This window comes from Actinomycetota bacterium (assembly GCA_018334075.1).
Classification (GTDB): Bacteria; Actinomycetota; Coriobacteriia; order Anaerosomatales; family UBA912; genus JAGXSC01.
Window position 1 is genome coordinate 1 of record JAGXSC010000071.1, and the last position, 43,411, is coordinate 43,411.

The 43,411-nt window shown below is 57.7% G+C and carries 40 protein-coding genes; 2 read left to right on the top strand and 38 right to left on the bottom strand.

The genetic code is table 11. The features are described 5' to 3' along the window. From KGZ89_08790 to KGZ89_08805, 4 genes are all read right to left on the bottom strand, one after another. The coding region (locus tag KGZ89_08790; GenBank protein MBS3974946.1) for a NapC/NirT family cytochrome c at nt 1-261 on the bottom strand (261 nt) is incomplete at its 3' end. Between the two features lie 184 nt (nt 262-445). Further along, nucleotides 446-1,627, bottom strand: coding sequence for a methyl-accepting chemotaxis protein (locus KGZ89_08795; protein MBS3974947.1), 1,182 nt, complete (start codon nt 1,625-1,627; stop codon nt 446-448). 538 nt (nt 1,628-2,165) lie between these two features. Further along, nucleotides 2,166-2,468 (bottom strand): DnaJ domain-containing protein, encoded by a 303-nt coding sequence (locus KGZ89_08800; protein MBS3974948.1) that lies wholly within the window; start codon nt 2,466-2,468, stop codon nt 2,166-2,168. Nucleotides 2,469-2,490: 22 nt separating this feature from the next. Continuing rightward, a complete protein-coding gene (locus KGZ89_08805; protein MBS3974949.1) occupies nt 2,491-4,527 on the bottom strand; it encodes a transglycosylase domain-containing protein in 2,037 nt (678 codons plus the stop codon). Nucleotides 4,528-4,636: 109 nt separating this feature from the next. Here KGZ89_08805 and KGZ89_08810 point away from each other — a divergent pair, with 109 nt between their 5' ends. Continuing rightward, nucleotides 4,637-5,038, top strand: coding sequence for a VanZ family protein (locus KGZ89_08810; protein MBS3974950.1), 402 nt, complete (start codon nt 4,637-4,639; stop codon nt 5,036-5,038). 10 nt (nt 5,039-5,048) lie between these two features. On the opposite strand, the gene KGZ89_08815 is transcribed toward KGZ89_08810, so the two are convergent. The 14 genes from KGZ89_08815 to KGZ89_08880 form a co-directional block, all read right to left on the bottom strand. Then, nucleotides 5,049-5,693 carry a hypothetical protein gene (locus KGZ89_08815; protein ID MBS3974951.1) on the bottom strand — a complete coding sequence of 215 codons (645 nt, stop codon included), beginning with the start codon at nt 5,691-5,693 and terminating at the stop codon, nt 5,049-5,051. Beyond that, nucleotides 5,683-6,255 (bottom strand): sigma-70 family RNA polymerase sigma factor, encoded by a 573-nt coding sequence (locus tag KGZ89_08820; protein MBS3974952.1) that lies wholly within the window; start codon nt 6,253-6,255, stop codon nt 5,683-5,685. The genes KGZ89_08815 and KGZ89_08820 overlap by 11 nt, the downstream gene beginning before the upstream one ends. A gap of 72 nt (nt 6,256-6,327) precedes the next feature. Beyond that, on the bottom strand, nt 6,328-7,434 hold the full coding sequence (locus KGZ89_08825; GenBank protein ID MBS3974953.1) for a PilT/PilU family type 4a pilus ATPase: 1,107 nt from the start codon (nt 7,432-7,434) through the stop codon (nt 6,328-6,330). Nucleotides 7,435-7,517: 83 nt separating this feature from the next. Continuing rightward, complete coding sequence (locus tag KGZ89_08830; protein ID MBS3974954.1) at nt 7,518-8,558, bottom strand: C40 family peptidase; 1,041 nt, start codon at nt 8,556-8,558, stop codon at nt 7,518-7,520. Between the two features lie 177 nt (nt 8,559-8,735). Then, nucleotides 8,736-9,245 (bottom strand): peptidoglycan-binding protein, encoded by a 510-nt coding sequence (locus tag KGZ89_08835; protein MBS3974955.1) that lies wholly within the window; start codon nt 9,243-9,245, stop codon nt 8,736-8,738. Next, on the bottom strand, nt 9,242-10,756 hold the full coding sequence (locus tag KGZ89_08840) for a GGDEF domain-containing protein (protein MBS3974956.1): 1,515 nt from the start codon (nt 10,754-10,756) through the stop codon (nt 9,242-9,244). Before KGZ89_08840 ends, KGZ89_08835 begins: the two co-directional genes overlap by 4 nt. Continuing rightward, the gene (locus tag KGZ89_08845; GenBank protein ID MBS3974957.1) at nt 10,753-11,271 is read right to left on the bottom strand and encodes a chemotaxis protein CheD; all 519 of its coding nucleotides are present in this window, start codon (nt 11,269-11,271) and stop codon (nt 10,753-10,755) included. The genes KGZ89_08840 and KGZ89_08845 overlap by 4 nt, the downstream gene beginning before the upstream one ends. Beyond that, entirely contained in the window at nt 11,271-11,882 is a 612-nt protein-coding gene (locus KGZ89_08850; GenBank protein MBS3974958.1) for a chemotaxis protein CheC, read from the bottom strand. Before KGZ89_08850 ends, KGZ89_08845 begins: the two co-directional genes overlap by 1 nt. Further along, nucleotides 11,882-13,816, bottom strand: coding sequence for a chemotaxis protein CheA (locus tag KGZ89_08855; protein ID MBS3974959.1), 1,935 nt, complete (start codon nt 13,814-13,816; stop codon nt 11,882-11,884). The genes KGZ89_08850 and KGZ89_08855 overlap by 1 nt, the downstream gene beginning before the upstream one ends. Continuing rightward, a complete protein-coding gene (locus KGZ89_08860; protein ID MBS3974960.1) occupies nt 13,813-14,916 on the bottom strand; it encodes a chemotaxis response regulator protein-glutamate methylesterase in 1,104 nt (367 codons plus the stop codon). Before KGZ89_08860 ends, KGZ89_08855 begins: the two co-directional genes overlap by 4 nt. Before the next feature lie 4 nt (nt 14,917-14,920). Next, nucleotides 14,921-15,292 carry a response regulator gene (locus KGZ89_08865; protein ID MBS3974961.1) on the bottom strand — a complete coding sequence of 124 codons (372 nt, stop codon included), beginning with the start codon at nt 15,290-15,292 and terminating at the stop codon, nt 14,921-14,923. Beyond that, entirely contained in the window at nt 15,267-15,782 is a 516-nt protein-coding gene (locus KGZ89_08870; protein MBS3974962.1) for a purine-binding chemotaxis protein CheW, read from the bottom strand. The genes KGZ89_08865 and KGZ89_08870 overlap by 26 nt, the downstream gene beginning before the upstream one ends. 8 nt (nt 15,783-15,790) lie before the next feature. After that, entirely contained in the window at nt 15,791-17,104 is a 1,314-nt protein-coding gene (locus tag KGZ89_08875; GenBank protein ID MBS3974963.1) for a HAMP domain-containing protein, read from the bottom strand. A gap of 61 nt (nt 17,105-17,165) precedes the next feature. Next, the gene (locus KGZ89_08880) at nt 17,166-18,008 is read right to left on the bottom strand and encodes a protein-glutamate O-methyltransferase CheR (GenBank protein ID MBS3974964.1); all 843 of its coding nucleotides are present in this window, start codon (nt 18,006-18,008) and stop codon (nt 17,166-17,168) included. Between the two features lie 69 nt (nt 18,009-18,077). Between KGZ89_08880 and KGZ89_08885 the strand changes: the two genes are divergently transcribed. Then, on the top strand, nt 18,078-19,115 hold the full coding sequence (locus tag KGZ89_08885; GenBank protein ID MBS3974965.1) for a L,D-transpeptidase family protein: 1,038 nt from the start codon (nt 18,078-18,080) through the stop codon (nt 19,113-19,115). A gap of 45 nt (nt 19,116-19,160) precedes the next feature. Here KGZ89_08885 and KGZ89_08890 read toward each other — a convergent pair whose 3' ends face one another. The 20 genes from KGZ89_08890 to fdhD form a co-directional block, all read right to left on the bottom strand. Then, nucleotides 19,161-22,289 carry a hypothetical protein gene (locus tag KGZ89_08890; protein MBS3974966.1) on the bottom strand — a complete coding sequence of 1,043 codons (3,129 nt, stop codon included), beginning with the start codon at nt 22,287-22,289 and terminating at the stop codon, nt 19,161-19,163. A 60-nt stretch (nt 22,290-22,349) separates the two neighbouring features. Then, a complete protein-coding gene (locus KGZ89_08895; protein MBS3974967.1) occupies nt 22,350-24,422 on the bottom strand; it encodes a cell wall-binding repeat-containing protein in 2,073 nt (690 codons plus the stop codon). 43 nt (nt 24,423-24,465) lie between these two features. Beyond that, complete coding sequence (locus tag KGZ89_08900; GenBank protein ID MBS3974968.1) at nt 24,466-25,371, bottom strand: hypothetical protein; 906 nt, start codon at nt 25,369-25,371, stop codon at nt 24,466-24,468. 129 nt (nt 25,372-25,500) lie between these two features. After that, the gene (locus KGZ89_08905; protein MBS3974969.1) at nt 25,501-26,718 is read right to left on the bottom strand and encodes a hypothetical protein; all 1,218 of its coding nucleotides are present in this window, start codon (nt 26,716-26,718) and stop codon (nt 25,501-25,503) included. Further along, nucleotides 26,706-27,590 (bottom strand): hypothetical protein, encoded by an 885-nt coding sequence (locus KGZ89_08910; protein MBS3974970.1) that lies wholly within the window; start codon nt 27,588-27,590, stop codon nt 26,706-26,708. Before KGZ89_08910 ends, KGZ89_08905 begins: the two co-directional genes overlap by 13 nt. 15 nt (nt 27,591-27,605) lie before the next feature. Then, nucleotides 27,606-30,401, bottom strand: coding sequence for a molybdopterin-dependent oxidoreductase (locus KGZ89_08915; protein ID MBS3974971.1), 2,796 nt, complete (start codon nt 30,399-30,401; stop codon nt 27,606-27,608). 48 nt (nt 30,402-30,449) lie between these two features. Continuing rightward, a complete protein-coding gene (locus KGZ89_08920; GenBank protein ID MBS3974972.1) occupies nt 30,450-31,085 on the bottom strand; it encodes a twin-arginine translocation signal domain-containing protein in 636 nt (211 codons plus the stop codon). 316 nt (nt 31,086-31,401) lie between these two features. Beyond that, complete coding sequence (locus tag KGZ89_08925) at nt 31,402-32,937, bottom strand: SMP-30/gluconolactonase/LRE family protein (GenBank protein MBS3974973.1); 1,536 nt, start codon at nt 32,935-32,937, stop codon at nt 31,402-31,404. A 47-nt stretch (nt 32,938-32,984) separates the two neighbouring features. Continuing rightward, a complete protein-coding gene (locus KGZ89_08930) occupies nt 32,985-33,998 on the bottom strand; it encodes a tetratricopeptide repeat protein (GenBank protein MBS3974974.1) in 1,014 nt (337 codons plus the stop codon). Between the two features lie 50 nt (nt 33,999-34,048). Beyond that, complete coding sequence (locus KGZ89_08935) at nt 34,049-35,632, bottom strand: cytochrome c3 family protein (protein MBS3974975.1); 1,584 nt, start codon at nt 35,630-35,632, stop codon at nt 34,049-34,051. A gap of 18 nt (nt 35,633-35,650) precedes the next feature. Further along, on the bottom strand, nt 35,651-36,493 hold the full coding sequence (locus KGZ89_08940) for a hypothetical protein (GenBank protein MBS3974976.1): 843 nt from the start codon (nt 36,491-36,493) through the stop codon (nt 35,651-35,653). A gap of 263 nt (nt 36,494-36,756) precedes the next feature. Further along, nucleotides 36,757-37,902, bottom strand: a complete 1,146-nt coding sequence (locus tag KGZ89_08945) for an aminotransferase class V-fold PLP-dependent enzyme (GenBank protein MBS3974977.1) — start codon at nt 37,900-37,902, stop codon at nt 36,757-36,759. Between the two features lie 7 nt (nt 37,903-37,909). Further along, on the bottom strand, nt 37,910-38,392 hold the full coding sequence (locus KGZ89_08950) for a MogA/MoaB family molybdenum cofactor biosynthesis protein (GenBank protein MBS3974978.1): 483 nt from the start codon (nt 38,390-38,392) through the stop codon (nt 37,910-37,912). 6 nt (nt 38,393-38,398) lie between these two features. Further along, nucleotides 38,399-38,869 (bottom strand): MOSC domain-containing protein, encoded by a 471-nt coding sequence (locus tag KGZ89_08955; GenBank protein MBS3974979.1) that lies wholly within the window; start codon nt 38,867-38,869, stop codon nt 38,399-38,401. Then, complete coding sequence (gene moaC / locus KGZ89_08960) at nt 38,869-39,366, bottom strand: cyclic pyranopterin monophosphate synthase MoaC (protein MBS3974980.1); 498 nt, start codon at nt 39,364-39,366, stop codon at nt 38,869-38,871. The genes KGZ89_08955 and moaC overlap by 1 nt, the downstream gene beginning before the upstream one ends. A 3-nt stretch (nt 39,367-39,369) precedes the next feature. Then, nucleotides 39,370-40,401 carry a GTP 3',8-cyclase MoaA gene (gene moaA / locus KGZ89_08965; GenBank protein ID MBS3974981.1) on the bottom strand — a complete coding sequence of 344 codons (1,032 nt, stop codon included), beginning with the start codon at nt 40,399-40,401 and terminating at the stop codon, nt 39,370-39,372. After that, nucleotides 40,391-40,924: a molybdopterin-guanine dinucleotide biosynthesis protein B gene (gene mobB, locus KGZ89_08970; protein MBS3974982.1), complete on the bottom strand. Its 534-nt coding sequence runs from the start codon at nt 40,922-40,924 to the stop codon at nt 40,391-40,393. The genes moaA and mobB overlap by 11 nt, the downstream gene beginning before the upstream one ends. Further along, nucleotides 40,915-41,130, bottom strand: coding sequence for a hypothetical protein (locus tag KGZ89_08975; protein MBS3974983.1), 216 nt, complete (start codon nt 41,128-41,130; stop codon nt 40,915-40,917). Before KGZ89_08975 ends, mobB begins: the two co-directional genes overlap by 10 nt. Next, nucleotides 41,127-42,386 (bottom strand): molybdopterin molybdotransferase MoeA, encoded by a 1,260-nt coding sequence (locus tag KGZ89_08980; protein ID MBS3974984.1) that lies wholly within the window; start codon nt 42,384-42,386, stop codon nt 41,127-41,129. The genes KGZ89_08975 and KGZ89_08980 overlap by 4 nt, the downstream gene beginning before the upstream one ends. Beyond that, nucleotides 42,383-43,411, bottom strand: a 1,029-nt coding sequence (fdhD, locus tag KGZ89_08985) for a formate dehydrogenase accessory sulfurtransferase FdhD (protein MBS3974985.1), incomplete at its 5' end; no start/stop codon positions are given. The genes KGZ89_08980 and fdhD, both read right to left, overlap by 4 nt.

Genomic DNA, 43,411 nt, shown 5'->3' on the forward strand with positions numbered 1-43,411 from the left:
TAGCAGAAACTCAGCGGGATTCATGTTGACAGACATGTGACACGAAACGCAGGAGACGTTTGCGTGGGTGGATCTTTCCCAAGCCATAACGCTATCTACCTGAACGGCGTGACAGATATCAGCGCAAAACCAGTTGGTGGAGGTGACCATGAGCGCGAAAAGGATAAAACCTGCCAGGAAGAAGGCCGCTGTCGCTGTCCAGATGATATAGCGTGGCCGTCTCTTCGGATCCTTGAATCCGGCAAGTGATATTTTTTGCATACAAGCCCCTCTTCAATTGACAACATCGCCGCTGGCAAGTGAAATATCGCACAAAACTACTGACTCACACGATAACCTATGCTAGTAGCGCATTCAATAACTTGTCCGCAAAATCTCCACAAATCGAAAATACACTTGCGGTGGCCGTAGTCCTTCGCCCTCAGGCACTCAGTGTGCCGTCGTGCTAGGCAGTGTGCCGTCGTGCTAACTTGATCAACAACGAATCGGCTACCCTATTCAGGTCCTCGATAGCAGTAGATATTTGGCGCGACGTCTCGGCGGCCTGTTGGCTTACCTGAGCGACCTCTCGCATCGACAATACAACTTGATCTGATGCGGTACGTTGCTGCTGAGTCGCGATCGAAATCTGCTTGGCGGCATCGGTGGTACCCTCGGCCCGACGCACAATTCGATCCAGGCATTCAGCGGTGCGCTGAGCCAGCATTTTACCCTCGTCGACCTTGTGGGTTGTCCGCTCCGTTGACATGACTAGCTGAGAGGACGAGGTCTGGATCTCATGAACCACGCGACCGATCTCCTGCGTCGAATCCGTGACCGAATCGGCGAGCTTGCGTATCTCTTCGGCCACGACCGCGAATCCCTTGCCCGCCTCTCCCGCCCTTGCCGCCTCGATAGCAGCATTCAGCGCAAGGATTTTCGTCTGCTCGGCGATATCATCGATGATAACTAGTACGCGGCCGATCTCCTGGCTGCGCTCTCCAAGAACCAATATTTTGTCTGACACCTGTTGGGTGCTGATTCGTATTTCCTCGATGCCTTCCGCAGTGTCCAGAACCGAACGCATGCTATCTTCCACGGTCGCCAGCGTGCTCTCAGCCGCTGTGGCGACTGTGGAAGAGTTCTCCGCAATCTGCTTTGAAGTTTGCGCAAGCTCTTCTACGGTAGCCGAAGTTTGACTGACCGCTGCTGCCTGCTCTGCGGCGCCGGATGCCTGTTGCTCGGTAGCCGCAAGAATTTGTGCCGTCAACGCTCGTATATCCGTGTTTGCCGAAAGCGACTGATCTAGCAGATCATCGACTTTGGTAAATAGCTTCAGGGCCTCTTGCTGAATATCGTCAACGGATCCTCCTGAGATACTGGCATCAAGTGCCCCTCGTGCACCGGCGGTCTCCAGTAGGCCAGACAAAAGAGATCTGCTTGTACTGACGGTCACGTACGTGCACACCAGCCCTAGCACTAGCCCTGCCGCTATACACAAAGCCCAAAAAGCCACGTGGAGCATATCGCTTTTGGGGGTGACGAGTAGGGATGCGACGAGCGAAAAAATCACTCCGATGGCGGTACCGGCAAGCAGCATTTGAATTAGAAGTCGGCGCCCCGTAACTGAACTTATGATAGCTCGCAAGGTGATCTCCTGTCCTTATTGCCTAAGTAGGCTAATCTTACCAATTGACGCTCGGGCATGGTTAGAGTGCGTGACTATATTGTATAACCATACCCTGTAGGGTATACTGCTGCCGTGTTCAACCCTGGCCTTATCCAACGTTAGTTACCTGCCGCTTAGTAGAGGGAGCCGCCATGTCTCAAGGATTACCGGTGACCGTCGAGGTGTTTGATCGGCCTTCTGGCAATGCCTGCGCTCAGCTCGGTTGAGGTCCTTCATGGTCTCCGGAGGAGATCGTCTCCATTATCGCCCAGGAACTAAAAAGTCGCTTCGGCAGTGCTGCCCAAATCATCTACCGCGACCTGTCTGACACAAACGTGGCAAAGTCACACGTAAAAGCTGCCGAGGAGATCGAGGTAAAAGGGCTTTTCTTTCCAGTAACATTCATCAACGGATCTCCATTAAATGACGGCTCGGTGTCGTACCCCTTAATCCTCAAAACCGTTACAGGCATGCTAAACAACCTAAGCGATTGAATGCGCGAACCCCTTTTTCCCATTCAGCGCCGTAATTCGCCTCTCACCTTTTCAAGGAACAAACCCACGAGGCCTTCCTCCATAAACTTATCCCAGGACGATACCTCGTCTGCCGCAATGCGTGATCTATCATACTCCTTACGCTTTTCCGGATTACCGAGAACTGCATACGCCTGATTTATGCGCTGCATTTGCCTGTTCGCCTCGTCAGCATCGATCCCGTTGACCCGATCAGGATGATACTTCAAAGACAAGGCTTTGTACGCCTTACTGATGACCTCAGGCTCGGCCGCCGGATCAACCTGCAATACCTTGTAGTAGCTCAATCTAGCATCCTGTCATCTACGCCTAGTGCACCGTACATACGCCACTCGGTACATCCTCGGCCTTCAAATAGATTTCTTGAGGATCCGGACAACCAGCCACCGCGATTCTAGCGGACTGAGGACATATGGTCACTGGTTGCAATGCGGCTGCCGCCTCGGTGGCTGGCACACTTTCGCCCCCCTCCGAAGTTGCGACGCCACTACCTTGTGCTGGAGCTATAGGTTTTTCGTGAACGAGAATAGCTCGAGAGACGAAGCGGTTCCATATCTGAGCAGGAAGGCTGCCACCGCTTACTGGCGCACCCCTGACATTGGTCATGTCAATCTGGCCCTCTCTGTGCCCAACCCAAACGCCACACACAATATTGTCGGTATAACCGACAAACCAGGCATCGCGATAGGACTGGGTTGTTCCGGTCTTACCGGCGACCCAAACGCCTGGAATATTCGCCGCCGCCCCCGTTCCGGCCTCTACGGTACCCCGCAGCATAGAGGAGGTCAGTCGCGCCACAGATTCTTCTACAGCGCGCTCCGGAGAGGCCGTCGGCTCCCAAATCAGGTTCCCCTCGCTGTCGGTAACCTTTGAGACCACAACTACAGGCATCCTGGTTCCGCCGTTGGCAAAGGTTCCATACGCCGAGGTCATCTCAAGCGGAGAAACCCCAATCTCCAACCCGCCGAGCGCAATAGCGGGATTAGCCTCCAAAGGGCTGGTAATCCCGGTGCGCCGCGCCATATCTACGACACTCTCTGCGCCCATGCTCATGATCAACCGAGCGTATACCGCATTTATCGACCAGTTGGTCGCGGCCCGGAAGCTAACGCGAGGGGCGGTAGCCTCATTTTCGTAGTTGTTGACGACCCATGTTCCGTCGGTCACCTGAACCGTATATGGGGTGGCATCAAATATCTGATCGGGGTTAACTCCCCGCTCCAATGCCTCGGCAAGTACGAATGTTTTGAACGCCGAACCCGGCTGACGGCGACCCTGCGTGGCGAGGTTGAACTGGTTTTGCGCGAAATCGCGGCCGCCCACCATGGCCAGCACCCGCCCGGTGCTGTGATCGATTGCGACAATCGCGTATTCCGGATCACTGACCCCTCCGAGCAAACTCTGCGCGGCGGTTTCCGCTTCTCGTTGGAGCGAAGGCTCAAGCGTAGTATGCACGCGAAGCCCACCTGTAAAAACTTGGTCTTTCCCAATCTCATCTATGAGTGTCCGTTTCACGTGCTCGACAAAGTACGGGGCAACACTCGGGGCATTCACCTGTGGCGCAAGTGTGATCGGCTCTCCACTAGCAGTGCTTTTCGCCTCCGACGAGATATATCCAAGCCGCTCCATGCTCGACAGAACCCGATTGCGCTGTTTTAGGGCGGCTTCCGGCTCGTTGATCGGCGAGTACCGCGCCGGTGAATCTATAAGTCCTGCGAGAACAGCTGACTGAGCGAGCGTCAGCTCCGATGCCGGGACGCCAAAAAAGCGACGTGCCGCCGCTTCGACTCCGTAGGCGCCGTGGCCGAAGTATACGGTGTTCAGGTACATGGCAAGCACATCTGACTTCTCTACCCGAACCGATAACTCATACGCAAGCATCACCTCTTGTGCTTTCCGCACGAGGGTGCGCCTCTCCTCAGGAAAGAGCATCTTCACTACCTGCTGGGTGATCGTACTGCCTACGATATCCTGCGCGCTGTCATCCGCCGAAGATCCTCCCAGTCCAATCGACGAGAGGATAACGTCGATGCTTACTCCATGATGCTCGAAAAAATATGGATCCTGAGTGGCTACGACCGAATCGCGAAGCGACTCAGTCATCGACTCGAGCGGCACTACCGTCCGATCCTCGCCGGCATGCCACCTTGCAAGCACCGAGCCGTCAGCCGCATATACGACAGAGGTCTGGGCTGTCCTGAATACCTCGGGGCCATCCGCAAAATCAGGCAATGTTGTGGACAGCTGATACAGATATACCCCCGACGCGGCAAGGAAGAGGGCCACTGCGACAACTACCGCAAATACGACTTTAAGCACAATCTCCATGCGCCTGGAGGCGGTCACTTAATCCCTCCTGCATAGCGGCGAATCGGGTAAACTAAACGCCCGGAAATACTCTCGACCACACGATCTCTTTCGATACGCTCGATGCCCGAGAAGGATGCCCTGAATTATGTTACCACGGCATGCGCCCAAACGCCTGATTCATATCGCACCCAGAGTGCTCCTCTGGATGCCGTCGTTTCTTTGGGCCGGGGTAATCTTCTGGCTGTCTTCCATCCCTGGAACCGATCTGCCTCCAACAGGTTTTAGCTCGCTGGCGCATGTCGTCGTTTACCTGATCTTGTCGGCCTTGATTTTCATCGCGCTCAGGCCCGGAGCAGATCGTGCCTCTGCGATATGCCTGGCGATACTGTTGGCCTCGGCCTATGGAGTGACCGATGAGATTCACCAGTCTTTCGTCCCAAACCGGACACCAGATATTGCCGATTGGGGATTCGACACTATAGGCGCTGCAATTGGAGCCTGGCTAGGCAGACTCGTGGATGAAAGACTCGCCGCCCGGAAAAAGTAGCTGCCGTGCGTTAATCTTCGGGATAGCCGTTTCGGTGCCCTCGGTTGGAGCCAGAGGGCTCCCGACGCTCGATCTCGCTCTTTTCCTCGATCTCCTCGTCCCCGTCGCGATACTGGCCGGATGCGGGCTCATCGTGGTCCTCAGTAGGCGCAGCTTCATCGTAGTAGTCCTCGCCATAGCCCCTGGGTTTGTCGGAAGCCCCTTCAGCCTCTTCCGAAGCCGGCTTACCGGGAACGTTAGCGGGATCTTTTGACTCGTCGGGCTTTTCGCTCGCACCAGATTCTTCCTCGCGCTCCATCGGCTTGGGGTCTGGCTCTGGAGCCACTTTTCGTTGTGTGGGCTCATCCGGCAATCTCTCGGCGGAAGGCAATATCCGGCCGATGCCGACGACGGACTCCTTCACCGGATACAGAAAATCACCAGGCTGCGAACGAGAGACGGCGTAAGCCGTTCCGCCGAGAAGAGTCATCGCCGCAAGAATCATAGCGGCAAGCTGAACTACCGCCACCCTCCTGTATGCCACAGGTCTGACGCCCGCCCTGTCCAGGCGCGTGACAATGCGGTGACGCAGCCGCTCACGCACATCCAGTGGCATCTCTTCGGCGGCAAGGCGCACCTTGGCCGAAAGCGCGGGATATCTTTCCCTATATTTCATCTTCAGCTAATTCCTCGATCATGTCAGCCAACCGCTTCATCGCACGATGTTGAAGCGCCTTGACAGAACCCTCTGTTCTTCCCAAAGACCTCGCCGTTGTCCTGACATCCATATCCCAGAAAAACCTTGCGACGATCACGGCGGCCTGGTCGTGTGTGAGGTTCAATATGAGAGCTTTGACCATCTCGGCGTCCACCTTCGCAACGATCAGTTCGTCCAGAAGGATAGGGTCCTGTATAGGGTAAAATTCAATGTCCTCGACAGGCTCTGGTAATCTTCCGGCTTTCCTGTAGTGGTCGATGATCGTGTTGTGCGCAATTCGGAATAACCAGGCTCCAAATCCGAATCCCTGCTGCCGATAATCAGACACTGCCTCGAACGCCTTGAGAAACACCGTACCCGTAATGTCCTCTGCGTCCTGAGGAGAGCTTGTTCGCGCTCTGACAAACGCATACACGCGATCGGCATAGTGATCGAATATCGATCCGAAAGCATCGACATCACCCCTGATCGCCCTCTTTACCAGCCTATCAATATGCCTTGCTTCTCTCCAGTTGCTCACTAAGTAGGCTCCGCAATAGATAACGTAGCCGCAAGGCAGTTGGTTACGGCTAGGCGATGAATAAGTTTGATATCAGTAGACGCCGCTCTCGGCAGCTGAATGGGGATCGATGCCGAGTTGCCTGATCTTGATTTTGAAATCGTGCGCATTGTGAGCCATCGCTATCGCATCGTCCAAGGTGATAAGGCGCGAAGAGTAGAGCCTTACCAGACTCTGATCGAACGTCTGCATGCCATAGTAATCGCCTTCATCCATGGCATCTCTGATCATGTAGGTCTTGTCGGGATCCAGGATGTACTCCCTGATGGTGCCGGTTGTCACCATAACCTCAACAGCGGGCACCAAGCCGCCGTTGATCGAAGGTATCAGCCTCAAAGACACAATACCCTTCAGCGTCGAGGCCAGCATGAAACGGATCTGTTTTTGCTGATATGGAGGGAAGAAGTCGATTATCCGGTTGATCGTCTCGGTGGCGTCGATGGTGTGCAGGGTCGAAAGAACGAGGTTGCCAATCTCGGCTGCTGTTATCGCTGCAGCGACGGTCTCGTGGTCGCGCATCTCTCCGATAAGGATCACGTCAGGGTCCTGGCGCACGACATGACGCAAAGCATCGGAGTAGCTATCTGTATCGATCCCGATCTCGCGCTGATTGACGATGCACTTCTTGTCTTGATGCAAGACCTCGATCGGATCCTCGATGGTCACAATATGACCTTCGCGCGTCGAGTTTATGTGATCTATCATGGCGGCCAGAGTAGTAGTCTTGCCCGACCCGGCGGTTCCAGTTACAAGCACCAGTCCGCGAGGTTCCTCGGCGAGAGCTCTGACTACACCGGGCAAGCCGAGTCCCTCGATGCTCTCTCGCTCCGTAGCCACTCGACGCAGAGTCATACCGACGCTGCCTCGCTGGTGAAAAACGTTTACTCGAAAACGCCCGACCCCGGAAAGTGAGTACGCAAAGTCTATCTCACGATGGTTTTCGAACGATCGCACCTGGCGCTCGTCCATTATTCCCATGGCAAGCAACTGAGTATCCTCGGCTTTCAGTGCCTGAAAGCGCTCGCGAAGCACCACCAGTCGGCCGTTCTGGCGTATGGCCGGTGGGCTCCCGGCCTTCAGGTGCAGGTCCGAGGAACCGTACTCTGCCATGATCTTTAGTAATCCGTCGATCTCAGCCATGATCAACCATCCCGTTTCCTACGTCTCTTGTGCTACAGGATACAACACAATCAGGACTACGGAACCTGTGCGTCGAGCGAACTTTATGGACGGGATGCTCCAACAAAGTCCCTGCGTGTCAAAGGATCAATGCTGACGACATCTCCGGTGCGCGGAGAGTGAATATACCTTCCCCCGCCAACATAGATTCCGACGTGATGAATCGGATTGCCGAAGAAGACTAAGTCTCCGGGCTGAAGATCATTGCGCGAAACCCGCTCTCCGACGCGTATCTGCTGCCTTGAGACGCGTGGCAGGTTGACGCCGACCTGGCGAAAGACAAACTGCGTGAAGCCGCTGCAATCAAATGAGTTCGGGCCTTCCGCCCCCCATCGATAAGGTGCTCCGAGGTAGCGTTTCGCTATGTTGACAACTTCGCTGCGTGGGGCTCTGGTTGGTGGCGGGAACCTGCGTCCTCCTGGCTCGGTGGATGACCGCGCCACAGAAGCACGCAAGACGGCCAGTGCGCGGGCCTCCTCTTCACGCTCGAGCGCGGCGATCTCAGCCTCAAGGCCTGTCAGCATTCTCCTGCGCTCATTTAATTTGGATTCTATAGTCGCCCGGCGCGACTCCATCGTCTGAACTACGGCTTTGGCTTCGGCTTCCTTGGTAACAAGTTCGGCCTCGTAACGCTGTGCCTTGATTCGTTCTTCCTTGAGCTGGGCGACGTTTCTGGCTTCCTGCCTGTTGATCTCTTTTAGCATCTCCCAGGTTGCAGATAACTCACCAAGATCATCGGTGTTCAAAAGCACCTCGACAAAGTTCAGGGGTCCACGGCGATACATCGAATCTGTGCTCTTCGATAATACCGTCTGAAGCTGCTCGATTCTGGCATTGGTTTCGGCGAGGGCCTTGCGTGTGCTTTCGATCTTCCGCACAAGGTCACCATGAGCAACCCTGGCCTCATTGTGGTCCTCTGCAGCCAGAGCAAGTTGCCTGTCAAGCTCATCCAGTTGAGCCTTGACGCGTCTGGCTTCCTCGCGTTTTTCAGATATGTTGGGATTCGCGGCCACTGGAGCCACACTTAGCAGCAGGACCAGAACAGCGACGGTTGCAACTTTGAAGATCGAAAGAAAAAATTTCAATGGGATTCCTCCCAGTCGAATATCCACATATTATTCATCGGGTGTGCCGACGATTATACCAACTAGCCACTCGTGCGACCAGTAAAGCATATTTCGGGCCAACCCCTGATGCGGCCGCCTGCGCAAAAGTGGCGTAAATCCACTATACCCCGTGCTCCAGGGCCTACTTCGCCCGGGTCACTTCGTGTCGATGTCAACGCGATCAAAAGGCGTCAAGGCAGCCTTGCCATGCCAAAGATGTCGTAGCGCCATAAGCTCCCTGACGGTCTCCGGGCCAAAAATTCCATCAACATTGTGACCGCAACTGCGCTGAAACTCCCTTACGGCCCTATCTGCGTGTGCACCAAATATGCCATCGTTTTGTCCTGCAGAAAACCCCAGCACATTCAGCGCTTCCTGAAGCGTCTTGACATCTGATCCGTGGAAGTGTGGCAGTCGAAGATAGAGCATCCTGTCACCCAACGTAAAAGTCGAATCCACCAAGGCAGCCCACGTCTTGTGGTCGACCACTCCGTCATCCTGAAGGCTGTGCTCGGCCTGAAACGAACGAATGGCCTCCATCGTCTTGCCGAGAAAGACTCCGTCGACGCCCGTTCTGCCCAGGTCGTAGCCGAGCGAAAGCAGGCGTCTTTGTACGTCTTCGACAGCGGGGCCCCTCGCCCCGGGTAGTATCGGCTTCACGCTCAACCTGCCACCCTGACGCGGTTCTTCCCCTCGCGCTTGGCCACATACATCGCCTTGTCGGCCTCATCAACGAGGGTAGATGCCTTGCTGGCATGAGCCGGATATGCCGCCACGCCCGCCGAAACGCTCTGGTGTACCGGCGGAATCCCCTCTCCGACGACGAACTGCGTCTCCTCTACTTCTTTCCTGATCCTCTCGGCCACTGCCAAAGCGCCTTCAGCGTCAGTTTCGGGCAGCAGAACTACGAACTCCTCACCACCGTATCGAGCCGCTATGTCCATCTCCCGCAAGTTGTTGCGAATCGCGGCACTCACCGTTTGAAGAACCCTGTCTCCCCTAGGATGCCCATACGTATCGTTGAATGATTTGAAGTTGTCGATATCCAGCATTATCAGAGCCAGTGTGTGGCCGAAGCGCTCAGCGCGGCCGAACTCCTCCTCAAGACGCTGGTGGAAGTGGCCGTGGTTATAAAGCTCTGTCAGCCGGTCGGTGACGGACAGGCGCTCCAGCTCATCATGGAGTAGGGCGTTGTGAACCGAGATCGAAGATTGGCTGCCTATCACGCGTAGCCTTTCTGCCTCAGTAGCGCTCATCTCCCTGTGGAAAGCAGACCCGATCACCAGCACACCTAGCACCTGGTCCCCGACTCCTAGGGAAACCGCCGCCTGCGACCTTACACTTCCGGGCTCCACCAGCCAGCCTGCCGACTCTGAATTGTAGGGCACATCGGATTCGTAGACGCTTCCCTCTCGAAATGCCTTGCCCAGTATCGTTTCTCTTGTCGAGATCACAGGCCTGAAGTGATCCTCGGATCTTCCCTGAGAAGCGGCGAGTCTTAGCGTCCAGTCATCTTTCGATAGCAAGTACACACACGATATCTCGGCACCGAGAATTCCATTGGCGCCATCTACAATCAGGGAACAGACGTCGTCGATGCCGCTAAACAGTGTCAGCGCTTTAAAGAACTCATGCGTGAAGAATATCTCGGCGAGCCGCCATTCGAGCTCCTCGTTGGCTCGCTCAAGCTTTTCCTGGTTTATCTGCAAGTTGCGTTCGTGGCTCCTGATCTTGTCGTAGGCGATCTGCAACTCCACGAACAGCTTCTCTTGCTCCTCTCCGCGCTTCTTTGCCACCAGAAGATCCCATATCAGGTTGGTTCCTGTGGCTCCGATCAGCTCGGTGCCCGAGGGTCGCTGAGAGCGCAAGGCGTTGTATATCTCGGGATCGCCGGAGATGTCGATGATCAAACCTAGAGACGGCAACTGATATATCTCAGTGAAGTCTCGTGTCGTGTAAACCCCAATATCTTCGGCAAGGCGTATGGCGGGCGCAACGGAATTGCCGCAGCTTACCGCCAGAACATCGATATTATCCACCTCACTGAGCAGTCGCAAAATCGAGGCAGCACGAAGATTGCCGCCGACAATAGCGACCCCGAGCCTTTCTGCGCCGGTGTCGCTTGCCGAGGCAAACGATGAAGGCAGGTTGCCCTCTATGCGTGTGTCATGAATCATAGCCTCTTCACACCATAAAGATAACTTCGCACTAACAGTACTCCGGTGTCCAGATGTAACTCTACAGTTCGAGCGTGACGCTCGCCTATATCTTCGGCAAGTAGGGGTATTTTCAACAGTGCCAGCTGTTTTTTTACTTCTTCAACGTTGCGCTCACCGACACTGGCCAAAATACCATCGGCCTGAAACATCGCTGCGCCACCGGCAATTTTGGCTACCAAGCGCCGGCGAGGGGATCCGGCGTTCCTGAGGTCCTCCGCCATCTTACCGATAGCATAGATTGCATACCTTGCAGAGTTGCCTGGCAGTGCTACTCGTGGCGGAGCTGGTAGCATCACATGGGCCATCGCTCCATGCTTGAGTGTAGGGTCCCAAAGTGTCACAGCCACACAGGATCCCAGCGCAGGAGTCATCAGGTAATCAGGATGACGTGCATACGCCAGCTCGCCAAGGCCAACCTCGACTCTGACTGGAGCCTCAGCAGCATCGAGAGATCCATCGGGAAGCATCGACATCACTTTACTCCCAGTCGCCCAAGAATCACCTCAAGCCCCGCGGAGTCCGGAAGGAAGAAGGGTGCGCCATCGACCGAAGTCCCCTCGTCGCTGAATCTGGTGCGCACCAGAATTGCCTGGTCGGAGCTCAGACTCGCCTCGAGGGCCGCAACCTGCAAGATGGCACCAGCCATGTCCAGGGCAAACATCGGGCTGGACGGAAGTATATCCATGTCCGTAAGACGGGCAATCGAGGCAATGTAAGCGGCAATCAGTACTGATGCGGTGTGGGTTACCTGCCTTTCTTCCTCGTGCCCAAAGGTCCTGGCGGTGCCTATGGTGCGACCACGCATCAGATCGACCAGCGCCAGTGAAGACTCCCTGTCAACCATAAACAATATGTTGCCCGAGATGTCCCCAAGAATTCTCGCGTAAACGGCGCCGACCAGCCTTTCCGGTCCACCAAACACTTGAGGAACCTCAGTACACGGAACGATTTCAAGGGACGGAACGGAGATGTCGATCTGCTTGCCTGTCAACTGTGATAACGCTGTTGCGGCATGTCCTGCCCCTATGCTTCCGATCTCTCGAATAGCGTCGAGTTGCAGCTCCGTCAGCTTTGAAATCTCCATTAGTGGCCCTCTCCATGCAAGAACATCGTCCTTGGGTCCAATATCAATGCAACACTTCCATCCCCAAGCACCGTAGCCCCACTGACACCCCTCACACTCCGAAACACCTGCGCTAGTGGCTTCACAACGGCCTCGATCCGCCCCCCAAGCCCTCCAACCACAAGTCCACGCTTTATCCCATCGGCATAGTGAACAAGCACCACGTGCTCCCCTGCTTCCACCTTGCCCCCGCGTGAAGAAAGTCCGAGCAATTCATCGAGACGCGACACCGGAATTACAGACCCGTCCCTACCGATCAGCACCGGCGCACCATCGATCGTGTCCAGCCGCACTCCGTCGGGTCTCATGACTTCATCTACATGACTGATCGGCAACGCAAACACCTGATTGTGAGCTATCACTAGAAGCGCCTGTATAATCGCGAGTGTCAGGGGAAGCGAGAGCTCGACGGTTGTGCCCACTCCCAATGCAGATCTAACCGACATCGAGCCGCCAAGATACTCGATCTTGCCCTTTACGGCATCCATGCCAACTCCCCTACCCGACACTTTTGTGGCCTTCTTGGCGGTTGAAAACCCGGGCACGCATGTCAGCAGCAAGATGTTTTCATCGGTGTACTCATCGTATTCCTCATGGTTGACCAGCCCCAGGTCACATGCCTTCTTCCACACTCGCCCTGCGTCAATTCCGCCACCATCATCACTTACGCATATCTTGACAGTATCCCTTTCGCGCTTGGCCACAAGGGATATAGAGCCTTTTGCGGGTTTGGAGGCGGTCCTACGCTCCTCGGGCGACTCGATCCCATGATCGATGCTGTTGCGCAAAAGGTGGACGATTGGGTCTCCGATCTCATCAAGCACGGTACGATCAAGTTCGATATCGAGCCCCTCCATACGAAATGCTACCTCTTTACCCAGATCCCGCGCCAAATCACGAACCATCCTTGGAAACCGGTTGAATATGTTGTCGACAGGCACCATACGAGTGTCCAGCACTTCATATTGCAGCTCAGATGAGATTCGCTGGAGCTCCTCGGTGGCCTCAGCGAGCTCTTTGCTCCCTAGCGATTTTGCAATGGCCTCAAGGCGAGAGCGAAAGATAATCAACTCCCCGACGAGATCGACCATCGAGTCAAGATGACCGATTGAGATTCGCACGGTCTGAGTCTCCGAGAGCTTCGGTATCTCGGTGCGACGGCCCAAGGCTTTCGGGCTCCCGGGGTCTGCTTGCCCTTCAGTTTCCTCGGTAGGCGCGACAGCATGCGCCGTAACCTGGGCCTTTTCCACCTCCGTGACCTCTTCGATCACCCTGATGATTTCGGCGGAGGGGCTGCTCGTTTCCAGGATAACGGTAAAATCCTGGTCGAAACGCTCGTCTTCGAGATCTCGAACCGAGGGTACGGTATCGACTATCGTCCCCATGTAAGAAAGCCGCTTCATAACCATGTAAGAGCGCACGGCCTTCAGTACGCACTCCTTGTCGAGCGTAACAACTACGGAGTAGAGGTGTACGTCCTCCCCGGAAGTGTTCGAATCCTCGACTTGAATCTCGCGCGTCGCCATCTCAGTTATCCGCTGCATGATCTCCTGGGCAGCGCTATAATCCGTACCACCCTGCGATTCCTCGTCGATCAGTCCTCTGACGACATCAACGGCCTCCAGCATCAGGTCGACAAGCTCTGAGTCAACTGGCCGAGTCCGCTTTCGAACGCCATCCATGAGCCCTTCCATCCTGTGGGTGAGCTCAGCGGTCATCTCGTAACCCATAGCGGCCGACATCCCCTTCAGGCTGTGGGCTCCTCGGAAGATTACCTCCACCGGCTCAATATCCTTGGGAGACTCCTCAAGCGTGAGCAATCCGCCTGTGATCGCTTGAAGATAGTCGGCGCTCTCAGATAGGAAAAGATCGCGATATGCATCCATGTCACTCACGATGCACCTCTTGCCTTGATTGATTTTCGGATTTCAACAGCAACCTGCTCCAGCGGGACCACATACCTGGCCGCGCCCGAACGCACAGCGGCGCCTGGCATGCCCCAAACCACGGAGGTCTCCTCATCTTGCACGATAGTCGTACCGCCCGCGTCTCTTACCTCCAGCATTCCTTGAGCACCGTCGTGTCCCATGCCTGTCAATACCACCCCGATCGAGCGTTCTTTGAACTCACGCGCCACACTTGCGAAGAGAGGATCGGCCGCAGGCTTCACTCCATGCTGCGAAGGGCCGTCATTTAGCTGGATCCGAACTCCGTCGCCCGACTTCTCCACGCTCATGTGCGCGCCATAAGGCGCTATGTACGCTCGGCCCGCAAGGACAGGCATTCCGTCCACGGCTTCGGAAACCGGAATGCCGCTAACATTGGAAAGGCGTCGGGCTAGCGAAGCAGAAAATCCCACCGGCAGATGCTGAACCATCAAATAAGCAGCAGGAATCGAAGGTGCCAGACCCGATAGCACCTTTTCGAGAGCGTTCGGCCCTCCCGTCGAAGCGGCAATCGCAACCAGCGCGGAGAGTTGGGGCGGGCCTGATACCCTTTCTTCACCATTCCTCCTCGGTAGAGAGCCCGCCTTGGCCCATTGGGAATCCTTGCCCTCAGGGCGGGATACTGTTGCCGCGACCTTTGCTGGATCTATCCGATAGGCGACACGAATCTTCTTCAATAGGTACTCTGACAGCTCATTCATCGTACTGGCGATACCTTTTTTGGGCTTACAGACGAAATCTACAGCCCCTGATGACAGCGCCTGGTATGTTGAGTCTGAATCGCTAAGTGAGCTAAGCATTATAACCCGCGCATCACATTGTCTCGTCAAGACGGGCAGGGCCTCCAGGCCGCTTAACTCAGGCATCTCAATGTCCAGCGTAATTACATCGGGCTGTCTCTCCATCGCAAGTTCGATCGCCTCTACGCCTGTTTTCGCGGTACCGACGATTTCAATGCGCGGATCTATCGACAGCGCCCGCGTGAGAATCTGCCGCGTCAACGCAGAATCATCTACAACCAGGACCTTGATTTTGACCGGTTCTCGCATCCAATCACGGTATCCGTAGCGCCAGGCACTTGTTGACGGTCTCCAATACCTTCGCCGGCTGAAAAGGTTTTACCAAAAAATCCATCGCGCCGGACTCGAGTGCCTCCACAATCATTTTCTGCTGACCCATCGCGCTAACCATCAGTATGCGTGCGCGCGAATCACTCTCTCGAATAGCCCTCAGAGCTTCCAGTCCACTCATCTCCGGCATCGTGATGTCCATGGTAACCAGGTCGGGCCTGACTTCCCCGTACTTTTCCACCGCGTCGCGACCGTTAACCGCCTCATGGATAACAAATCCCTCCCCCGACAGAATGTCGCGGATCATCATTCTCATGAAAGCAGCGTCGTCAACTACGAGAACGGTCTTGGACATCGAATTCACCTTCCAACGCAACGGTCTCGCCCAAATGCACGTATTCAACTCTCGGTACAGCGCGATCCAGGTTCATCAATATAACTAACGCTCCATCTCGATTCGCCACTCCATCGAACACTTCCAGGCCCTCGGCGCCCAATACTGCCGCCGGAGCCGCCTGGATCTGATCCCCGCGAATCTCGGTGACCTCATTGGCGGAATCTACCGCAAGCCCCATCAATCCCGCGTCGCCTTCAACTACAATGATCCTCGAGCCCGAGCCAGGCCTGAACCTCTCACGGCCCAACCGGCGGGCGACGTCGACTATCGGGATCACCTTGCCACGCAAATTCAACACTCCCATAATTGACTCATCGCTTTTAGGTACCGGCGTCGGCTGATCGAAATGGACGATGCTTTGCACCTTGCCGATCTCTAGGCCGTACTCCTCGGCGCCAAGCCGAAATATTACGTATGTCCCATCGGTATGTTCTGTCGCGCTCGACATATATATCACTAGACCTTGAACTGTTTTACTGCCTCATGAAGCCTGGCAGCCATATCGGAAAGCTCCTGCGCAGCCGAGGCTATCTCCTCCATGCAGGCAGTCTGCTGCTCTGTGGCAGCGGCGGTTTCTTCCGCGGCAGCGGCATTCTGCTCGACGATAGCGGCGATATCATGCATCGAAGTATCCACCGCCGTGGTGCTGGAGACCTGATCCGACATCGCTTTTGCAATCTGCTCGGCCAAAATCGCGGTGCGGGACACTACGTCGGTGATCTGCCGAAGCGCTTCGGCAGAACGTCCCACGACCTCGCTGCCGCTTTCCACCTCACGCGTGCCAAGCTCCATATACTTTACCGCGCGCGCGGTCTCTTCCTGCACTTCCTTGATAAGCTCACCAATCTGCTCGGCGGCCTTGCCCGAGCCCTCGGCCAACTTCCGAACCTCATCCGCAACGACCGAGAAGCCGCGACCTGATTCACCAGCCCGTGCAGCCTCAATCGCGGCATTTAGCGAGAGCAGATTGGTTTGATCCGCTATCGAAGTTATCACGTCTACGATCGTGCCTATCTCGCTGCCGCGCTTACCGAGAATTTCGACTGACTCAGCCAGGATCTCAATGGCCTGCTGGACCTCACCTATCTTGACAATAGCCTCTTCGGTAGCCCTCTGCCCTGTAACGGAGACCCTCGCGGCCTCCTCACTCATCGCCGCCACCTCCTGAGCCTGGCGCGCAACAACATCTGTGGTCCTGCTGATAGTCTCCATGGAGTGGGTGGTTTCTTCGATCTTGTGGGACTGAAGCTCCGCGCCATGGGCGATCTGCTGTACGGACGAAGATATCTCCATAGTCGAAGACGATATCTCCTCTGAGGATGCAGAAAGCTCATTGGATGCGGAGGAAACCGCCTCGGCGGATACGTAAACCTTGCCCGCGATGTCAGCCAGTGACTCAATCAGGTGGTTGCACTCTTCTGCGAGCAGTCCGATTTCATCTTTGCGCACAACTTCGACTCGTTGACGGAGATCGCCCTTTCCTACTTCGACCATCACGCCACCGAGATCCCGCAACGGGGATAAAATACGCGACTTAAACTGCCATCGCCAAAGATACGTCCCCGGGACAGAAAGTATCATCATAAATATCGACCCAGCGACTATGATCGGAAGCATCTCCGAAAGGGTAAGCCCAAGCCACCACCAGGCGAATATAGCTGACAAGATCAGCCCCGTCAGAACTGGAGGGCCGATAGTTGCCCATGTAAGCATGGTAAATGCTAGCGAAAGGCCCCCCTTGACTACGCTACTCCTGTGCTCTGCTGGCATAAGCGTTGAACCTCCTCAATCCGAAAATTTCACACTCGCTCCCCTTTGAGCGCACACAAAATCAAAAGTTACTTGGCTTGCGATAGATCCTCTCTTTGCCATTGACGAGAAGAAACTCGCTTGTCATTGATGCGCTCATCTTCTCACTTCTCCCAAGGACAAGATACCCCCCTCGCGAGAGAGCTGACCAGAAACTCTTCAGGACTTTCTCCTGCTGCTCCTTATCGAAGTATATAAATACATTGCGACAGAAGATAACATCGACCATGCTGACTGGCTTGTCGGTGAAAAGATTCATCTGACGAAACTTCACGTGCTTTTTCACTTCAGGGTTGATCTGAAATCTATCACCGTCCACTTGCAGATATTTTACCTGAAGGCGCTTGGGAATGTGCGACAGTTTGGCAGTGGCGTACGTCGCCTGCTTGGCAGTCGCAAGGGCATTGGGATCCAGGTCCGTCCCGAATATAGTGAAGTTCAGGTTGGCGTCTTTATTGCGTAGGGCCTCCATAAACGACATTGCCAACGAGTAGGGCTCTTCTCCTGTGGCGCAACCAGCAGACCAAACACGCACTATCCTATTTCGCGACCTGATCTTATCCTCAATAAGCGAGGGCAATATTTTTGTGTTGAAGGCTTCATAAACCACCGGGTCGCGAAAGAAATCCGTGACATTTATGGTAAGGGTATCCATGAGCTTCGCATACTCATCCGGATGGCTGGTCAGATGGCTCGCGTACTGCCTGTATGAGTGCAAGCGCAGCATCCGCATTCGCGCGGTTATGCGCCGCTCTACGTATGCTCGCCGATATGGCTGGAGGTCTATGCCCCCATCTTTGTTGATCTTCTTGAGCAGTTGGTCGATGTTGCCTCGATAGACCTGCTCGGCTCGCAATCGCTCCACAAAGCCTCCTCTTGCGACATTCTTTGTATTGCATAGTAAAATAATCCAACAAACTGAAAGGAACGCAGTATGAGCGCTGATAATCCTGCATTGCGCCTGTTGGCTGTCGTGCTGTCAGTTCTTTTGCTCGGGATGTCGGCCAGCGTGGCACTGGCTATTGCCGAAGACTATACCAGTCAGCGGGTAGTGCCGGAAAACACCTGGCTTTTCGATGGAACACCAATATCGGGGCTGACCAGAGAACAGGCCAGCCAGGCCATAGCGCAACGAATGGGACCCGCAGGCAGGCCGATAACCATACACAGTCCGAAGGGGGCCTACAGAGCGAGCCTCACTGACGTCGTCAACACCGATATCGAGGCGATGCTTGACGCAGCGTGGGATCCGACGCTCTCAAAAACGCTGGCCGAGCGATTGCTGGTCGGCGCTACCGGCGATCATCCCGCAAACACTATTCTGCCAGTCCTCGAGGTAGATGAAGCTAGACTTGAAGGGGATGTACGAAGAGCTGCGGCGCGCATAGATACCCCACCCGTGAACGCAGCTATCTTCATTGAGAATGGCAAGATAGTTAAGCGCAACGCCGAGAGCGGGCTTGAGGTCGACGTCGCCGAAAGCGTCGAAAATATCTCCCGGATTTTACTGACAGGCGTAAAGAGGGCGCCTTTGGTTGTCGATACGGTAACTCCCAAAATCGAGGATTCGGATCTCGGCGATACGATCGTTGTCAGATTATCCGAGCGAAGGCTCTACCTCTATGACGGCATGGAGCTCGAGGAGACCTACCGGGTAGCCATCGGAGCCCCGGGGCACTCCACTCCTCGCGGAACATGGGAAATCACCCGCAAGCGGCACATGCCGACCTGGAGAAACCCCGGAAGCGAGTGGGCCCGTGAAATGCCCGCGGTAATCCCCCCGGGAGCGAACAACCCGCTGGGCACCCGAGCGCTTGACCTAAGCGCTAACTTAATACGTATCCATGGGACGACAAAAAATTACTCGATAGGAACAGCGGCAAGTCGCGGATGCCTCAGAATGCACCGTTGGGACGTCGAAGACCTTTTCGAGCGAGTCGAGGTCGGTACCCCGGTCCTCATCGTGCGTTAGTCGATACGCTGTGCGCATTGCGCCGCCCGAAACCCATTGCGAAGATCAGCGAGAGTAGCTTCTGATCCCGCCAGCATGGCACTGGGTCGAACACGTGCCGCCCGCGGGCGAATCGCTCCAACCCAGCCCGTGCCGAATCAGATGCTCATTCACGCGCGATCCGTGCGACACATGACAGCTGGCGCATGAAAGCCCGGCGTCATTGACGTGCAACCTGTGCAATCTCGGCTCGACCAGAGTCGCGCCACGGAAGTTGCTCGTCGACTCCGGCAACAGATCCTCGGCGCCCGTGAAATACACGGTGTACCTATGGCAGCTATAGCACAACTTGGTCTCCTCGGCGGAAGGAACGCCCAGATACGGCCTGCCGAGCAACGGCGCGGTGCTACTGTAATGCGGGCCGGCAGGCTGGGCAGGATCGCTGTTTCCATGACAATCCACACAGTGCAGAACTGAGGAAGTCGTCCACGCGGGAGTGGCAGGCACAAAGGAGCCTGTAGTGTTTTCGGCGCGGGAAGTGCCGGCCGCGATCGGGTGAAACGACGGATTGTGGATGTTGAATTGCATCGCAACATCATCGGGGCCGCCGGGGGCGCGGTTCCATCCGGAGTGGCACTCGAAGCAGACTTCGTGCTCGTAGGCGACACCTTGGCGTTGCGTGTAAGTTATCGTCGAGGTCGAGGTAAACTCGGTCCTCACACCCCAGACCCCCTTCAGGCGTCCGTAGACTTCAGGCGCTACAGCGGCAGCCGGAGACGGGGTGCTTGTCGCCTCATGCGCGCTGTGGCAATCCGCACACTCGACATGCAGTTCAAAAGGAGCGGTCTCGGTCGATACGTGCGCGGTGACAAGCGCGGCAGGATCACGGGATACCGACACCGGGTGTCTCGAAGCACCCAAGCCGCCCAGGTCGACAAGCGCGATCGCCGGAGTGTTTCCGGCCTTCTCCGCTCCCCCGCCACTGTATGTCTCGGGAGGCGTCAAGCCAGTGCCGGCGGCATTGATGCCAAACACCTGAACCGAAGGTGGAACCTGGTTGTCCGTCCTCGCAAGTCCCCAGGAACCGGCATTGCCAACCACCAGTTCGAGGCGTCCATCCGGTGCCGAGTCAACATCGCCATGCGCCAGCGCGGCCGACCCGAAATGAAGCCCTGTGTCGTATGCGAGCGGTGGGCTAGTCAGGCCAGAGGTGGCATGCCTCTCAAACACGTTGATCGAGCTCATGCCTGCGTTGTTGCGCAAGGCCAAAACGGTCTCGGTGCCGGCAACTGCCGGAAGTACGTCAGCAATGAGGGTGTCCCACCCGCGGGCATCCGGGGCGCCAGAGTGTGGGTACGAACCCACCAAGCCTGTAGATGGACTGAATACCGAAACGCCGTAGGTCGCCTCCAGTGAGTTCGCGATCGCTATCTCGTTTCCGGGCGTGGCCGCGCTGGCATCTCCGATGCTCGGGCCTCTCGGACCGCCAAGTACGCCATCGGCAGCGACGTAATGACGCACCGGCAGGGTACCCAGTGTTCCGGGGGACAAGATCGATTCGGTGAAAACGCTTAGCGATGGCCCACTTAGTGCAGTGATAACGATGTCGTCCCTATCGGCGCGAGTTAGGCGTCCGACAGTAAGCCCGGACGCATTATCGTCCAGGGCAATACCGCCTACGACCTCCTGCAAGGTGTCAGTCGCGGCGTCCCAGCGATAAACCCAAAGCGAGCTGTTCGCCGTGGCCTCGGCGGAACGTGAAACGACGAGTACTTCCGGCCTGCCCGAGCCGTCGAGCAGCACATCACCGATCGCTACAAGTGTAGGAGTGGTTGTTATCGAATATGTCGAGACGATCACCCCGGCAAGCGGATCCGGTGTTGCGACAGCCAGCCGTCTAGCGACGGAGTCGGCGACGATGAGCTGATTGATCCCCAATCCCCTGATGTCGCCGGCGGCCATGTCCGCAGCCACACCTGGAAGGTCATACTCCCGCGGGCCGACCAGATCGAATGGCAATGGACCTGTAGTCTCCTGCGAGTAAAGCGCCAGCCGGTCAAAGACCTCCGGGTTTCGTCCCGCGTTATATGCGACGGCCACCTCCAATTTGGGGCTGGCGGCCACGGGGAACTTGAATTGAGCCAGATCAGCCGCCGCGGCGGCCACAGGAGAACCACTCGAATGGCATGAATCGCAAAGGGCTCGCCCAGGGGCTTCGAGAAGCCTGGGAACGGTTTGCCCTGTCGAAAGCGGACGGCCCATCGGCGCGTGACAGCTCTGGCATTCACCGACGGTACGACTGGAGTCCGCGGACGGCCACTCACCTGCGATCGTTATCGTCGCCGGTGACATTGCATGGCCGGAGAATTCATACCGGGCACGCCCAGGATAGGTAGCCTGGCCGCCGGCATGACAGACGAAGCAAAGGGTGCGGTTGTTCTCCGAGATCGTCTGGGTCGCGGGCGCCGCGGGTGGAAGAAGGGTGGTCCTGATGAGGGGTGCGATCTCCGAGCCATGGGAAGCGTGGCAGTTCGAGCAGGTCACACCGGTACCCGAGGCCGGAGCGGTCATCTCGGCGGAATGTGCCGTCCTTCGCCAGACCTCGATTCCGCTCCACCGGCTTCCGGGGCGAATGACGTGGCAGGCGGCGCAAAACTCGTCGCCCGCGTTTATCGTGGCCGTGCTGCCTTCACTGGCGACCACGCTCAACAAGGCCGGGAAAGGATCGCCCGCCGCCGTGCGCTCGCTACCGTGACTGTCATGACATGAGCTGCACCTTTTTGGCGAAGGCCCGAAGTCAGACGGAGACGGCGCGATCGAGTGCGCAGAGGAAGAAATGAACGCCGACTGGACGTCGACCTCCGACCCAAGGGCATCTAACCCGTGGCACGAAAAGCAGAGTTGTGTGTCTGCCGCGCCTGTGTATGCGCCGACTATTAGTGCAGTTCTAGTGGTATCCCAGGGGCGAGCGGGTACAGTTCTCGTAATGTCACTGGCCGCCGTATGGGCTCGGTGGCAAATCGCACAAGCGTCAGTCTCCAATTCGGTGGGCACGTGAGGAGGCAGCATGCTTGCCTCGGCCAATCCTGGGCCAACGAGGAGCATGGATAATAAGACGCCGGCGAAGAGGCCGGCGGCCAAAATGCTTTGTACTTCTACCTTACCCCAACGCACGACCGGACACCGTCGCATCATCCGCACCGTCCTGTTGTGATCAATCGCGCTAAAAGCACCGGTTTACAGGTTATGATTCTATCACGGCGAGGCGGCACTGACAGCCTGCTCGCGAACATGTTCTGTAAGAACCATTTCTCCTCCTATAAGCCGGATCTCTTTGATTTTGCCGACATTGCGGTGAAGCACTGTGCGGGCATCTTCGTGCAGTACGGAGCTTTCGGTCAGAAGCAACACCGATCCCGTATGACCCTGCAGGACACCACCTGCGAGCGCGTCCGGAAAATCACGGCCAGTCGCTAGCGCCACTCTAGAGATGGAAAGTCCCTCACCCAAAGAGTGCTCCGCTATTGCTCGAGCTGTGGCAAACCGATCATCTCCCCCCAAGCGACCTGCGACCTCAATGTTCGCGCCATTGATTCGCGATTCGGTCACTCCGCTCACGACGCCTGTTCCTCCGAGAAGATAGACTCTGCGCACACCGGCTTTTTTCATCTCTAAAATCGTGGTCGAGGAAATTCCGGTGTTTGGGGCCAGGTATATCGGAACTCCCCGCGCCGCCGCCAGAGGCGCCGCGGCAAGCGCGTCAGGGAAGTTTAGTCCCGTCGCGACGAATGCAGTGCCATCCCAAGGCGTACTCCGTGGGGGCGAAACCGTTGCCGAGGCGATCTGATGCGTAGTCTCATATCGATTCACCCCACCCAAGCGCCGGACATTATCCCATCCTAGCAGTCTTATTAGCGTATCTCTCACGCTATCGGAAACCGCGCCCGAACCCCCTACGATGATCGCCCTGTCAGCTTTAAGCTGCCCGATATACGTAGCGACCTCTACCGGCAAAGAAGCCGGTTCGGTGAGCAAAAGCGGCGCGTCCAGCGCGCCGGCCAGCCCGGAGGCCGCGAGCGCATCGGGCCAGTTCCTGCCGGATGCGATGATCACCGTCCTTCGCCCGTCGGGCCCCGGGTTCATCTCGGATGAACCAAAAGTCACCTTCGCCGCCTCTATTGCTGTCAGAAAACGGTCTCGCCCAGACACTCTTAGAGGCAAAGGCGGCTGCGGCGCAGGTGGGGCGCTCCAGGTCAATCCCCCGTCACTTGTCCGAAAAATATGACCGCTATTTCCAACCGCCACAGCGGTATTACTGTCGATCGCGTATACATCTTCGAAGTTCACATGAGCAAGCAAAGGCTGTGTCGTCGTCCAGCTCAGCCCGGCGTCCGGCGTCCTTAGAATGACCCCGCCGGATCCCACTGCAAAGCCGCTCGTACCACCACGGACGATAGAGACTGCCCTGAGGTCCGAGAAGGTCCCCGACCCGGACGGCTCCCATGTGGCACCTCCGTCTACAGTACGCCGAATCCTGCCCTGAGCACCGACGGCGACTCCGCGGCTCTCATCACTAAAAGACAAGTCGTAGAAGGGCAGGGATCCTCCCGCGAAACTTTGTTCGGACCAGTTCCCGCCATCAAACCGCCAAACCACAGCCCTGTGAGGTTCCCGCAGGAAATCGATACCAACGGCCCACACCCGGCTCGGAGTGACAGCATCGATACCGTAAAAGACTCCAAGCCCATCTTTCGGAAACGGATCAGCGTCCGGTGGTGGATCGTAAGAGCCAGCCAGCAACACGGCCGGCCCCCAATCGCCATGGCCGTTTCGGCTTTCCCAAACCGCCGGCTGTATTTCTTGCGCTCCTCCAACGGCCATGATTGTCGATGTCCCGGCTACCGCGAGGTCATATATCGTTTCCGCCACATAAAACCCGCCGGCCAGATCGGTCGAAACCGGGTTCCAGGATTCGCCGGAATTGGTCGTCGCAAAAACCGCGCCGGCGAAAGTCACCGCCCAGCCCGCAGACGCATCACGAAATCCTATGCCGGTAATGTTATGGTCTGGGGCTTGATGAACCAATCGCCAGCTCAAGCCGCCATCGACCGTTTTCAATATCGTGCCCGATTCGCCCGCCGCAAACCCTGTCGTGGGATCCACGAACGTCACGGTGTTCAGTTTGGCATCTACTGTACCGGAATCCACCGTCCATACCGCGCGGGCATAATCCGGTGGCGTCGCAAATACGCAAGCGGCGAAAACAATCGCCAGCACAAGCAATGGTGTCGCTAAATATCTCCTGAAGTTATGAGTGAGTCCTGGCATCAATGCTCTTCTCCAGCGGTGGCGGCTTTCATCGGCAAACAGCTCACGGGGAAACGGCCTCGGCAAGCGAGATCAGTTGCGACTTGAGGGCGGTCCCATCGGCAGTCACACTCGTACCTTCAAGCGTGATAAGCAGGTCTCCCTGAACGAAAGAGACGATCGCATGCGATCCGTTCGCGCCAAAATACGCAGGATCGCCTTCGACTCTGAAAAGTTCGCCGCCCGTCGGATAGCTGGATCTCATCGAGGTTTCCATTCTTTTTCGCGCCGAGGCCGAATCGTAGAACTTCTCCACCACTATGACCAACGCCCGAAACGAGTCCTGGGAGGTCGGCATATAGTGACGAGTGAGCACGAAAGCGTCCACGAGGAGTTGTTGCCCATTGAATCCCGGCAAAGTGTCCGGAACATAGGGAACAAGCCCGCCGAGAAAACCGGTCTGCCCGGGCGCGTTCGCATCCTCTCCAGGCTCCTGTGTCGCCGGAGGCGTCGCATCCGGCGCCGCAACCGGCGGTGGCGTAGCAGGTGTCCTGCCCGGAGAGCCTCCTGGCCTTACGGCTGTATCCGCCTGGGGAGTATTGCCTGCTTCAACGTCAGCCAACTGCTGGGGGGCTCTACGATAGTTCGGGTCCAAGGCGACGATTTCCGCCAGCTTTTTCCTCGCGCCCTCAAGATCACCAGCCCTAATCGACTTCTGGGCCTCGTCATACAAAGCGAAAAGTTTCCGGTGAAGATCGCAGGTCTCGACGCGAGTGGTTACCTTGTACTGCTCGACCTCATCGGCAGGCACCTCTTTTTCCACGGTGGTGTCCGAGAGGATCTCGCCTTCGGTGCACAATACGATCTCACCGCTCAAGACAGTGACAGTCGGCTGATCCCTGCAACCTGCAAGATTCAGTACCGAGAATGCGAACATCAAGGCAAGCAGAAGCAGTGTGCCGCGCTTCATCCATGCCTCCTTTCGATCAGTTCGCGTCCTGAGTTACGTCACGGGAGCCTTGCCAAGGGGCCGGGTGAATACTCCCCGGCCCCTCGAAAAGAATCGAACTCTTTCTTGCCTTTTATATAAATCCTTTACTTACTTGTTATGGCACGACTGGCAAACACCTCGGTTATCAAGACGCAACAACGAGTTGCCGCCGCTGGGAGGAACACCGCCTGTGCCGCTGTTCGGCTGCGGATCCCGTGAGTCGGCCACGTTCGCAAAGCCGGTCATAACCGCCGAGGACCCATGGGCCACGTGACACGTAAGACAGCTCATCCAGTCCGTAGCCTCGTTAGTGGCGGCATTGGCAGGATCGTGCGACAGCGCCAACCCTGGAGCGTTGACATTTATCGGTCTCGGCCCAAGGTATCCGGCCAAATCGACATTTATAGGATGCCGATGTCTGACCGCATAACCAAAGCCATCATTTGAGTTATAGCCCCTCAGGGCATCAGCAATCAGCGTCTCTGCGCCTCCCTCGCCCGGGGTCAAGCTTGTGTCAAACACCGCTCCAACAGGTTGCGTGTACTGCACATGGCACGCGGCGCACCATCCACTGATCCCTCTATCGGGATCATTGGCGGGAGGCTTCGCGTGCAACGGGCGTGTGTAGCTAGGCTGGTAGTTCGCCATCTGTGAGGCGCCCGGCTCATGGAGGAGCCAGCCCATCGCAGGATATCCAGGCTCAGCCGAAACCACCCATGGCGTTGGCATGGGGTTCTCGGCACTAAATCCTGGAGCGGTATCATCGTAGCCACCTACAACACGACCGTTGACGACATCTTTAAGGAGCCGGTAGTTGGAGCTTCCGTGCACATCATGGCAGGAGGTACAGCTCATCACTATCTGGGGCTCTCCGTCGCTCAAGCCGCCGAGCAAATCGGCATCGGTCGAGCCTCCATAGGCGAACCAGGAAGCTCCCGTGTACATATGCGACGTCGGAAAGATCGCGGCGTCAAAACCTCCAGCGTTAAGGCGTCCACCCATAGTGTTTCCTGGGAGTGTGCCCTCGTAGATACCCTCCTCGACATTGGTGTCAGCTCCGAGCCCAACCGCATCGTGGCAGGTGTAGCAGAACTGATACACCTCGTTGGCGGTGGACATCAGTAACGCGCTGCCCTGTGTGCCGTCGGTTCTGGTCCATGTGATGCTGCTTGCGGCGGTATGCGCACGATGGCATCCGGCGCATGAGTCCGTGTCCATCGAATAGCCGCCGTGAGGGCCGAAATTGCCCATGGCAACGCCTGGGGTGAACGCAAACGAGAGCACCACTGCGAACACAACAAGAACAGCAATGTTTATCCTGCGCATTTATTGCTCACCCCTTCCTCCTTATCCGTGGCCTCTTCAGCCAATTTGATCCTGCGGGCAATCGCAGCAAACACTCCTCCGGCGATAAGCGTCGGAATGGCCGTTGCTTGTGCCACAGAGCTTGCCAGCACGCTTGACATCAGGGAACCAACCTGTCCCTGATCCAATGGGTTGGCTCTGGGTGCGGCTAAAACATACTTCTTGCTAGCCCACATAACGCTACCATTTCCCTGGAAGGACAGATAGCCGCCGGTGCGAATCCACTGGCGTATGTTCGCCCTCGTGTCCCAGAGCATGGCTTTCGCAGGACAGGTGTACACGCAGGTCGGCTCATGTGCGGTTTCCGGCGCGGGTGGAGAGCTCAGGTGGGTGTGATTGTTATTCGCCGGCAGAGGATTCCCGTAGGTGGAAATCAGCTGCGCCGAAGAGCCCGCCCTGCCGTGACAAAGCGTGCACTTCCAAGCCTTTGGGGCTCCCGGGAACAGATCACTACCGATGCCCACTCTTGGATAGCCGCCATGCGGACAGTCAACCACGCACTGACGAGTGCATCGTACACCCGCAGCATTCGTCGCCCCAGGCCTGCACTTCACCGGATCGATTGAGACCGCTCCGTTAGGTTGCTTGACCAGCGCGACAAAGGGGCACCTCTTCACGCAGGGAGGATCGGGGCAGTGCCAGCAACTGAACCTTATGAAGGGCCCCATATCGAGCCGTCTTTGGGAATTGATGACTATCCTTTGATCGGGAGCCACCCTATGCACTCCGGGGTTCAGCGCCATCATCTTCCATGTACGTTTACACCCGACAGTGCAGCCGTTGCAACGCATACACTTATCGACATCTTGGAACACAGACATTACATTAGCCACCGCTCATCACCTCCTTTAGGCTCTCTCAATCCTGCAAAGACAAGCTTTGTACTCAGGAATGATAGTGTTTGCGTCAAACGCGTCGATACACAGGTCGTTCGCTCTGGAGCCCACGGACAGGCCCTTGTTGCCCCAGTGGAACGGAATCGCAACGACCCCTTGTCCAACCCTCTGGTTGTTCTGAAGGCCGACGCCCACTTTCGCGCGAAATCCTCGCGCAAAGGTACTACCGGGGGTTGCAGCTGCCTGGTCCGTTGTCGAGTTGCTCCTCGGGGTGATGATGTTGACCCAGTCTCCCTCCTTGATGCCATACTTGGCAGCATCCAGAGAGTTGATCTCGACCCAAGGATCCGGCTCAAGCTCAACATTGAACGAGTTGTTACGGGTCATCGGGCCGCCTTGGAAGTGCTCGACTGAACGCATCGTAGTCAGGACCAACGGATAATCGGCTGGATCGACTCCTCCTCTACCCGCAAGGGGGGTGTCCGCGCGCACAAGATCCCACTGCGCAGTACTGCGCGTATTGCGACCCCATGCTGCCAGCAGATCCGGCCGAGGAGACTCGTAGGGTTCTGTATGACCCGGGAATCTTCCAGACAGAGCCACTCCGCCCTGGAAATGAGGGCTTGCCGTGTCTGTATAAGGCTGACCTGCGATCGCAAGATCAGGTCTGTCCGACAGGCGATGATAGTACCTAAACCAACGGGAGTAGTTGAGGTCCCTGCCAGAGCGCGGCGTCGCGGTGACAAAGATTCGCTGTACCGAATCGGGCCCCATGAACCAGTCAATGACGTCCCCTGGCACCTCACCGTTGTTGTAAAGAACCCGTCTGTTTACCAGCCATGCGTAACCCCAGGCAGGAAAGGCGAGTGTTCCATTGGGATCGACCAGCGAGCGGCTCTTCGCGCGGTTATCAACCGGCCAGTTGCCCTGACCAACATGACGATTGGTCGTGCGATCTGTGTGGTACGCGCCGGTATACAACCATGCGGTACCTACAGCCGGCGTGCACATCTCCCGGAAGATTTGCTCGGTGATCCACTCGGAACCGTAGACAAGACCGGTGCTCGGCGAGGTGTCCGCGCCTCTCCATATCTCGGCGGTGCCGCTTACGGCTTCGAAATCGACACCTGCGCCCGGAGTCCATCCGTAGCGGTCACCATAGAGTGTCTGAAACGCACTGGTAAATGATCTGCCCTGAGCGGTCCACACATCTGTGATGTGAGAGAAGGCACCCGCTCCTTCGAAAGCGTGCGCGAGGCGGATCAACAGCTCCATGTCAGATCTGCTGTTGCCCTTAGGTTTCGTAGCCCTCTCGCGCCACTGAAGTATCCGGCCCGAGTTCGCCGAGCTGCCCGCCTCTTCCGTGTAGGCGCAGGCGGGAATCAGGTATGTGACCCCGTCGGGCTTACGCGGTGTCGCGGCAGTCTCGTTTTCAAGCAGGTCTACGACGACCAGGGTATCAAGCTGGTAGAAGCCATCACGGATGTTTTTGAGATTAGCCTCGGTGACCGCCAGATTCATGCCCCAAACCATCATCGCCGTGATCTGACTGGCAGCGGCTTTCTGGAACATCACTATGTGATTGTCACCGTTTGTCTTTGGCCACAGGTCGTAAAGCGCGTTGGTCAACGTCCGATTGGCAATCGGCGTCGTCATCCAAGCTCTGTCGCCGAAGAAGTTGTACGTCATGTTAAGAAATCCGCGCTGCTGAAGGCTGAGTGCGGCAGTGTTGTAAGCGTCATCATACGAACCGTTCATGTTGGTTCTGACGCCTGTGCCATTTACCGGTACACCCCAAAGACCTCCGTCCATGTACTTGCCGAACGCATTGGGATCCGCGGTAGACATAACTGTGGGATTTCCGGAGTAAAACGGAATCAGGTTGAACAGATTACCGTTATCTGTGGAGCCCTGGACATTATGGATGCCACGAAGGGCGTTGATGCCGCCGCCTGCCCGCCCCATGTTGCCCATCAAGGACTGCAGGACGGAAAACGCCCTTACGTTCTGCGCACCCTTGGTGTGCTGGGTCAGGCCCATCGCGTAAAGCATCGTCGTTGCCTTGTATCCGGAAACCCTAGGATCCTGTGAGCCCGGTCCAAACCCACCCGGAGAGGAGTGTCGACTGTTTTCGATGTACGCATCGATAACATACGCGATGTCATCTGTAGTACATCCACAGATATCCGCAACTACTTCGGGAGTGTAGGGCGACAGATGGGCTTTCAGCCGGTTGTAAACCGTATTGGGATCGGCAAGCACGTTGCTCGCCCGCCTCGGAAAGTTGGAGATCACCGTGTTAGCGGGCTCGGTGCCTGTCACAGGAAGGCCGGTCGCGGCAACGATCGGTTCCCGATCATAATCGGTTCCATCGGCGCGCAATATGAAGCGCGCGTCAGTGTGACGGGAACATCCCGGAACCGCCGAAGGCGTGCTGGCCGAGGTGGCATCGCCATCTGTGAAGAACATCCCTGCGCCGGCAGGCCCCCAATTGGCAGGCGCCGACCAGTTCAGGTATTCGAAGAACTTGACCCTAACCGGATCGGTTGCCGGCCGAGCCTCTAGTTTGAGGATAACCCCAAGCGACACCGCATTGACAAAGGCGATATCCGTGCCTGGTCGTATCCTTATGAACCTATCTGCCTGAGTCGCTGTCCTTGTCTTTCGAGGATCAATGACCACAAGCTTGCCGCCCCTGGATCGAGCCCTCTCGATATGGGCCATGGACATGGGGTGGTTTTCAGCGGGATTCCCGCCCATTACAACGATAAGCGACGCATTGCCGATGTCGTTCCAAGTGTTCGACATCGCACCTCGTCCGTATGCGGCGGCCAGACCGGCCACCGTGGAGGAGTGTCAAAGTCGCGCTTGGTGCTCGACGTTCGAAGTTCCGAATTGAGCGATCAAACGTCGATACGAATAGTTCTGCTCGTTGTTCAGGTGGGAGGAGCCGAAAAACGCCACGCTCTTGCTGTTATGGCCGTTTGCGGGGTTTACCGGTCCTCTGGCCGTGACCATTCTCTGGGCAATCTCGTTGAGCGCCTGATCCAGAGGTATCTTGTCCCAGTCTGCATTACCGGTGCGCTTGTAAGCGATTCCGTTGGCATAAGCAGGCGCCGAGTCGTATGCGAACTTGGGGTTCTCGGGGTGCGGACCCGGGAACGCCCCGAGCCTTCTAGGGTTAGTAACCAGCTGATAGGATCCCGCGCCCTTGGAGCACAGGCCGCCAGCATTCATTGGTGACTTGAAGTCGCCATAAACGTCAAGAACGTTACCTGCCGAGTCAACATCCACCAGCTGTCCGCAACTCGCGGAACAGTAAGGGCATGTGGTGTGGTAGGTTTCGGCCACAGCAGCGGCGGTCGCAGCTGACGGATTGACCGCTATTTCCGCTCCTGCGGCGGCAGCAGCCGCAGCAAAGGCACCTGTTTTCAGAAAATCTCGACGGCTAATTCCCTTTTCGGGAACTTTTCCTTCACCATTAGTACTCATGCGGTCATCCCTCCCTCGTTTTGTTACTTGTCATCTTAATACCTACCCTTCTCGCTGAAATATTGTCTAAACCGAAGAAAGTAATTGGTGTAGGGCTTACGTCACCTCCAATCGCTCTGGGGAGGCGATCCGAATGCCAAAGACCGGCCACGGCTTCAGCGCTTCGCTGATGGCGTGACCGGTCTTCATATTCTTCATCTCTCCCTTACCCAAGGAAACACTGCTTAAGCGATGCCGCAAAAATTCCGAGCTACCGGGCCCGGTGTTACAAGCAAAAGGATGCTTGTAACGATGGTTACAATCTCACCTAAATACCTTACTCTCCTCTGCTGCCCTTGTCAACACCTTTCAGGAAGCGCCTCGAGTACTCCTCGGCGTCAAACACTTCGATCCCGAGCCTCCTGCCCCAAGCCGTCAACCGCGCGTCTTCGGTGCAGAGCCTCTTTGTACGCTTGGCCAGTGCTAACAGGGCCGCGTCGTCATAGGATATACCTTGCGTCTTGACGAGATGAGCGGCATCAGAGTCTGAGTAAGCGGCTCTCTTTACCAGGCGAGCGATATCCACTCCACCGATAACCCTGCCGATAAGCGCCGTATGAAGTTGGGCTGTTATGATCCACCGTATGCGACCGCGCCGCATGACTTCGATTTTGCCCGCCGAAGCAAGCGCCTCGATAAAGTCGACATTCACAACAAACCTGCGGCGGCGCAAGAGCAATAGGAGCGGCAGCAGCAGAAGTGGCAGCAGCCACCAGGCTCTGCTCCAATCTACTCCCGGGGGCGCCGGAATCACTATATCGGCTTGCGCCCACTCCCACACCTGAACCTGGTGATTCTCCCTGTCGGTAACGTAGATTCTCCCCGTCGCATCCAGGTCGATGGCATTCGGGAAAGCGAACTGGCCAGGACCGATTCCGCGCCCGCCAAAACTTGTGATCTTTTCACCTTGAAGCGTGTATATGTCTACTGAATGCGCCAGTGCGTCCACGACGTACAGGTGACCCTCTTCGTCGATGGCAAGACCCCTTGGTATTCCAGCCGTCTGAATGATGCGCTCAAAGTTGCCTTGGGCATCAAAGACCTGGACTCGCCTGTTGTTGCTGTCGCTCACAAACAAAGTGCCGTCATCGCTGACCGCAATATGATTCGGGAAGAAAAAGCTCCCTGGCAAATCCGTCATTCGCTCGGCGGTTCCGGTTCTTCCAAATCGGCGGACCTCTGCCCCTTGTGCGTCGAAAACGAGCACCCTGTGCATGTCGGTTATGCCGACATCAGTTGCGTATAAGTTGCCTTGCTCGTCAAATGTGGTGCCCAGCGGACTCCAGAGCTGATCTTCCTCTCCATTCAATGATATTTCGCGAAGATATTGGCCTTCGGCTGTGAACACATAGATCGAGCGCAGCCGCCTGTCGGAAACGTATATGTTGCCGTCCGGCCCCGCCGAGATGTGCTGAGGATTCCCCAGGCTTGTGTTGTCTCCATCCGCTATCGCGGAAAACGAGAACCTGTAATTTCCGTTCAGCGAGTAGACCCTGATCACTCGAGCTTCAGTGTCCGTGACATAAACGCTGTTGCCAAGAACCGCCACACCAACCGGTCGCGTCAGGGCATCGGGTCCTGCGGGTCCTGCAATCGAAAATACGTATTCCGGGGGAGCCACCTGTTCCTCGGCGGTTATGCCTATTCGTGGTATCGGCAGCCGCCTGTGAACTAGGTAGTAATAGGTCGCGAAAAGAACGATTGCTATCAGAATCAAAAGCATTGCAAGTAGCGCTATCTTGCGGGTCAGCGAAGGCTCGCCTCCCGGTTCAGGCCAATCCCTTCGATTCGCCTCCGTCGTGGAATCGCTCACAGATGCTCTCCTTTATAGAATCGGTGTTCCTGCAACCTCTTGTTTTTCTACGGAGCCGGCGCTCCGAGCCGTTCAACAGCTGCGGCGGCATCGGTATCCCTGGGCGCCAGATCCAATACACGCTGCCAAGCAGCTAAAGCGGCCGGTTTGTCACCCGCTGTCTCGTAGAGCGACGCGACAGCCCTGGCCGCGTCGACGCTTTCCGGGTCGACAGCCGCGGCGATCCGCGCCTCAACCAGAGCGGCGCTGGCATCGGTCGACGCCAAGGCCGACGACCGCTCAAGCCGCTCCTCCGCGCTCCCGAATTGCGCGAGAGCCTCGGCAGGCTCGGTGCGCTCCGGCGGAGCGTTTTCCACCGCTACCCTAAAGCGCTCGGCGGCACCGGCCTCGTCTCCCTGCTCGAGAAGTATCTTTCCGTACTCGTAATTCGCGTCCGGCCTCATGGGATCGAAGCGCAACGCATACTCAATATTCTCGCGGTACTTGACTAAGGAGTCCGTCTCGCGATACGCAATGCCGAGAAGAAAATACGTGTCGGCGACATCTCGGCGGATCCTAAGAGCCTCCCGTAAGTAGGAGATCGCTTCCTCGTACTCCCGCACCTCCATCAAAGTGGCGCCCAGGTGCCGATACGCTTTCTCGAGGCGCTGGTCGACAACGTCGAAGCGACCGTCGGTGAGCACTTCGATGACCTTTCGCCAGTACCCTTCGGCCGTGCGCCATTCGCCCTGCTCCATTGCGATGGTAGCCATCCCGGAAAGCGCGTGGGGGTTTTCTTCCTCCGCCGAGAGGACCTCCTGATACTGCCCGGCGGCGTCGCGGAACCTTCCTGAGGCCATGAACGCGTCCGCGAGACGCAATCGCGCATTCACGTTTTCGGGATTCTCGCGGACAATCCGCTCCAGATTCGCTATAGCCCTGGCCGCGGGCGTGGCGGCCCGATCCTGAAGAGCCGTGGATATCATCACGTAGGCAAGAGCGATCAGGGACAGAACCAGCACCCCGGCTGTTGCCCTGATCGCCCAGTTAATCCAATGACCTCCATGTTTACGCTGAACCACTACCGTGCTTCTCCTTTCGGCCAATACCAGATCGTTTGAGCATTTTGGCTTCACAACCTCAAATCGTCGTGACACCGCCTGCAAAGCTCGGATCCCGGATATGGCGCAATCAAAATATTGTCTATGCCCAGATTGCCGTGACACTCGTAACACAGCCGCAAGTCATGGGCTTGTGCTGGTGCCGCCGGGCTTGGACCTGGGCGCGTTTCGAACCCAACGTGGCAGTCGTCGCAAACGTAAGGCCGCCCGACCCTCTCGGCAACATTGAAATGCACGGCGTGCTCGGCGAGGCGCGGGTTGCGAATATCTGTCGCCGGCTCAGTCTTCATCTCCTCGTGGCACTGAACGCAGTTGGCGGGCAACAGCTCGACATCAGCGACAGCGGCGTGGTGACACTCCTGGCAGGAGGAGCGATCTGCGTGGCATACGTTGCAATCATCTACAAGCTGAGCGCCGTTCGCGGCGTGCAGCGAAAGCCACCCCTGCGGATGGGGCATCGAGGTCAAGTGGCACTCGGTGCACGAGCGACTAGTGTGACACACCGAACACGCTCCACGCTGGCCGAGAAACTCATCGCCGTGTTCTGGAATCCACTCCCTGGCTAAGTGCGCTTCAGGTACCACCGGCTCGCTCAAGGTACCGTCGGCCATCTCGAAGCCGCCGACATGGCATTCGGCGCAAAAAGCCGAAGTGTGACACATCGTACACGACTTCATTTGCTCCGTGGCTTGTTGAGTGTGCTCTCCCGTCACGAACTCCAGCGTGTGATCCTTTGGCACGAGATCGAATGCGGGAGGATGACAAGCGCCGCATTGCACGGTGGCCACTTCGCCTTGCGCGCTGTGCACAAGGCTATGGCACCGGTAACACGAAAGCATGTCGGGAACCACGGTAGCATCCGCCTGATGCGGAAAAACCTCATGGCATGCCGCGCAATCGAAATCACGTTGCAAGTGGGGATCGTGCGGGAAGATCAATCTCTCGTCACGGGTCTCGGCTATGGTCGTATGGCAATATGCGCACTGACCGATCGATACCGGCTGGGCAGTGTCCACATATACTGGGGGCTGCTGAGGCTCTATCGGAATATAGCGCAGGTATATCCTGGGCATCGGACCAACATCGGGCGCCTGCTCCAAGTGGCAAGTATCGCAATCCGCGACCGCTTCATGGCATATCATGCAATCGTTGACACCCGTCTGCTGTGCGACTCTGGCGTGTGGCTCTTCTTCCCAGGCGGCGACGTGGCTTCTCGGCCGAAAAGTATGTTCGGCGGTATGGCAGGTCTCGCAATCCCCTGAGGCCAACACCTCCTGCGGGCCATGGAACATCCCGTGGCAACTGAAGCAGGTGCGCATCACTGGACGGTATGTCAGGTCCGCCTCGTGCGCTGGGCGCAGATGGCAAGCCTCGCACGCCGAGGGCGGATGCTCCACGTGAGAAAAGGTGAGTCCCTTGACATCAGTACGGTCGATCTCCAGATGACAGGGCGCGCAATCTGCGACACTCGAGGGTAGCCTGGAGATGTTCACGACCGAACTGTCGAGAGTGTCGCCTGTAGCGGGCAGCCCCAAGAGCGCCACGGCAAAAATTCCCGCGGCCAGCAAGCTGATCGCCAAGCTGCGCACTCTCACCCGAAGACCTCCTGGCTTTTACCGGCCGAACAATCCGCCGATAGTCTCACGCATCCATTGCATCATTCTGGAGAGAAATATCTGCTCGGATATCTCCTCGCGGCCATGGATAAACCTCGCGTAATCGACGTATGCCTCATTGGCGTCCGGGTGGCAAGTCGCGCATGTCTCCACGAGCCGCCTCTCGTTGACCATCGAGTTCCTGTCTTCGGCGGGTAGGATTTCATGGAAACCGTGACAGTCCCAGCATGCGGGAGCGTCGGTAGCTCCCCTCTTGTACGCGGCTCCGTGATAGTAGTCATTGTAAGAGTCCCAATAATCCTGATGACAGCGTCCGCAAATCTCCCAGCCCCTGGCGTGCAGTGCGGCGCGACCCTGAGGGTCATCGGTAAGAAACTCGATCTCGTGGCTGCCATGGCAATCACCACACAACGGACGAGGCTCAGCCTCTTCGGCGGGCGCGGCGGTCGGCGTTACCTCAAGGCGATGGGCCCCCCTTCCGACCGCGATTGCTTGCTCCCGATGACAGTTCCCGCATGCAGACTTCGCTACGCTACTCCAGTCGGTGCCAAGCTGCTCATGCGGGGCGCTGAACGCGAAATCCAGATGACACCCGGTACATTGAATAAGTCCATGCGCCGACTGGGAGAACCTGTCCGGATCGACAAAGTAACTGATGACGCGGCCATCCCTTACACGGGTGAGGTCTTCATCTTCATGGCAGACCATGCACCCGGCCTTTGCCGCCGTGGGTAGTGTGAAGTCGACATCGTAGCCCTCGATTGTTACCGTGGGCACGGCTGAGGCCACAGGCTGCGCCTGCTGATTTGCCGCAGCGATAGCCGTCGAGGCAGCAACCATTTGTGCCCCAGAAAGAACAACAGCAACCAAAACGGCGCGCACGAACATAACAGAGCGTGGTCGTGATCTCCGTTTAATGCCGCCATAAACCCTTAACCCTTGACCCCTTGCATTCATCTACGTCGTCCTTAATCACTGTGGACGGTAAACGCTCTCGGCCAAAAACTCTGGCCTGCAGTGATACACACATACACTTGCGCCGGTTCCCTGTAGCATAGGCAAGTCAATGGCATGCCGTCAATACGCCAGATCAGAACCGAAGATCATCGCAGCGCTGTCTCGAAGCTTTTCACCAGATAATCAACGTCCTCGGCTCCGATACCCACGCCGATGGAAAAACGCAAGGCTCCGGTCTCAAAGGTGCCGATGGTGCGATGGGCCCATGGGCTGCAATGTAGCCCCGGGCGACAAGCGATATCCGCCTTGCGATCGAGCCTAAACGCGATCCGCTCGGCGTCAATGGCCTCGTGGATCACGCTGACCACCGGTACTCTCTCGACGCCTGGAGCAGGTCCCAGCACTCGCACTCCAGGTATCGCGCCGAGCGCCTCGATAAGCCTAAAGGTCAACTCAAGCTCCACCTTTCGCAATGCCTGGCCCTCGGCAAGCAGAAAGCGTGCTCCCGCCCCCAGGCCAAGAATCCCCGGCGTGTTCAGCGTGCCAGCCTCATATCGATCGGGACGCTGAGCGGGCATAGCTTCGTCTTCCGAGGAAAGCCCTCCCGTACCGCCCTCGACCAGGGGATCCGGATCGGTTGCCGGCCCAAGGTACATGAGCCCTATTCCCTGCGGACCCAAAAGCCCCTTGTGGCCGGAGAGCAAATAGGCGTCCGCGCGAAGCGCCGTCAGATCCACGTGAAGGTGTCCTCCCGCCTGAGAGCCATCGACGATCATCAGCGCACCATGCTCATGGGCGATGTCGGTAAGGTCTCCCACAGACTGAATGACACCTGTGACGTTTGAGGCATGCTGGCAAACCACCGCGCGCGTCGGCGCCGCGGCCACGGCCTTTTCCACATCATCCGGATCCACAAATCCAGTGGAGTCAGCTTGAACAACCTCGACCTCTACTCCAAATTTAGCCAAAGAGGCCAGTGGGCGAACGACCGCGTTGTGCTCCATCGAGCCGACGACCACTCGATCACCTGGCTTTAGCAGGCCTTTCATAACAAGGTTGCAGCCATAGGTGCACGATGGGACGAAGATCAGGTTTTCCGCCGAGGCGACCCCCAGAAGCTCTGCGCAAGAGCGCCTAGCCTCGAACACCGCCCGCGAAGTACGCAAAGAGAGCGCGTGGGCTCCCCTGTTTGGGTTACCGCCGAGTTCACGCATGGCGAAATTGACGGCCTCGATTACTGCTTCGGGCTTGGGCCAGGAGGATGCGGCGTGATCGAAGTAGCGCAACTCCATCTTCCCCCTAGTGTCCCTCGCCTGCGATCATTTCCAGCGCGTGTTCGAGTTGATCGGCGATAAAACCAAAAGACTCGACAGCGCCTTTCTGGCTGCCCGGCAAATTGATTACCAGCGTAGACCCGCGCAATGCCGCCACCCCGCGGGATAGCATAGCCCTGCGGGTGATCTCCATCGACTGGCGCCGTATGGTCTCGGCGATTCCAGGAACCTGCCGGTCGCAGATGTCCAAGGTCGCCTCCGGAGTGAGATCGCGCGCGGAAAGCCCCGTACCACCCGTAGTCAATACGACATCGGCGTGGTCGGAATCGGCCATCTCGGCGATCGCCTCGGCGATTACACCCCGATCGTCCGGAACGATCCTGTAAGCCACGACCTGAAGGCCCAGCCGTTCGGCTTCGGCCGCGAGCGCCGGTCCGGCCGTATCGGCCAAGCTCCCGGCAGAGCGGGAGTCCGAGCACGTCAATATCGCTACCCGTATCGGCCTCATCGTCATCTACCCGATTTCCTTCGCGATTTCCTCCGCGGGCGAGATCACGCGTATGCTGTCGCCGACCCTGATCTCTCCCCCCACCTTTACGGCCGCAAAAACCCCCTCCTTTGGCATCACGCAATCACCTGCCTGATAGTAGATGGCGCATCGATCGTGACACTCCTTGCCTATCTGGGTGATCTCTACTCGCGCGGTCTGGCCTATGCCGAGCTCCGTGCCGACAGGCAGGCTCATCAGATCCAGGCCGACGGTGGTGATGTTCTCGGCGAAGTCACCCGGGCCGACATCGAGTCCCAGGGCCGACATCTTGTCGATGGACTCCTGCGCAAGCAGCGATATCTGCCGATGCCAATCGGCGGCATGCGCGTCCTTCGCAAGACCTAGCCCCACGATCAGCTCACCGGTCACTCCAGGCATCTTGCGTATTCCCTTGCGATCGGAGATGTTGATTGAGGTGACCACCCCAGATAGCATCAGAGATCCTCCTCACGATTCCATGGGCCCGAGACGCCGCCCTCCTTGGACAACAACATCACGTCGGAGAGCACCATGCCTTTCTCTATCGACTTGCACATATCGTATAGCGTCAATCCGGCAACAGCCGCCGCGGTAAGCGCTTCCATCTCCACGCCGGTTTTTGCGTCGGTAGCCGCCTGAGCCCGAATGGAAATTCCGGTGCGAGACCCCGTAACCGGCTCGAGCGTCACCGAAGCGTGGGTCAGTGAGAGCGGGTGACACATCGGTATCAGTTCGCTCGCTTTCTTGGCAGCCATAATGCCGGCTATCCGAGCGGCGGCAAGAACATCGCCTTTGGGGATGTTCCCGCTTATCACAGCCTCAAGCGTGGCGGGACTCATTTCGAGAAAAGCGCCCGCGACAGCCACCCTGCGCGTCACCGTCTTGGCGGCGACATCCACCATTCTAGCCGCGCCGGTATCATCGATGTGTGTAAGCCCCGAGTCACCAAACATCTTCTATCCTCCAATTTGCGACATACGCCGAGCGGTGCCGATGCGGCTGCCATGACTTTCGGGTTTGAAGCTCAACGCGGAGCGCACAAGATCGCGAACGTCCTCGTCTGTTCCGCCACGAAGGGCAAACCGCACGTCAATCTCATCATCGGAGAACAGGCAGCCGCGCAACTTGCCGTCAGCGGTCAGACGCAAGCGGTTGCACTCCCCGCAAAAATGATGCGACAGCGGGCTTATCACCCCGATGGTACCCTCACTTTCCGGCAAGCGATAGTAGCGCGCGGGGCCCCAGCCGCCGGGCGCGGCGTCCCGGGCGACCGGCTCAAGCGCGCCGTACCCGGCCTTTTCGGCGGTATCGGTGAGCGTGGCCAGGATCTCCTCGGCGCTGACATGATCCGCCCGGGTCCAGTGAAACCCGCACTCGTCCGCGGTGCCGGGCTCGCCCTCCTCCGCGTCATCTCCAATGGGCATGTATTCGATGAAGCGCACGTGCAAGGCGCGCTCTATCGTCATTCGCGCAAAGCCGAGAAGGTCTTGCTCCAGCGAGCGAACCACAACGGCGTTGAGCTTGACCGGCGAAAAGCCGGCGTCAAACGCGGCGTCGATTCCAGCGAGCGCGACGGCCACTTCGCCACCGCGAGTCATGCGCTTGTAGGTTTCTGGGTCAAGCGAGTCTATCGAGATGTTGACTCTCGAAAGCCCGGCCTTGCGAAGATCCGACGCGAATTTTGGCAGCAATATGCCGTTGGTGGTAAGGGCGATGGACTCGAGCCCGGTGATCTCGCGCAACCGTCGTACATGGTCGACCACGCCTGTCCTCACCAGTGGCTCGCCACCTGTGAGCCGTATCTTGTTTATGCCTTCGGCAACCGCTATCGCGGCGAAACGCTCGATCTCCTCGAACGAAAGAATCTCCTCGCGGGCCTTGAAAGACACTCCCTGCGGCGGCATGCAGTAAACACACCGCAGGTTACAGCGGTCGGTAAGGGATATCCGCAGATAATCTATGATGCGGCCGCTCGAATCAATCCCCATGGCGCACCCTTCGGGATGTGGAGGCGAGAAAGTGCGTCTCCACAAGATCGGCCAGACCGCCGGCGTCGTCGAGCCCGAAGCGAGGGCACTCGCCGCTGTCCAAATCAGGATTATCCGTCACGAGCGCGAAACGCTCCTCCGGCTGCAAAACAGCTTCCGTGCTGCGGGCGCGGCGCGAAACCTCGATTCGAACCGGTCCTGAGCGAAGATAGCCTTCGGTGATTAGGATGTCGACATCTCCGGCTGCCTCGATAAGCTCGGCAAGTGAACGCTCCCTCTCGACACGACTGATTACCGCGAACTGCGATGGCGAGGAGACCATGGTGACAGCGGCGCCGGCGCGGGCGTGACGCCACGAGTCCTTACCCGGAACGTCGATATCGACTTCGTGTTTATGGTGCTTGACCGTCGCCACCCTGTAGCCACGACAAACCAGCTCGCGAACAAGGCGCTCTAACACGCTCGTCTTGCCCGAATCACTCTTGCCGACGATCGAGATGACCGGAACGCGGGTCAGAAGCATCCGAGATCGCAGCTTTTCACGCGAACGCCGGCGGCATCAGCCGCGGCTCCGGCGACTTTGTAGGGCACACCCGTGTCCTCGGCGAACTTGCGCAACACAGGGCAGGTGATCCGGCCTTCACGCGCCTTTGTCCTGACGGCCTCGATCATCTCGGGCGTCACCTGTCCGGTGATACGCGGGTCAACATCCTTTTGCGAACCGCTCATAGTGCAACTCCTTCCTCAACATCCAGCCGCAAACACTCGACCTGAGTGCCCGCGGGAAACGAACTTTCGCCTTGCTCAAGCACGATAAAACAGTTACCCCGGTGCGCGGCGGTAAGTAACGCCGAGGACTGGCTCCCTGAAAGCTCTACCGAAAGGCCGGCCCCGTCTTGCGCGGCGGCAAGCCGTCCACGCAAGTAATAACGTCTGCCGGGCTTTTTGCGCACATCGTGCAGCAGGGTAGCGGTGACCTTTGGCCGATCCAGCTCGGCAAGCCCCTGCATTTTGCGAAGCGCGGGGCGCACGAATATCTCGAATCCGACAAAGGAACTCGTAGGATTTCCAGGAAGGCCGAAAACAGGCACGCCATTTACGCTCCCCATCGTCTGAGGCGCACCAGGACGCATTGCGACCTGGTGAAACTCCAGGCGGCCTATCTTCTCAAGGGCAGGCTTTATGAAGTCAAACTCCCCGACACTCACCCCGCCGGAAGTGATGATGTAGTCAGCCTCGGCGGCGGCTTGCGCGAATGCGGCGCTAGTGGCCGAAAGGTCGTCAGGAACGATACCGTAGCGCAACGCGATTCCACCGGCGGCCTGAACTTGCGCCGCAAGTGAGTAGCTGTTGGAGTTGCGAATCTTGCCGGGGCCGGGCTTCTGGTCGATCTCGACAAGCTCATCTCCTGTCGAGAGAACCGCCACACGCGGGGCGCGGATGACCGCGATTGACGCGTGCCCTGTCGCGGCGAGCAGCCCAACGGTGGCCGGGCCTATGCGCTCACCGGCGGCGGCAACGACATCTCCGCAGGAGACCTCCTCGCCGCGGCGGCGTATGTGCTCGCCGGCTTCAGGAGCATGCGAGAACGCGACTTTCGAATGAACCCCGCCGTCGCCTGAGAGCTTCTCGGTAAGCTCGACCATCACAACCGCGTCAGCGCCTGAAGGAACGGGGGCTCCTGTCATGATCCGCGCGGCTTGCCCTGGCCCGACCCGACCGTCCCACCAGGTGCCGGCGGGAATGTCAGCGATGACATCGAGTGCCATGGGCTGTTCGGATGAGGCAAGCGCAAGATCGGCAGCGCGCACCGCAAACCCGTCCATCGCCGAGTTGTCAAAGGGCGCGACATCGATATCGCTCAAAGCGTCTTCGGCAAGCACTCGGCCCAGCGACTCGGAGAGCGAAATCCGCTCGCTGTCGAGAACCCGCACCATCGAGAGCACGTGCTGCCGTGCCTGCTCAACGCTTATCGGACCCGTCACGGCTTCACCCCTTCTCCTTCGCCGAGCGCACGGCCGCGCTCGCTTTCGGTCTGCGCGTTTTTCTCGGCGGATATGCGATGCGGATGCGTGTAGACCACAAGTTTACCGCCACGGGCGTACCCGACAAGCGTAATGCCGAGCTCTATGGCGATTTCGGCGGCAAGGTCGGTCACCGCGGTTCGCGACACGACGATCGGCACCCGCGATTTTGCCGCCTTGACCGCCATCTCATACGAGATGCGGCCCGTGGTGAGCAACACGGCGTCTGCGACCTCAACCCGATCGAGCCACGCACGGCCCAACAGCTTGTCAAGCGCGTTATGCCGGCCGACGTCCTCGCGCACGTACCGCACACGACCGCCGACGCCAAGCGCGCACGCATGCATCCCGCCGGTGTCGCGGTACGCCGCGGCCTCGTGCGCCATCCGGCCCATCAGCTCGTAAAGTTCCTCGCTCGACACGCAAGCGGCCGAGTCGATCTTCGCCAGGTTTCGCGCGTGACCCACGCTCGAAAAGGTCACGCCCTTGCCGCACCCGCTCGTGACATATCGCGTCTTGTACACCATGTCATCAGGGACTTCCTCGGCGGTGGACAGGTAGACAAGCCCACGCTTGGCGTCGACATCGATGCCCGCAAGCGCATCCCGGTCCTGAATGAGTCCTTCGGCGAGGAGAAACCCTGCCGCCATCTCTTCAAGGTCTTTCGGAGTGGCCTGCACCGTGGCTACCTCGACGTCGTTCATGTAGATCGTGACGGGGCGCTCCGAAGGCATGCCGCGGGCACGGCGCGTACCCACCTCCACAACACGCACGCAGGCACGTTCAGGCGCATCTCCAACCGACGGCCCGAATGACGCACCGGAGCGTGCCTCGGCGAGATCGTAGGCGGTGTTTATGTTTTGCAAGCTCGACAGTTGCGGATCGATTCCGCGCAACTCCTCGACATCCACCTCGGCGACACGAAGACCGGGGAGTATCGCCACAAGCCGACGGCGGCCGCTGGCTAGCGCGGCACGAGCGGCGGG

Excerpts from the sequence above, each read along its gene's own strand:
- KGZ89_08905 (MBS3974969.1), bottom strand. The coding sequence starts at position 26,718 with ATGCGCAGGATAAACATTGCTGTTCTTGTTGTGTTCGCAGTGGTGCTC.
- KGZ89_08920 (MBS3974972.1), bottom strand. The coding sequence starts at position 31,085 with ATGAGTACTAATGGTGAAGGAAAAGTTCCCGAAAAGGGAATTAGCCGT.
- KGZ89_08845 (MBS3974957.1), bottom strand. The coding sequence starts at position 11,271 with ATGTCGATGCTTCCCGATGGATCTCTCGATGCTGCTGAGGCTCCAGTC.
- KGZ89_08890 (MBS3974966.1), bottom strand. The coding sequence starts at position 22,289 with ATGATGCGACGGTGTCCGGTCGTGCGTTGGGGTAAGGTAGAAGTACAA.
- KGZ89_08875 (MBS3974963.1), bottom strand. The coding sequence starts at position 17,104 with ATGCCAGCAGAGCACAGGAGTAGCGTAGTCAAGGGGGGCCTTTCGCTA.
- KGZ89_08810 (MBS3974950.1), top strand. The coding sequence starts at position 4,637 with ATGTTACCACGGCATGCGCCCAAACGCCTGATTCATATCGCACCCAGA.
- KGZ89_08900 (MBS3974968.1), bottom strand. The coding sequence starts at position 25,371 with ATGAAGCGCGGCACACTGCTTCTGCTTGCCTTGATGTTCGCATTCTCG.
- KGZ89_08950 (MBS3974978.1), bottom strand. The coding sequence starts at position 38,392 with ATGAGGCCGATACGGGTAGCGATATTGACGTGCTCGGACTCCCGCTCT.
- mobB (MBS3974982.1), bottom strand. The coding sequence starts at position 40,924 with ATGCTTCTGACCCGCGTTCCGGTCATCTCGATCGTCGGCAAGAGTGAT.
- KGZ89_08850 (MBS3974958.1), bottom strand. The coding sequence starts at position 11,882 with ATGGAGATTTCAAAGCTGACGGAGCTGCAACTCGACGCTATTCGAGAG.
- KGZ89_08860 (MBS3974960.1), bottom strand. The coding sequence starts at position 14,916 with ATGCGAGAACCGGTCAAAATCAAGGTCCTGGTTGTAGATGATTCTGCG.
- KGZ89_08940 (MBS3974976.1), bottom strand. The coding sequence starts at position 36,493 with ATGGTTGCTGCCTCGACGGCTATCGCTGCGGCAAATCAGCAGGCGCAG.
- moaA (MBS3974981.1), bottom strand. The coding sequence starts at position 40,401 with ATGGGGATTGATTCGAGCGGCCGCATCATAGATTATCTGCGGATATCC.
- KGZ89_08825 (MBS3974953.1), bottom strand. The coding sequence starts at position 7,434 with ATGGCTGAGATCGACGGATTACTAAAGATCATGGCAGAGTACGGTTCC.
- KGZ89_08915 (MBS3974971.1), bottom strand. The coding sequence starts at position 30,401 with ATGTCGAACACTTGGAACGACATCGGCAATGCGTCGCTTATCGTTGTA.
- KGZ89_08865 (MBS3974961.1), bottom strand. The coding sequence starts at position 15,292 with ATGTCCAAGACCGTTCTCGTAGTTGACGACGCTGCTTTCATGAGAATG.
- KGZ89_08955 (MBS3974979.1), bottom strand. The coding sequence starts at position 38,869 with ATGCTATCTGGGGTGGTCACCTCAATCAACATCTCCGATCGCAAGGGA.
- KGZ89_08815 (MBS3974951.1), bottom strand. The coding sequence starts at position 5,693 with ATGAAATATAGGGAAAGATATCCCGCGCTTTCGGCCAAGGTGCGCCTT.
- KGZ89_08885 (MBS3974965.1), top strand. The coding sequence starts at position 18,078 with ATGAGCGCTGATAATCCTGCATTGCGCCTGTTGGCTGTCGTGCTGTCA.
- KGZ89_08975 (MBS3974983.1), bottom strand. The coding sequence starts at position 41,130 with ATGAGCGGTTCGCAAAAGGATGTTGACCCGCGTATCACCGGACAGGTG.
- KGZ89_08870 (MBS3974962.1), bottom strand. The coding sequence starts at position 15,782 with ATGTCGAGCGCGACAGAACATACCGATGGGACATACGTAATATTTCGG.
- moaC (MBS3974980.1), bottom strand. The coding sequence starts at position 39,366 with ATGTTTGGTGACTCGGGGCTTACACACATCGATGATACCGGCGCGGCT.
- KGZ89_08840 (MBS3974956.1), bottom strand. The coding sequence starts at position 10,756 with ATGATTCATGACACACGCATAGAGGGCAACCTGCCTTCATCGTTTGCC.
- KGZ89_08895 (MBS3974967.1), bottom strand. The coding sequence starts at position 24,422 with ATGCCAGGACTCACTCATAACTTCAGGAGATATTTAGCGACACCATTG.
- KGZ89_08945 (MBS3974977.1), bottom strand. The coding sequence starts at position 37,902 with ATGGAGTTGCGCTACTTCGATCACGCCGCATCCTCCTGGCCCAAGCCC.